Raw genomic sequence first — 57,671 nt, forward strand, 5'->3', positions numbered from 1 at the left:
TTGTTTTCCGCAAACGGGCGCTTTTCTAGAATAAGGAAAGCACCTTTTTTAATGCAAAAAGCGATTGAGTTAAATTAATAATTTTGAAATAATTGGTATTTAGGAATAGGGGAGTTTTACCTAAAGTAATCATATATGTTTGCAGTGGATGTTCTTTAACTTTTGTTTATGTTTTAAAAAGGAGTAAAAAATTATGACTCCATACATATATATTGCTTCACCAATGAAGCTGCCTCAAGGTTCATTCGGTTCAAATTCAGTTTCTTCTGAACAACCCAATGTGTTTAAAAGTGAATTAGACTTTGCTCATCTTTATTTTGAAAATAATTATGATAGCAAACTTAAACAAAAAATTTCATATAGTCCCCATTTCTCATTCGTTCACCAAGTAGCAGTTTATGTTAATTATATACCTTTTAAGTATAGATTAAAGGGAACACCGGAAGAAGAAAAGTGTTTAAAAATACTATATTCTTATTTAGAAGAAGCCCTTCAATCCAGTGGGATTATAGAGTATTTCACTTCCCTCAGTGGTAAAGAGGATTTGGAAATTTTAAAAAGAAGAAATGTTCGTTGGAGGGAATTAAAAACACCGTATGACCTAGTTCTAGAAGACCGTGAGTTTTGGGAGATTACATTTTAAAAAAATTAACTTATTCCACAATCGGGTGCGATTGTTGAACATCAAAGCCTAATTCCTCGCCAAAAATAGAATGGAATTAGGCTTTTTTATCCTACGTTATCTTAAATCACCCAATTGGTAAAAACGGTGGCAACAGGTGGTAAGTTCTGTGGAAATCACTGGTAAAGGAGATGACACAAGTGGTAGATCTTCTTGGCCGTAATCAAAGGGTTTTATATAAAAAGAGCTTGAAACAAAATTAACATGTTTCAGGCTCTTGTTTGAATTAATTTTCTTAAAGTGTATTTTTTAGATAGTATACTGATTTGACATTATTACTATAAAAGTAATCACGGCAATTACACTTGAAACCAATATATAGAGTAATGTCGCCCTTGAAAAATTTCTTTTGGAGGCTTCTGAACTAAACGCCCAAATAAATAAAAAAATTAGATTAACAAGAGGAATGGATAAAAGAATCAATGTTGCAAACCATTCAAGCACGGAAATATCTTTATGTCCTTGAGCTTCTGTGTAATTAACTAAATCTTGGTTGTTCACTGTCTTTTGTTGTTCTGTATAATTTGCATTATCTGGATTAACAACCGTTTTTGGCTTTTTAAGTATATACACAGCAATTAAAATCAAGGTAATTCCAAAGTGAATACTCCATCCATAAAATCCAAAAATTAATTTTATTAAATAGAAAAAAGGGGAGTCACCCATTATATCCATATAACTACTTGCATGTGTAATACTTCTAATTAAATTTGTTAAGGTAATAGGAACCCCAAACAAAAAAAGGGTTATCACGTAAATTAACTCTTTTTTACTCAATTTATTTTTCAAATTAAATCATCTCCATTTTATAACGATAATCATATATTAACATTGTAATGTATGTAATACTATTAACACTTATTTCCAAAAGAATTATAGTTATAAAATTTTTATATACCATTAGTTTTCCTACAAAGCTAAGAGTCGGAATTTATCAATTTTATTGAAAAATATTTTAGCTGTTCAACAATCGGGCCATATTGTTGAATAACATCCTCGGGAGAGTGTTATAAAAGAATACCCAACGTTAAAAAACACGAATGTTATAACAACATTCGTGCCTTTCTGCTGAATTCCTAAACTTTGCGTCGGGAACGTTATTTATGTATATATTACTTCATAGCATTTCGTTATAGCTAACTTAAGCTATCCCCCACTAAATAAAGATAAAGACTAAGCCCATTAAAAGTAAAAAAGGGAATGCTTTATTGAAATTAAATTATTTCGCAACAACGTATACTTTAAATTATATTCACAATTTAATTTCGCCTCGTCACTAAGTTCAAAAAATAATGAAGACGCGTCATGTCAATGAATCTCGGTTCTTAGCTATATGCAACTTCATTATTTCAGTAATTAATTATGACAGATACTCATTTATATGTTTAAATTTTTCCTTGACACTATGAATCAATATGTTAACTAGATTACGTAGAAAAACTTTGTGTACATTGATTATTCAAAACTCTACTATTAGACTGTAATTAAACTATGTTTCATTTAAATTTACACATAATAATAAATCCCAAATTTTTAGGAGGAACTAATTATGACACGTTTAGAAGGTAAAGTTGCCATTATTACTGGTGGTGCTGGTGGTATGGGTGCAAGCCATGCAAAGCGTTTTATTGAAGAAGGTGCAAAGGTTGTTATTGCTGACTTAGCTTCTTCAAATGCTGAGGATTTTACAAAGGAGCTTGGCGAGAATGCGATGTTTGTGGCGGCAGATGTAACCAATGAAGCATCTTGGGAAAGCTTAGTTGCGACTACAATTGAAAAGTTCGGCAAAGTTGACATATTAGTAAATAACGCCGGTATATCAACAGCTAGCATCATTGAAGAAACAACTTTAGAATCATTCCAAAAGGTTGTATTGATCAACCAAGTTGGCGTATTTTTAGGCATGAAGCACGTCGTTCCTCATATGAAAGAAAATAAATCCGGCTCAATCATAAACATTTCTTCTATCTCTGGTTTACGTGGTACAAAGGGTGGCGTTTCATACGGAGCATCTAAATTTGCTGTTACAGGTATGACAAAAAGTGTTGCACTTGAAGTTGCTGAATTTGGCGTACGCGTAAATTCTGTTCACCCAGGTGTTATTAAAACAAAAATGACGGACCCAGCATTTATCGGTGAAGAGGCTGCAAAAACAATTCAACCGTTCATCGATAAAATTCCAGTAAAGCGTATGGCCGAGCCAGAAGAAGTAACAAACCTAGTGCTTTATTTAGCATCAGACGAGTCAAGCTATTCAAATGGTGCTGAATTCGTTGTTGATGGCGGATCAACTGCACAATAATTATTACTTAAATGAGTAATATGATTCAAGGGCTACAAATGATATAAAATTCATTTGCAGCCCTATTTTTAATGGATGACAATATTTTTTGGAGATGCTATTTGATTTGTATTTTTCCTAGGGAATACTTAAATACTCTCACAAGCTCATCAGAAAAATCCTCTGGTTCCTTGGGGAAATCCTCGATAATCCACTCAATAATCAATCCCATTAGGCCATATGCATAATACTTATTTAATGTGCCATTAATCGAATTTTCATAGTCATCTAACAACATCATTTTAAAGTCATTTAAATATGTAGACATCATTTCCTGTGATAATTGAAGACTAAACGGACCATTGATATTTTCATTTAATAAAAGTTGATAACAGAAACCAAATTTCTTAAAATGCCTTAATAAATAAATCGGTTCATTAATAAGTTTTTTTACATCAATACTCTCGAGATCCTTATAAGGCTCTCTTTGAGCTTTCCTGGCCTCCCTAAACAGATATTCTATAATTTCATTTAATAAATCTTCCTTCTTCTTATAATGCTTATAGAATACACCTCTACTATATCCAGCAACTTCGACTATATCTTTAATCGTTATATGATCATATTTACGATGCCTCAATAATTCAAAAAAAGCATTATACAAATCGGATTTTGTTCTCTGTACTCTTTTATCTAAAAAATTAAATTCAAACATAGAATCCTCCATCTTAAATGAAATATTTAGCAGCTAGTGGTATAACTCTATACCTTGCGTATCCCAACGTAAAACTAACGCAGTTTCAATAAAAATTTCGCCACAATTTTTCGAAATAAGCCGAACAATCCTCGTCCATAGCTACTACAATATCATCGATTAGCATTAGCTTTAACTCCCGTTTGCTCTTAATATGCCAAACATATCCTTTTACGAGCTGCTTTTTAACGTTAGGATTATCGGTACTAGCGATTAATAATCTTAACTTCTTGGTGTGTGCTTTATGCATCCGTATATCATCTAAGCATTTCCTTTTCGTCAGCATATCCAAGTTAAGCACCTCGTTTTTATTTTTCTTATATTACCATATGAAGGATACATTAGCACTGCTAAATCTCATTCAGAGCAGTGAGATTCGACTGGGCGGGTAGTTATCCGGAAACGGGGGATTTATTTTAATAAGTTTAAATAAATGATATTCAACAAACGGGCGCTATCCTTGAATTAGGGTAGTGCCATTTTCCATATAAGGGCCAGATTGTTGAGTAAAGCAAACACATATTTATATAATCGGGCGCTTTTCTGTAACAAGGAAAAGTGCTTATTTTCATTAAAGGGCCAGATTGTTGAGGAGATATACATGACTTTTTGTTTCCATTTCAATGTAAAGACGTTTAAAAGGAGAAGTGTCTTTTTTGTTGAAGTAGATACTACTGGTTTTAATATAAAAAATTGTATTCATTATTGAGGAGTTGATTTTTTGGTTAGCCTGTTGGAAAACATCTTTCAAATATCAGCAGTAATCCTTCTCATCTGTGCTGTCTATTATTATAGACACTTTAAAAAAATTAAGAGAGAAAGAAAATTAACCTCATTTGAATTTTCAATTTATATGATAACTCGAATTGCGTTATTTCTTTGTGCAGGTAGCTATATTCTTTTGTTTTTGGATAGAAATTTTGGATAGGTATTCAGCAATCGAGAGATTTCCTTGAATTACGGAAAGTGCTTTTTCCAATAAAGGGCCATATTATTGAAGAGGGTAAGGAGTTTTTAGACAGTGTTTGTAAATATAAGTATTGGCTAAAGGGAAAATACTGAACAGGAGGTGTCAAGATGATACAAAAAAAGACGTTACATATACTAAATGGAATGGGAATGTATAAGTATTTCAAAAAGGCTCATTTTCTTGAATCTGAGTTGATGATCCCCTTTAACGAGGCAATGTGTTATGGAAACACCTGTGATGATATATTTTCCGATGAATTTACCGAAATACGTGCGAAAGTTCATCATATTACGCCGGCTCAATATGCTGAAATCACCCTAAACCCATTGCAGCCACTCTTTTATGAAGATTTTAATCGAATAGTACTATGGTTTGATGATGATATGTTTTGTCAAATTAATCTTCTTACCATATTGGCTTGGTTAGACCGAACAAATTTTAAAGATGCAATTGAACTTCAGATTGTCGGTGACAATTTTCAATCTGTGGGTTGCTTCACCTTAAAGCCGAAAGGGTATTATGCACTTTACAAACAAGTATTGATTCATAAAAAAATTCCTCAGGATGTTCATCCAGGTTCTTTAAAAAAGGGGATTGAACTATATTTGAATTATCTTAATAAAGAAAGTGAACTTATGTTGTATATTCAAAAACACCAAAATGTCCCAGCAAAAGAACTTGTACTTGTACTAATTGAAAATTTTAAAGATTATGGGTTAGGGGATACACAATACCTTGAAATTATAGAGTCTTTTCGCAAAAAAGTCTTTGATATGGAGGAATGAAGCATTTAAGTAATTTATTTTATTAAAACACTTAACCTAAACCAGTTAATAGAACCTAATCGTTATTCAATAATCGGGCGCAATTCTTGAAAAGGAATTGTGCCTTCTTCAGCTAAAGGGCCAGATTGTTGAGCAACTCTGTTTTAGAAAGAATGTTTAAAATAATGTAATATAAAGGAGGGAGGGGTTAGTTCTATGGAGTATGGTCTATGGTTAGTAATTATCTTCACGTTATTTTATGAGCCAATTATCGGATATTTTGATTTTCAAAAATTTAAAGTTGATGTAAGAGAAAATCAAAATGCGAGGTTAAAATATTATAAAAATTCCATAATTGGTCTTTGGGTTCCTACTTTATTCATTTTACTATTAGTTGTTTTTACAGAACTCACTTTAAAAGATATTGGTTTATCTATTCCAAGTATTAACACGGATACTTTAGGACCATTAGTTACTTATTCTGTATTCGCTATTGTGTTTCTTTATTTATTTGTTATCTTGTATTATTCTATCGGCTATCAATTTAGTGATAAGATTAGGACTAAATTTGAACAAGCAAAACAGAAAGAATATGCTAGTGTCGGTTTTTCAGAGATATTACCTGTTACTAATAAAGAGAAAAAAATATGGAATTATGTTTCGCTAACAGCAGGAGTTACAGAAGAAATAATATATAGAGGTTTTTTAATATTTGCTTTAAATTATTTATTTCCTAATTTTTCAGTTTGGTTAATCATAATACTCTCATCATTATTGTTTGGACTAGCTCACACTTATCAGGGTTTTACAACTGGAGTATTAAGAACAACTGTTTTTGGAGTAATTTTTTCCAGTTTATACGTAGGAATAGGTTCAATTTTGCCGCTTATCGTCTTTCATTTCTTGATAGACTATGTAGCAAAATTAGGAGAATTAGAAAGCGAACATTTTATACGAAAAGAACCTTCATATAAAATAAGGAACAGGGATAACTAAATGCTTATTAAACGAATTTTTAGAAAAATTCGTATTTTCCATTACTCAACAATCGGGCGCAATCCTGGAACAAGGATTAACGCTTATTTTCAATTTAGGGCCATTTAACGGGTTAAAGACGAAGAAAAATGGACCGAAACAGTCTATTGTTTATAAGTCTATTGTTTATACAAAATAATACCTATTTTTAAACTACCGTGTAGAAGAAATATACATTAAAAAAGCACAATTTGAACTATTTCAAATTGCGCTCTTTGTTTTATAAGTAGTCTTTTTCTTACTGCTAATAGAAATGACGACAGTAATGAATGATAGGATGATGAATATTCCACCTGCAAATGGGTTTACTTCGACTGAAAGTGTATCTACAATTCCAGCCCCAATCACTGAACCAACAGCCACACCTAAATGAAGAGCTGAATTATTCAAGCTTTGCTGAATTTCCGATGATTCAGGCGCTATTTCAATTAAATAAGATTGCATAGCGGGCGAAATCGCCCAACTTAGAATCCCCCAAATGATAATGATAATGAGAAATACTGGAAAGGAATCTGTTGAATATGGAAATATAAAGAATAAAGCACTAAAAACAACTAGGGCAATAATCATTGTTTTTCTTGATCCCAATAAATCTGCTAATACACCGCCAAGACCTCCACCGACTACAGCAGAAAAACCGAAAATTAAATAGATGACACTAATCCAAGTAGTATTAAAATCAGTGGTTGCTTCTAAATAAGGCTTAAAATAGGCATACATAATCGTATGGCCTGTTATATAGAGGAATGTCGTTGTTAGCCCTAATGTAATTTTGTGATTTTTAAATGCTGCAAGCTGCTTCCTCAACGGAATTTGAGGTTTTGGTTGTATACTTTCCATTAATACATGAACGCCAATAATTGCTAATGCTGTTAAAATAGTTATAAGTACGAATGGTGCTCTCCAGCCAAAACTATCTCCGATGATAAGCCCGAGCGGCACCCCTAAAACTAACGAAGCACTTACTCCCACAGAGACGATCCCAATGGCCCTACCTATATACTGTTCTCCAACTAAGCTAGGAGCCATAACCAAACACAATATGATTAATAGCGCCCCACTTAATGCTAAAATAATTCTTCCTATAAACAAAATAGAAAAAGTAGGTGCAAATACTGTTACGATACAACCAATTAAAAAGATGTACAAGCAAACTAATGTTAGCCTTTTTCTTTCTATTTTAGCTGTCATGACAAGTAAAATCGGCGATGCAACTGCAAAAATGACAGCAAAAACAGTGATCAGCAAACCTGCTTGGCCGATGCTTACATGTAAATCCTCTGCAATTAAATCTAAAATACCGCTAATGATCAGTTCAACCAGACCTATTATAAAGGATAGAATCATTAAAAAATAAATACGCTTATCCATGTTGTCTCCTTCCTAATTATATCCCAAATTATATACTATCTTTTGATGAAAGTTTACTCAGGAGTAAGATAATAATGTCACTATAACATAATTACATAAATCTGAAAGGACTGGAGAATAAGCGTAATTTTACTTTGTCAGAAAGAATGAAATAAATATAGATGATAACGGAAAAAGCAAGGGTCCTATATATTGGATTACCTACATATTTAACCCGTATAGATAAAAAATTACAAATATTCAACAATCGGGCGCGATTGTGGAGCAACACAGCAAGAAAATGATCAAACTTTTCTCGAAATGGATTCGTATCATTTATCATAAGATGTAGTTTTCGAGGCATTAAAATCGAATTTTATTTTAAGCTACACAAGTTTGGACCATACAAATTAGACATGACTAATATGTATGGTCCTTTTAATATCAACTATTTCAGTTAAATAACCTAAATATAACACTTGTTATACCCATATATGGATGATCGTGATGGGGAAGGTATGGTAGGTGAGTAAGTCCTAGAACTCTGAGACAAAAAAAACCGCCTTCAGATTGGGGGCGGTTGTTTTATTTTTATGTAAGAATAATAAAAAACTAAGTATTATTCAACAATCGGGCCATATTGTAGAGCAATGCCTTTATAGAAAATTGGATTTTTAGATCTAAATTTTGAAAATATTGTATACTTAAAATGGGGCAGTTTACTAATAGTGGAACATATTCAAATAATAGCGAAGCAAGCTAAGTCTAAGGTCTTATATTTTATTAGACTATCACTGTATTTACGGCTTAATAAATCATTGTTATGATTTTTATGGAAGAAATTTCTTTATATAAAGGAGATGTCGATGTGAAGAAAATATTATTAGCAGCAATAACACTCGTAATAATAGTAGGTATATACTATAAAATTGAGTTATCTGATGAAGCAGAATATAAAAAGTGTTTAGAGGCACAGGGGATTTCGAACGCAATTGCCAAAGTGCTTGGTGACGAACCAACTAATGCTTGTAATGAATAAAAGAGGATGAGAATCAATTTTTAAAAGAATAATGAAAAAAACTAAGGTGTTATTTTGCAGAGTTTTTGCATTTTCCACTATTCAACAATCGGCGCTTTCATTGAATACGGAAAGTGCTTTTTTCATTTAAGGGCCATTATCTGGAATAAGCATTGCACTATAAAATAATAGAGCTTATTTGAGGTTGGTGATAAAAGGTAATCATTTAATATAACTGGGCACGGTGCCAGTAGGAGAGCGAAATCACTTTATAGTAATTATTATGCTAACCAAATTAGTTAGTTAAAGACCAAACTGCTTGCCAAAAAAAGGGACGCCTCACTGACTTATGAGACGTCCTTTTACGTTAAATTCAGCTTTTTGAAGTTGGTGAAAGGGAAGCTTCAGGTGTTGTTACTTGATCGTAGAAATTAACGAATTGATCACGATCGTCACTACTACGATATGCCATTGCTACGCGTGGGTGTTCGTTCAGGATGCCTGAAATCATATAAGGGATGATGTAGCCCCATTCCCATTTTTCTCGCATGTTTAACATATGTTTTTCGATGATATGAAGAACCGGTTCAATATTATAATTTGCTTTTTTAATGTAACCAACAAGAAGTTCAGTGTGACAATTACCTGCTGCGCGACCCATGCCATAAACAGACGAATCAAGGAATACCACACCATTTCGCATTGCAGTTAATGTATTGGCAAAGGCTAATTGCAAATTGTTATGAGTATGGATACCAAGTTGTTTGTTAGGGATAAGCTCACTGAACTTTTTCACTTGATGCTCGATATCTTTAGGGTCCAAACTTCCAAAGGAATCCACAATATAAACGACGTCCACCGGGCTTTCTCTTATCATGTCAAATGCCTCAATCAGTTGATGTTCGGGTACACTGGACAGGGCCATGATATTGAGTGATGTTTCATACCCTAATTCGTGGAACATCTGAACGAGTTCCAGGCCTTTATCGACTTCTCTTACATAACATGCCACCCGGATCATGTCTAAAACACTTTGTTCTCGAGGGAGTATATCATTCGGATCTACACGTCCTATATCTACGAGTGCAGATAATTTCGTGAACTTTTTCTCAGGAATGATTTCTCTTAAGAAATTATCATCAAGGAATCTCCAAGGGTTGGGCTCGGTAGCGTTTAAAAGTTTAGGGGAATTTTTGTACCCAATCTCCATGTATTCAACGCCCGCAGCATCTAGTCCATAATATAAATCTTGAACAAATTCAGAACTAAAATCCCAATTGTTCACAAGCCCTCCATCACGAATGGTACAATCAATAATTTTTACATTTGGTTGCATACTTATAGCTCCTTATATTCCACATTTTAACTGTCTTATACTTTGTTTTAAAAAATGTTATTAGTAAATCAAAATAGACTGTTTTCAATATAGTAACATATTATGTAAAGAACATGACAATTAACTTATTAAATATTCAGATAAAGTCAATCTTAAGCATCGAGCAGTAAGTAATTTTTTTACAGCATAGAGAAGAAACCCTGAAATCACAAAGCTTGTTTTATGTCGTATTTCATTTATTGAGTACTAGGCCCCAAACAAATTCCACTAATAAAATTGTCAACAGCGTTTTCTGTTCCCTGTTCCTGAACTCATAGAAATAACAGCTAAAATAAGTTATGTTAATAAATTCCTAAAAAACTTCATTTACTTTAATTCTTGACATAAAAATACACTCCAATTGTTAAATTATGTGTCTAACAATTGGGGTGCAGTTCAAGAAGCTGTCTGTTTTCTTGTTATGACATTTGGAACACCTAGAGCCGGTAGTCCCGCGCGGATTCCAACCGGTAACAAAACAGCTCCCAGCAAGGAACGGCAGGGGAAGGCCAGAAGAACCAGGAGATGACTATCATCAAAATGCCGATTGTCCAGTAGGCAAGCGTTGCGTTTTTGAAGATTTTTGTAAAAGGGGAAACCATTACTTCATTAATGCCCGTTTTCATCAAAATCCGGCTCATCGCCACAATGATCGAGATAATATGGTCGACAATAATTCACTGATGGCATAAACAAAACGGTTGAATACACTGCTAATTGATGAAGTAAAGTCGCCCGTCGCCACAATCGCCAGCAAAAAGATTCCGATAATGCAGCAGTATACTGTTTAGAAGAAGCAGCGCCTGGATTAGGGAATTTTTAAATTTAATGTAAATTTCTGTAACCATAACAAAAAAAGAAACGTCTAACAAATAGAAAAGAATTAATCATTATTTAGGAGGAAAGCTGTTGAAAAATTTTCGAAAAAACTTGATTGCCGCTTCGTTGGCTGGCGCTCTTTTGTTTTCCGGATCAATTGCTTCTGCTGCTTCGTTTAAGGATATCCGCGATGACCATTTTGCAAAAAGCGAAATTGAATTCTTGGTGGAGAAAGACTTGCTGGAAGACAGCGTAAAAAACTTTCAGCCGAATAAACCAATCACCAAGGCTCATGCTGCAGTCATCCTAGCAAAAACACTAAAATTAAAAACCACTCATTCCAAACTAACCTTTAAAGATGTTGGCAAGAAACATGATGCCTATCGGGAAATTTCAGCCGTGGTCGAGGCAGGGATCTTTCCGAACGAGAAAAATTTCAAGCCAAACGAACCTTTGACACGAAAAGAAGTTGCAACGATTCTTGTAAAAGCCTTTAAACTTAAAGATAATGGCAATTTGGAATTTAAGGACGTTCCCAGGTCTTCGAAATGGCATGATGCGATTACCACTTTGGCAGAACATGATATTGCCGTTGGTGAGTCGGATGGAACTTTCAAGCCGAATAAAATCGTAACGCGCGCTGAGTTTGCTTTGTATATCGCACGTGCCATCAACGATGACTTCTTGCCAACGCAATACAATATTCCGATGAATGTAAACCCGGTCGTTAAGTTGTTTGATCTTTTGATTAAAAATCCGGACAAAATCGACTCTTTATTTACGTCAAATCAGTATACCGGATTTAAAAAGCTAAAAGTAAAAGACATGGAAGTTCATGAGCTGAATGAAATCGGGCGATTGAAAGGCGTTACGGAGTTCAGCGTTAAATTAACGGTAAAATTGGACGGAAAAAATAGTGGCTTGTTGAAAAATGGCTATAACGAGCTGTACTTTTTGGTAACGAAAGAAGGATATATGGATTACAAAATCGATTCTGTCAGTGCAAAACCGCATCTTCAAGGGGATGATTCACTGTCTTTTGTAAATAAAGATGCCCTATCTTTATTTAATGAATCGCATAAAGCATTTTGGACAGTTGTTCGAGGCGGAGATGGAATGAGAAATGAAAAAACATTCACCGTCAACAATATGGAATACCGCTACATGGCTGAATCATTGGAAACGATAGAGAAACTGGAAGTATTTTTAGGCAACGTGTATACGCCGGAAAAAGTGGCAGAACTGTATAAGCAACTTGGATTCATTACCCGCGATGGCAAACTTGCTCAACCCAATGCAGATGGCGGCAGTATTTTAAACTGGGAAAAAGCTAAAATTAAGCAAACGATGAATTCGACTTCAGTGAAGAAGTATGAGTTAAAGGTGCCGTTAGGAGATGCTCAAGAGGTTGATACAATGTTAGGGGAACTTCGCTATGTACCAGGGCAGGGTTGGCGTGTACAACGATTGGAAAGCAAACCGTTGTAAGTGGCCCTCTTTACACTTCAAAAGACCAAAGCTTTAATGGTAGCCGGTGGAACTACCCTTCATTCTTTAATAAAGAATAACTTGAGGTAATTTTAAGACCTAGGTCTAGTTTGGACTTAGGTCTTTTAAATGCCATTATTAGAAACAATCAATGCGCGGATGGCAACCAATCAAAAATCTGTTCATAAATATGATCGACTCCATCGCCCTAAATTATAAAGAATATATATCCTTTAAATAAGTTTTGATTGTTGCAATTTCAAGTTTTATCTCTGTTTGATCCTTCTCCTCAATTGCCACAATTAGGTGATTAATGCTTTCCTGCAGGCTTTCATACTCATCTTCATCGCCCATTAACTGTATTTTCCAAAGATTTTGCTCATATAACCGATCTAAATCTTTGCCGAGTGAATTTAGCTGTTTCCAATTAGGTTTTCTTAATGCTTGTTCTATATCATCAATTTTCCCTGAAAAATCATTTTCCCCCATAATACCTCCACATCCAGATAAAAGAACGACAAGAAATAATGGCAAAATATTTTTTTTAATCATAATAGAAAATCCTCCACTTATTGAATATCTACCTTAGGATTACCCAATAATAGAAAAAACATAATCATTCCTGAAAGAAGAAACTGGAGGAACTTATTTTGTCTGATTTTTTATTAATAATAATTCGTTCAATTGTAGCTTTTCTTTTACTGCTATTCTTGACAAGAATTATGGGAAAAAAACAACTTTCGCAACTTACATTTTTTGATTATGTAGTAGGGATTACCATCGGTTCGATTGCCGCAACCATGTCCACGGACAAAAATATTCAAATCTCCAATGGCATTATTTCCTTGGCGATTTGGGGGTTTTTCCCGATTGTTTTGGGGATTATGGGCATGAAGTCCAGAAAATTTCTTCAATTAACAGACGGTAGACCTTCCATCCTCATAAAAAACGGAGCAGTCTTGGAAGAAAGTATGAAGAAAAACAAAATTGCCATTGATGAATTAATGATGATGCTGAGGGAAAAAGACGTCTTTAAGTTGGAAGATATCGAAATCGCCATATTGGAAACAAACGGGGAACTGAGCGTCATGAAAAAGTCCGACCTTGAGCCAATAACCCCAAAAACTCTTGGAATGAAAGTAAAACTGGAACATGCACCGAGTTTGCTGGTAGTAGATGGCCATATTTTGAATAAAAATTTATCGATTTTAGGCTATTCAAAAAAATGGCTGATGAAAGAGCTGGAAAAAAAAGGAGCAAAGTCTCTTCAGGATGTATTTTTGGCTCAAGTGGATTCCAGTGGAAAACTATTTGTCGATGTCTACAAAGATAAGAAAGTAAAGAATCATGAAGAGCAGTAATCAACAGTTTTTTCGTTTTATAAAGGCGTATTTCTTTTGAAAGAAAAGGGGATTTTAAAAAAGAAGGGAGGGTTATCCATGAATCATAACTTAACTGAACTGGAAGTAGAACATTTGCGAAGCATGATTGGTGCTCATGGAACGCTGGCCAAGAAGTTGGAAGCATATGCGCAAAGCTGTATGGATCCAGAGCTAAAGGCAATTTTTGAAAGAGATGCCCAATCGGCAAAACAATCACAGAACGATCTAATGTCTTATTTAAACTAGGAGGGTGTTTATGTTTCAAGATAAAGAAATGGTAAATGATTATCTTGCAGGACTGAATGCAAGTCTTGCCAACTATGCCAATGTCATTGCACAGACAAATAATTCCGAACTAAGACAGACTTTAATTCAGATGAGAAACCAAGATGAATCCCGTCAACGTACTGTCTATTCCTACGCACTTCAAAATGGGCATTATAAACCTGCAGCCCCAGCTTCCCAAGAAGTTGTCAATCAATTGAAAACAGAGTTAATGTCAGAACAACAATAATTTTTTAAAAGGTTTCTTTTAGCCGAAAAGTACAGGGTAGTAAATCCTAGATGTACTTTTTGGTTTTTATTATGGAGAGATACTATTTTTATTAATTTCCCTATTGCATATTTATACAACGGGTAGTAGAATATATAAATGTTGAAATTGTATTAATAATAAAATTTTATTATTTTAAACAATAAACTAATATATTCAATATTTACAGCATAGAAAGAAGGCTAACATCATGAGTAACTGGCTCGATTTATATGATGAGATGGGAAATTATTTAGCGCCGAGCATGGCAAAAGATCATCCTAATATTCCGGTTGTGAAGGAAGAAGGCTGCTATTACTATGGTGCAGATGGAAAGCAATATCTGGATTTCACTTCGGGAATTGCAGTAACGAATACAGGACACCGCCATCCAAAAGTTGTTCAGAGCATTAAAGATGCCGCGGATCAACTTGTGCATGGTCCTTCGGGTGTTATTATGTACGAATCGATTTTAAGATTATCCGAAGAACTAGGAAAAGTGCTTCCTGGAAATCTGGATTGTTTTTTCTTTGCAAATAGTGGTACAGAAGCTATAGAAGGTGCTTTAAAACTTGCGAAGTTTGTTACGCAGCGACCTTATGCGGTGTCATTCACCGGTTGTTTCCACGGTCGTTCCATGGGCGCCTTAGGAGTAACAACTTCAAAAAGCAAGTATCGCAAGTTCTTGCAGCCGTCCCATTTGTCGTATCAAATTCCGTATGCAGATCCAAAAAATTGCCCGGAAGGCATAGACCCGGAAGTGTACTGCGTGGAACAACTTGAAAAAGACTTTAGCCGTTTGTTCAAGCATCAAGTAACACCTGAAGAAGTAGCATGCGTTATTATGGAGCCTGTTCTTGGGGAAGGCGGCTACATTATTCCACCAAAAGCATGGGTAAAAAAGGTACGTGAAATCTGTGACGAGCATGGCATTTTATTGATTTTCGATGAAGTGCAAACCGGTTTTGGGCGAACAGGAGAATGGTTTGCCGCGCAATACTTTGATGTTACTCCAGACATTATGGCTATTGCAAAAGGGATTGCGTCAGGCTTGCCGCTAAGTGCGACTGTCGCTTCGAAGGAACTAATGAAAAAATGGCCTTTGGGCATGCATGGAACGACATTCGGAGGAAATCCAATCGCTTGTTCCGTTGCACTGACAACTCTGGAAATTTTCCATGAAGAGAACCTTGTGGAAAATTCAAAAGTAGTAGGTGCTTATGCAAGGGAACGATTGCTGAAATTAAAAGAAAAGTATTCAATCATCAGCGATGTACGTTCAGTAGGGTTGATGATCGGCATTGAAATTTCGAATCCCCAAACTGGTGAACTTGATGGACAAGCCGTTATGAAAATCCTTGACTATGCTTTGGAAGAAGGCGTTTTGTTCTATCTATGCGGAAATGTTGGGGAAGTAATCCGCATGATTCCTCCGTTAACAATTACAAAGGAACAAATTGATGATGGGTTAGCAATGCTCGAAAAAGCGATTGTAAGATATTTGGAAGAACAATAATTAATTATAAAAGGAGAACAACAACAATGAAAAGAAATGTATTTTTATTCATGCTCGTTTTAGTCATTGGCATTTTGGCTGCATGTGGCGCAGCTGAGAACGAAACATCAACAGGCTCTGACTCTGAACCCACTTCAGGAGAATCGAAAGTATTGCGAGTGGGAACATCTGCGGATTACGCTCCCTTCGAATTTGTAGACACTGCTGTAAGTGACGATATTATTGGATTTGATATTGACTTGGCAAACATGATTGCCGAACGTTTAGGTTATGAATTGCAATTTACGAACTCTGATTTCAACAGTTTGATTCCAGGTTTGCAAGCAAACAAGTATGATTTTGTTATTTCGGGTATGACCCCAACGGAAGAACGCGACAAAGTAGTGGACTTCTCTGAACCTTACTATGAAACGGAACAATATTTGGTCTCTTTGAAAGAAAGCAATATTAATTCAATGGAAGATTTGAAAGGCAAAGTAGTAGGCGGTCAAGTTTCTTCTATTCAACTGGAATTGGCGGAAGGCTTTGCTGATGAATATGGCTTTACAGTTGAAAGCCGCGATCTTATTCCTCAATTGATTCAGGAAATGAAAAATGGCCGTCTTGATGGTGCAGTCATTGAGAATATCGTTTCCGAAAACTATTTAGCGCAAAATGATGATTTAGCAGCATTCCCGGTTGAAGTGGAAGAACCGGATTACAAAGCAGTTGTATTCCAAGAAGGCAGCGAATTAAAGGCAGAATTCGATAAAGTCATCAAAGAGCTAATTGATGAAGGAAAAATTGAAGAGCTTAAGAAAAAATGGTTCGTTGTTGAATAATACACACACGTCATTCAGTACAGCTGAATGACGTTTCTATTCTTACACATAATATTTACATATTTTAGAAAGGGGGCTTACGATGTTTGATTTTACAGCTGTCATTCCCTCTATTCCTTACATTTTGGAAGGGATAGGCGTCACTTTACAAATTGTTGTTTTTGCTACGATCATCGGACTTGTACTCGGGATCTTATTAGCTCTATGCAAAATCGGAAACATTAAGCCTTTGAAATGGTTTGCCGAGTTTTATACGTCGATTTTCCGCGGTACACCGCTTGTACTGCAATTGATGATCATCTATTATGCGATGCCCCAAATCCTGGGTTTTAATATTGAAGCAATGCCCGCTGCAATCGCGGCTTTTGGGCTGAATTCTGCCGCCTATATTTCCGAAATCATCCGTGCAGGCATCAATGCAGTCGACAAAGGTCAACAAGAGGCAGCAAAAGCACTTGGTGTACCTTATAGCAAAATGATGAAAGATATCATTTTGCCACAGGCAATGAAAAATATCTTGCCTTCTTTAATGAATGAATTTATTACATTAAATAAAGAATCCGCAATCGTAACGGTTATCGGTGCATTGGACATTATGCGCCGCGCATATGTCGTTGGCGGTCAAACTTTCCGCTATCTTGAACCGTTATTAATTGCAGGGGTAATTTATTATGTGATGACACTCGTATTGACATTCCTTGGAAAAATGATAGAAAAGAGGATGAAACGCAGTGATTAAAGTTGAAAATCTACACAAAACATATGGCAAGAATGAAGTACTTAAAGGAATTTCTACTGAAATTAAAGAAAAAGAAGTTATTGCGGTAATTGGACCTTCAGGATCAGGCAAATCGACTTTCCTGCGTTGCATCAATCGATTGGAAGAGCCGACGAGCGGCCAAATATCGGTTGGGGGCACAATGATTACTGAGAAGAATGTCATGAAAGTGCGTGAAAACTTGGGTATGGTCTTTCAACACTTTCACTTATTCCCTCATAAAACGGTTTTGGAAAATCTAACCTATGCACCGATTAATGTGAAGGGCATTTCCAAAGCTGAAGCAATCAAAACGGCGGAAGATCTATTAAAGAAAGTAGGTCTATTCGAGAAACGCAACGAATATCCGAATCGTTTATCGGGCGGACAAAAACAGCGTGTAGCCATTGCCCGTGCTTTAGCGATGAACCCGTCGGTAATGCTATTTGATGAACCAACTTCTGCATTGGACCCTGAGATGGTCAAAGAAGTTCTTGCAGTAATGAAAAATCTTGCTGAATCCGGCATGACCATGATTATCGTGACACACGAAATGGGCTTTGCCAAAGAAGTTGCAGATCGCATTCTCTTTCTGGAAGGTGGCCAACTGGTTGAAGATTCGACTCCTGAACAATTCTTCACGGCCCCTAAATCCAATCGCGCCAAAGAGTTTTTGGAAAAAGTACTTTAATGAACAAAATAGAAATCCGTCAGTTAATGAAGATTAGCTGACGGATTTTTTATTTTGGAGTTGAGTGCAGGCCAATCCTAATTCAATATCCCTTTTTGAAATAAGAATGCTACGGCATGCGTACGATTGGCCGTGTTGGTTTTTGCCATCACACTTTTAATATATTGTTTAATCGTTGTTTCGCTGATTTCAAGGAGACTGGAAATTTGTTTTGTACTATAGCCGAACGCGATGCATTTCATTACCTCAAATTCCCGCTTCGATAGTTTCAGTTCATTGTTTTCTATATCAATGGGATGATTCAAAAATAATTCTGCGACTTGTTTACTAAATAAATTTGCTTTCACTAATAAATGGGGATGGAAAGGTGCTTTTAATTTTGAACTTAGAAAATAGCCCATGACAACCTGGTTAAACGTAATCGGGACGACCAACAGTGAATTCTGGTTTTCGGAAATAATATATTTGCGGGAGATATTTAAATGGAAATAATTTCCCTCATAATATTGTGAACTTTTACTAAGGATAGCCTCAAAAATGGCAGGTATGGTTGTCACATCGTCGCGAATAAATGTAATGCTCTTGATTTCAGATGGAGTTGCCGAAAGAATTCCTTCTGCTAAGTGGTCAATCGGGGAATATCGAAAAAGCAATGCCTCTTCCAATGAAAAGGCAGAAAGGAAACTTTCTATCAACAACTTCATTTTTTGGTCTTGATCACCTATCAATTTGATTTTTTCCAAGTTATGTTCCCAACTATTTACTTTTAGCACCAATTAAACACCCCTTATCTAGTAAAAAGTTTAATAGTCTTATATATGCTCTACCTTACCAAAAAAATAGTAAATATACAATTTTCCGCCCGAAAGTATATATTATTTTCTCGAAAAGTAGGAATATTACTCATGGTGTTTAAACCTTACACTAAAAATGTAAGTGTTTTCAAATTTTCTTGTACGAAAAGGGAGGAAACAAAATGGCAAATTTAACTGAAAAAGCAAAACAATATTTGGAGAACTTCTACGCTGGACCAAAGATAGAATCATTTGACCCGATTGAATTAAAAGCAATTATGGCGCAAGCGCCAGCGCCGCCGCAACAGAATTTACCAAGCATTCATAGAACGGAAGACCGCTTGATCACTGCAAAAGATGGGGAAGATATTCGACTGCGGATTTACACACCGGAAGGAGAGGGACCGTTCCCGGCACTCCTATACTTTCATGGCGGTGGCTGGGTAATCGGTTCGGTGGAGATGTTTGATGCTGCCAATCGGTTGGTTGCAACGGAAGGAAATGTCGTAGTGGTATCGGTTGACTACCGTTTGGCCCCGGAATATCCGTATCCAACGCCGATTGAAGATTGTTATGCCGCGTTGGAATGGGTAGCTGCCAATGCAGCGGAAATTAATGTGGATTCATCCAATATTTCGGTTGGCGGGGATAGTGCGGGCGGAAACTTATCAACGGTTATTGCGAAAAAAGCATTGGATCAGAACGGTCCTGAAATTCAATCCCAAATCTTAATTTATCCAGTAACGAACCTCGAATTCGACACAGATTCATATAACGAATTTGCCGAAGGATTCGGGCTTGACCGTGATCTGATGAAATGGTTCGGCATTCATTATGTCGGGGATGAAAAGCTTTACAAAGAGCCCGATGTTTCCCCTTTAAAATATGAGTCAGTACAGGGACTGCCTCCTGTAATAATCATCGCTGCAGAAAATGATGTACTAAAGGACGAAGGAATTGCCTATGCCGAAAAATTAAGACAAGACGGTGTGTCGGTACAGTATGAAACGATCCCGGGCGTTATTCATGGCTTTTACAGCAATATGGACTTCTTTGGGGATGAAACGAAGCAATCAGTTGAGTATATTGTGAATTTCTTGAACAAAGTAGAACAAAAAGCTTAAAGAAGAAGGAAAAGTGAGAGAAGATGAAATTTCCCTCACTTTCTTTTTAAATAACAACCTTTTAAATTAAAACCGCTAAAACGAAGGGAGAATGGGTGATGACACAACAGTTTGACGCTTTGGTGATTGGGGCAGGGTTTTCCGGTATTTATATGACATACAAGCTCCGTGAGCAAGGGTTTACGGTTAAAACGCTGGAAAAAGCGGCCGGTGTTGGCGGCGTTTGGTACTTTGCACGATATCCAGGGGCACGCTGCGACTCGGATAGTGTCTACTATAATTATATTTTCTCTGAAGAATTGTATAAAAAATGGTCATGGTCCACACGTTTTGCAGGCCAGGATGAAATATTGAGCTACTTGAATTTCGCGGCAGATGAGCTTGATGTGAAAAAATATATGCAATTCAATACGGAAGTAAAGAAAGCGGAATGGGATGAAGAAGAAGCGATTTGGAGTGTCACAACCGATGGAGGAGAAGAATTCACGGCCACGTATTTAATTTCGGGGGTGGGGTGCTTATCTACTTCCAATATCCCTAATTTTGAAGGACGTGACAGCTTTAAAGGAGAAAGCTACCACACAGGAACATGGCCGCATACACCGGTTGACTTTAAAGGGAAACGTGTTGGCGTGATTGGAACAGGTTCCAGTGGGGTGCAATCCATTCCTGTAATTGCCCAAGAAGCAAAAGAAGTGTATGTATTCCAGCGAACGCCGCAATACTCGGTACCAACCCGAAATCGTGTATTTACGGAAGAGGAAATTGCCCAATTTAAAGCAGAATTTTTGGAGGCTCGCGAAATAATGAAAACGTCTCCATCAGGGTTGCCGATTCCACGGTCCTCAAAATCGGTTGTAGACACACCAGAAGCAGAACGAAATGCCATCATGGAGGATGCGTGGGAGAAAGGCGGCATGATTTTAAATAATGCTTTCTATGATATTGTGACGAACCCGGAATCGAATGAATTGGTATCGGAATTCCTGCGAACGAAGATCCGTGAAAAGATAAAAAAACCCGACATCGTTGAACAGCTATTGCCTTACTATTATTACTCAACAAAACGGCCAATTCTGGATACAAACTATTGGGAAACGTATAACGAAGATCATGTGACTTTGGTTAATTTGCGTGAACAGCCTATCGTGCGTATTACGGAAAACGGAATTCAAACTTCCGAACAAGAATATCCGCTCGATATCATTGTGTTCGCAACAGGTTATGATGCGATGACAGGTACCTTGTTAAAACTTGATATTAGGGGGCGGGATGGAATCTCTCTGAAAGACAAATGGGCAGATGGTGCAAAGGTCGAAACGTATTTAGGGCTTGGAATCGCAGGTTTCCCGAACTTCTTTACCATTACAGGTCCACAAAGTCCATCTGTTTTAACGAATGTACCGACAGCAATTGAACAACATGTCGAATGGATTTCTGATTGCCTTGTTCATTTAAGAGAACAGAAAGCGAGAACGATTGAACCAAACCGCGAAGCTGAAGAACGATGGAGCAAACAATGTACAGAGATTGCAAACAGTACATTGTTTACGAAAACGGACTCGTGGTATACAGGCTCAAATATTGAAGGGAAGCCTCGTGGATTCTTAATCTATCTGGGTGGATTGGACAACTATCGCCAAATTTGCAATGAAGTTGTTGAAAACGGCTATCAAGGCTTTGAAATGCAATTTGAAGAAGTTAAAGCATAAAGGGGAGGAATTAATAATGGTGAATACTACTTTATCAATCAATGGGAAGGTTCAAGATTTTTTAAGTGGAACAAAGGAGATGTTTATTGACGGGAAATGGGTTCCGGCGGCCAATGGGAAAGTGTATGAATCCATCAATCCCACAACGAATGATGTGTTGGCAAAGATTTATGAAGGGGATGAGGAAGACGTCGATTTGGCGGTCCATGCAGCAAGACGCGCATTCGAAGGCGGCTGGAAAAAAACGGCTCCAAGAGAAAGAGCGAGATTATTAAACAAACTGGCGGATTTAATCGAAGAGAACTTGGAAGTGATCACGCAGCTGGATTCGCTTGATTATGGCGGTACACAGGCTGTTGCGGGTGCCTTCGCACAAAACGCAGCACATCATGTTCGTTATTATGCGGGCTGGGCAACGAAACTTTACGGCGATACGGTGGAGCTTTCAGGTGGCGGAAATATCCATGCCTATACGAAACGTGAACCGCTGGGTGTATGTGGACAAATTACTTCATGGAACTTCCCGGCACTTGGGGCCTGCTGGAAAATTGCAGCACCGCTTGCTGCAGGAAATACAGTGGTGTTAAAGCCTTCCCAGCAAACGTCCCTCTCTACTTTATATATTGGCAAGCTGGTGGAGGAAGCAGGTTTCCCTCCTGGTGTTGTCAATATTGTGACGGGTTCAGGCGGAAAACTCGGTGAAGCAATTACCTCACACCCAGATATCGATAAAATCGGATTTACCGGTTCAACTGTTGTCGGGAAGCGAATTATGGAGAAGGCTTCGAATACACTGAAGAAAATCACGCTTGAACTGGGCGGGAAGTCGCCGAACATCATTTTCGCGGATGCCGATTTAAGCAAGGCTGTCCCTGGTGCCATTACAGCGATTCTCATGAACACGGGGCAAGTTTGTGCGGCAGGTTCCCGATTATACATTGAGCGTGCCGTTTATGATGAAGTGAAAGAAAAGCTTGTAGAAATTGCGGAAAGTTTCGTCCTTGGGGACCCTTTGGATCCAAACTCGCATATGGGGCCGCTGGTGTCAGAATCACAAGTCGAAACGGTTGAAAGATATGTAGAGTTGGCGAAAAAAGATGGCGCGAACATTTTGACAGGCGGAAAACGCCCTGACGACGAAGAGTTGGCAAAAGGGAACTTCTATCTGCCGACAATTATCGAGGGACTGGATGAAAATTGCCAGGCAGTTTATGAAGAGATTTTTGGTCCTGTCCTTTGCATCATTCCTTTTGATTCAATTGAAGAAGTGATCGAACGCGCCAATGCAACAGAATATGGACTTGCATCCGGCGTTTGGACAACAAATTTACAAACAGCTCACACAATGATTGAATCATTGAATGCCGGGTCCGTTTGGGTGAACGAATATTATTTAACGGATGATAATATCCCTCTGACAGGCTTTAAGCAAAGCGGTATTGGCTCTGAAATGGGGCTGGCAGGCATCGAAGCATATACAAAAATCAAAAGTGTTGCCATTAAATTAGGATAAGGGGTGTACATTCATGAAAGCATTGGTTATCGAAGGCGTTAAAAATGCATCTGTACAAGAGGTAGCCGATCCGACAATCGATGAAAATGGGGTAATCGTCAAGGTCAAAGCGAATGGGGTTTGCCGCAGTGACTGGCATTATTGGGCTGGGGATATTCCGATCTCGCAAAAAATTCTTGGCCATGAATTTACTGGAGTGGTTGAAGAGGTAGGAAAGAATGTTAAAAACTTTAAAAAAGGCGATCGCGTGATTGTTCCTTTCTCTGGCAGTGATGGCACGTGCCCATATTGCCAACAGGGACACTCGAACCTTTGCCATTCTTCCTTTATTCCTGGTTCGACTTATGACGGAGGCTATGCAGAATATGTAGGAGTTCCACTAGGGGACCGAAATATCATTCATTTACCGGAAGAAATCACCTTTTTGGATGGGGCCGCATTGGGTTGCCGTTTAATGACTGCTTTCCATGGCGTCGTGGATCGGGCAAAAGTAGAGCCAGGCGAGTGGGTCGTTGTCTATGGTTGTGGAGGCGTTGGCTTGAACGCCATAAATATTGCATCTTCCATCGGGGCAACCGTCATTGGGGTCGATATTAATCCGAAGAATTTGGAACTTGCTAAACAAATGGGTGCCCATGTTGTGATCAATAGTAAGGAAGTCGACCCGGTCGAAGCAGTCAGAGACATTACAGGTGGCGGGGCAAACGTCTCCATCGACGCGCTTGGCATTGCGGATACTTGCTTAAATGGGATTAACAGCTTGGCAAAACGCGGCCGTCACTTGCAAGTCGGTGTCACGACCAAAGTAGAAGGCGGAAGAGTAGCATTGCCAATCGACCAAATGGTCATGCAGGAAATACAGTTTATCGGAACATTGGGCATGCCGAATCACCGTTTTGATTCGTTGCTGCCATTGGTGCTGCAGGGGAAAATTACGCCAGGCAAGATGGTGACGGCACAAATTGCTTTATCCGATGTAACGAATATCTTTGAAGAAATGAGCAGCTTCAATACTTCGGGGACCTATATTGTGACGGAATTTAGCAATAATGCGGTAGGCGTATAAAGTTGTGGACTGTAGATTGATCGTACTATCGATTAATCTACAGTTTTTTCTTCTTCATAAATTTCTGCATCATAGTTCATTCTTTAATTGGTTATGCTAAAACGTAATAAAACTTTGGGAGTTTTACTGAATGCAAGAATTTAAAGTAACCTATTTTTTCGATGAAAACCATTATGTACGAAGGTTTATCCATATGGAAAGCCAAGAAGCTGCCGTAGAGCTAATTCAAAAGGAACGGGACCAATATACCTCCTTTACGGATAGCCGGGGAATTTACCATGAACTTCATACGAAAAATGTTCGGGTCATTCAAATTTCGGCTTATTATCGAAATAAGATATAGCACTTATAAAAATGCGCGGAAAGGAGTAAATCGATGCCCCTCCATCATTATATTGAACAATATTTCAAACAACATCCGGAACGGCGTTTTAAAGGAGTTTCTATAGAAGTTCCACCACTGGATAAAAGGCCAAATGTGTTAAAGGTCGATGAAAGTACGGTTAAGATCCACGAAAATCAGATTTCAATAAGGATATATACACCAGATGATGAAGAAGAATTTTATCCACTATTCGTATTTTTTCCGGGAGGACACCTGATTTCCGCTAATTTGGAATCCTATGATGTTTCTTGCCGGTTGCTTTGCCAACTATCCGGCTATAAAGTCGTCAGCGTCGATTATCGATTATCATCAACACAACCTGCACATGCCGCTTTTAATGATTGCTATCGTGCGACTAAGTGGGTGGTGGAGCATGCAGAAGAGCTTGGCGGAAGACCGGATCATATTGCGGTTGGCGGACCAAGTGCAGGAGGGCATCTTGCAACTGCCGTGGTGATCCATTCGATTAAGACGGGCGATTTTCAATTGGCAAAACAAGTGCTCCATTATCCAATCGTTGATTTAAATGAAAAAATCAAGGGAAGCGAATATCAGTCGAGAGAATTGTATAATGCAAAATATGGCGTTGATTTAACAAAAGGACAAAATGAATTGCTATGTCCCGGACAGAACGACGAGAACGATTCTGTATTTGCAACCGATAAGGAAATTCTTGCAAAATCGCCGGAGACGTTAATCTTTACGGCAGAATATGATCCGTTCTGTGATGAAGGTGAACTGTATGCAGAAAAATTAAAAGAAGCAGGCGTTAAAGTGAAACTCGTTCGTTTTGATGGAGGCATACATGGTTTTATGCAAAATTTTCCCGGATCGCCGGATTATATGCGCGGCTATGACATTACAAGTGAATTTCTGCTAGACGAAAAAGAGTAGTACGAGTCCGGAGAGGAAAATCGTACTGCTCTTTTTTGCCTATATTTTTTTAAAAGCAATAATTTTTCAACCATGTCCTACGTATACATACTGTAAACGAATAAGGAGCGGTTGAGGATCTTGGATATACTTTTTAAAACGTTATTGCTGATTCATATTCTGGGAGGGATTTGCGGACTTGGCGCTACTTTTGCCTCTCCTTACATCATGAAAAGTGCACGTACTGTAAAATCTGCGTTTACGGCTCATATGGTGAATGCCAAAGTAGAACAACTGGCGAAAGCAGGAAGCATCGCTCTGCTTTTGACGGGGCTAATCATGGGGTTCCTTCATCCGTATTTATTTACAACAGGCTGGTATATTACTGCCATAGTTTTATATTTGGTTACCCAACCTATTGTTGCGTATTTACTGCCACGCTATGATAAAGCGATGCTGGAAATTTTAAAAACGGCAGAAGGAGAAGACTTGCCAAGCGAATATATTAGAATAGCCAAAAAAACAGTTCCACTGAATTTGGCAGCCCATGTATTACTGATTCTTTTAGTTTTTCTTATGGTATTTAAACCTTTATAATAAAAAAATAAACATTTGTTGGATTTTTTTGTTTAAAATTTGAAAAACAGGGAAAAGAACCTACAGCAACCTGGAAAATGAAAACACCCAAAAAATGACTAATATTCTTCCATAAATTCTATCTATTATTAATCAACTGAGGAGGCAAAGGCTATAGCATGTACAGAAAATATAAATGCAGTAAAATGCAACTAAGCAATTCAGGGAACTTTAGAAATAATTTACTTTACGTCCTTGATGAAGATGGTTTCTTTATCGAAACGAAAGGCGCGACCGAAAAAATTTGCGGCTATTCTTCGTTTGAATTATTGGGTACGAGCGTCGCTCAATTGTTGCCTATGATTGAAATTCCAAGAATCAGCAATTATATGAATCGTGTTCTGCAAGGAGAATCACTCGAATATCAAACCAGAGTTGTCCACAAAAACAACAAAAAAGTAGACATCTTTGTAAAAGCCATGCCATTAAAAAAGCAGGGAAAGGTCATTGGAGTCTACGGCAAGGTAAATGATTTCTCAAGAATAAAGATGAACGATAAATCTTTGGACAGGGCAAAAGCTACGATTGTTTAAAGAAAATATAATATAAAAGGCAATTTTCCATTATTTTAATACAGGAAAATTGCCTTTATTCATTTAGTAATAAACGTACTTATAAAATTCAACACATTTTACTTCAATTTAAAATTCATATTATCCGACACTGTGTTTTTGAAAATAATATTATTTACGCACAATACTCATAAATTTCTATATTTAATACACGCAAAAGTAAGCAAGAAGATTCAATAAAACCCTTCAAATTGATTTTAATCCTATACCTATAGTGAAAATAGGAAGTGGTTCCTATCAAAAATGAGAACTCTCGGTGGTATTTATATTTATTCAAACAGTCTATTCTTAAAATAATCTCAGTTAACATTTAATAATTCTTTTATTATTCAACAAAGAAGCTGACTTTAACCTCTATCAATCGAAAAGCGGTGGGGGTTTCACTTATACGAATTATTAACTATTAAACTATTTTCTAGGAGGAATTTTTATGGGATTTTCAATCTTACCGAAAATAAAGAAAGATAAAACCGGAAAACAAACGATTTCCCCTTATGAAAGTCAAACACTGACAAATGAAGTTATATTTAATAGTATATTTGAAAACCATCCAGATCCGGTTTTTACCTTAACCCTTGAAGGAGAAATAGCTTTGTACAATAATTCGTTTCTCTCAGCTTTTGGATTCAGAAAAAATAATATTACCGAGAATTTTAAGAAAGTATTTTTTCATGAAGAGATTAATAGACGATTTCAATTAGCTTTAGAGGGAGAATCCCAAAGTTTTAAGGAAATGGTGCGTTTCTCTAAAGGAAATGAAATAATTATGCATGTTACACTTGTGCCTCTAATGGACTTAGAGTTGAATGTAATTGGTATTTACGGCAGTGTCAAAGATCTTACAAAATTTAATGAATATCCAGAAAACTTAGAATCAATAAAGACAAAATATGAATTGGCACAGCAAGTTGGAAAAATTGGCGCCTGGGAGTACGATATTTTGAAAGAGGAGGTCTACTGGTCAAAACAATTATTTGAAATTACAGGTAGAGATAAAAATGAATCCGCAAGAACTAAGGTTGAAGATGGATTGGATTTTGTTTATGCCCATGATATTGAAAGATATAGAAAATTATTTACTAAAGCAGAAAAAGAAGGGGATAGTTATTCCACCGAATATCGGATCTTAAAAGCAGATCGGTCCATCGTTTATGTACATGAAGAAGTTGAGGTTATTAAGGATGCTTCAGAAAATCCTATTAAAATTATAGGGAATACACAGGATATTACTAAAAGAAAACTAGCAGAGAGGGCACTATTAGAAACAGAACAAAGATTCAAACATATTTACGATAACTTATCATTAGGGATTAGGTCATACGATGCCATTCAGGATAAAATACTCTATGTTACACCTGGCATCGAATTAATTGTCGGGTATTCTTCTGATATTTTTTATCAAAAGGGTGCTTTGGAAAAGTTAATTCATCCAGACGATCAACCTTTTTATTCTGAGCAGTACAATAATGTATTAAAGGGATATAGCAAGGGTTTTGAAATACAATATAGAATGTTAAATAAAGATAGTCAAATTGTATGGATTCAAGACAAGACAATCCCTGTATTTAATGATCAGGGAAAAGTCATTCGAATCGATGGAATCCTGACAAATATTACGAATCGGAAACTATTCGAAGAAAAAATTAATCAATTAGCTTATTATGACATATTAACCCAATTACCGAACAGCGTTTCGTTTAATCGAAAAATTGAAAGCCTTGTTGAACAAGACAAACAATTTACTGTAATGTTCTTAGATTTAGATCGATTTAGAAACATTAATAATAGCTTGGGACATGACACAGGGGACATTATATTAAAACAATTTTGTGAAAGAGTTAATCATTTACTGACAGGTTCCTACTTTTTCGCAAGACTAGGTGGAGATGAATTCGGATTGGTTATTTGGGATTATGAACAGTCAAATTACCCAGAGTCAATTGCTCATAAGATTATTAATCATTTAAATTTACCGTTTATAGCAAATGATTTTGAGTTATATTTATCCACAAGTATCGGAATTAGTGAATACCCTGCAAATGGGAATACGACAACAGAAATTCTTAAGAATACGAGTTCAGCTGTGCTACGGGCTAAATTAAATGGAAAAAACAACTATCATATCTACTCATCAAAATTAAATATCTCCTCATTTAAAACATTTGAACTTGAAAGAGATTTAAGAAAATCAATTGACAATAACGAACTAGTAGTTCACTTCCAACCAAGGGTACAAGCTAATTCAGGTAAGTTGCTTAGCGCTGAAGCATTAATCCGCTGGAGACATCCTGTTTGGGGATTAGTTTCACCGGGAGAATTTATACCGATTGCTGAAGAGAGCGGTTTTATAAATGATATTAGCGATTGGGTCTTAAAGGAAGTGTGCCGCTTAATTTCAGAATGGAGAAAGGAAAATTTACAAGTTGTACCTATTTCCATCAATATTCCCTCCCAAAGATTTTTGAAAAGTGATTGGAGAACTTTTATTTTATATGTATTAGAGGAATTCAATGTCAATCCCAATTTATTGGAATTTGAAATTACTGAAACAACCTTATTCGAACATGAAAAAGAAATAGAATTCGCTATTCAATTTTTTAAAGAAATGGGCATTAAAATTGCATTAGATGATTTTGGAACAGGTTATTCATCCCTGGCACACATAAGACAATTTTCTATTGATACGATAAAAATCGATAAATCTTTTATTCAACAAATAGGAAATGACCAAAAAGTAGAAATAATTATAAAATCGATATTGTTTATGGCTAAAGGAATGGAAATGAATATTGTGGCGGAGGGTGTTGAAACTCTTCAACAGTTTGAATTCTTGAAGCAGCAAGAATGTAAAGAAATACAAGGTTATCTATTCAGCGAAGCAGTAACAGAGGTAAAATTTACATCCTTTTTGAAAGTGGGAAGTTTAAAGCCAGTTTTAAATAGGGAAAAAGCACACCTGAAGGATCGGCGAGCATTTTATCGTATTGATCTCCTATTTCCTCTGAGTTCCCAAATGACTTTGACTTCCTTTCAAGGCAAGGAAGTGAATCTAGGTAAAACGGAAGTAATTATCGATAATATAGGCCCTGGTGGACTTCGGATTATCTCAACAATGGAACTGCCAGTACGACCGGATGTAAATTATCAATTCGAAACAACCATTATGAATTATTCACTAACTTTGAATGGCTTTATTGTTTGGAAAAATGAAGTGAAAGATAGATTTTTCGAATATGGAATTGAATTTTCCATTAGCGAAAAAGATAGAGACCAACTGCTAAAAATTCTAAATAAATTTACACTGCACCTAAAGAAAAATCCATTTGTTTCAGATTCGGATTTAATACAGGAAGATAAATTTTATTATTTAATGAAAGCTACTAGTATTGCTTAAAAGTATAGAATCTAATTAAGAATCTGATTGCATTGTATTTAATTCAAAAACCGATGTAATCAGATATTTTTCTGGCAAAAAAGTAGATTTTATCAAACGTAAAATTACTTTAGACCTATTTATTTAGCATATTTATGTTCATTTTTATAAAACTTTACTCCCTAACTCAGGAATAATATGTTATTCTTAGTATTACTTAAGAATTATTTTTAAAAATGGGAGAGGGGAGACTAAGATGAATCCATCAAACAAAATTAATATTTTGTTAGTTGATGACCGACCTGAAAACTTATTGGCTTTGGAAGCGATTATTGAAAGAGATGAATTCAATTTAATCAAGGCTTTCTCAGGAGAAGAAGCACTTAAATATTTATTGAAATATGATTTTGCAGCGATTCTTCTAGATGTACAAATGCCTGGAATGGATGGTTTTAGTACTGCCAAAATTATAAAAGCACGCGAAAAAACAAAAAATATTCCCATCCTATTTATTACAGCCAATAACCTAGACTCAGAACATATTTTTATGGGGTATTCTGTGGGGGCAATTGACTATATTTTAAAACCATTTGATCCACTTATTTTAAAATCAAAGGTAGAAAGATTTGTTGAACTCTATCAATTGAATCAAAAAATCGTGGCTCAATCTGAAGCACTAGAAGAAAAAAATATGATAATTGAACATATGGCTTATCATGATGGATTAACAAAGTTACCGAATCGCAGAATGTTTCAGGATGTACTGATTCAAAAATTGGCGGAGTCCAAGACTGAAAATGAGACATTAGGATTAATGTATTTAGATCTAGACCGTTTTAAGACTATAAATGATTCTCTAGGACATATAATGGGTGACAAAATTTTAAAAAAAGTTTCCGAAAGGTTTATTGAAAATGTTAGACAAACGGACTTCGTTGCACGAATTGGCGGAGATGAATTTGTTATCATTCTTTCTAAAAGCAATCGAGAAGAATGCTTGGAAGTTGCAGAAGCTCTAATAGATAGTTTTAACTCCCCAATACATATAGACAATTTTGAGTTTTATTTAACTACAAGTATTGGACTTTCCATTTTCCCATATGACGGAGAAGATACAAGTACTCTTTTTAAAAATGCAGATGCAGCATTGTATCGAGCAAAAGAGCAAGGCAAAAACAAATATAAAGTTTATCATTCAGGTATGAATATGGAATCATATCGACGTTTCTTAATCCAGAACGATATACGTAAAGCAATTCAATCAGAACAATTTACACTTGTTTTTCAGCCTAAGGTCAATCTAGAAACTTATCAAATCGATAGCGCTGAATCATTAATAAGGTGGAATCATCCAAAGTGGGGGCTACTTAAACCTATTGAATTTATCTCTTTAGCAGAAGAAACAAATTTAATCCTTGATATTGATAAATGGGTGTTAAAAAAAGTTTGCGAACAGATTACATACTGGAAAGAGACTTATAATAAATCCATAAGAGTATCCGTTAATTTTTCAGCACAGCATTTTCTGCAACGTAATTTGATTGAACAAATAAAAGAAATTCTGGAGGATACTAACGTTGATCCAACCCTACTTGAAATAGAGGTAACTGAAACGGTACTCTTACGCAGTAAAGATAGTGTGAAACAGACCTTAGAACAGTTAAAAGAATTGAATATACATATTAGCCTTGATGATTATGGCAAAGGATATTCTTCCATCAATTATCTAAGAGAGTTTCCTTTTGATACTGTAAAAATCGATAAAGCGTTTATTCAAGAAATTACATGTCCTCAAAAACATAGCCGTCTTATAATTGAATCAACAATAGCTTTAATGAAAAATTTAGGATTAAATGTCGTTGCTGAAGGTGTAGAAACAATTGAACAGCTAAATTTGCTAAAAGAATTTAAATGCGATGAAGTTCAGGGATTCATATTTAGCAAGCCTTTATCAACCAATGATTTTATTCGTTATGTTGATAAACATAAACAAAATAGCAGTATAATTGATTCTCAGTGGATTAAAAACAACGAAAAAGTAGAAATTTTGGATATAAGTGAGGAAACAGGAATAAATAAAAGCCTCATCACGCTATCGATTAAAAAAGTTAAAATGGAATACTCTCTTTCCACTAGAGAGCTAGATGTTTTCTCTTTAATTGTTAAGGGACTGAGCAATAAGGAAATTTCTGAAAAACTATTTATTAGTGAACATACTGTAAAAAATCATATTACAAACATCTTTTCAAAATTAAATGTTTCTGACAGGGTTCAAGCAATTGCTTTAGTTTATGAAACAAGTATTAATGAGACGAAGGTGCATTAAAATACTCTTTTTTAAATGATTTATGGAGTGAGAAAAAATGAATGTACGAACGAGAATGTTGATTGGTTTAACCACGCTTCCTGTTTTACTATTAATTTTAATAGGTAGTGGTTGGACACAAATTTCTCATTTAAATAGTGCAAATAAAGTGATAAAGTCTAATTTCGATTCTACCATTTTAGTAAGTCAAATTCGTGTTGATATCAAGGACGAAGGAATTTTGCTAAGAAACTTGTTATTACAAGAAAAAGAAGAAGATATTCTGGAAACTCTTGCTGAAATTCAAGTTGAACAAAGAACGGTTCAACAGAGTATCCTTTTATTACAGGAAAGTGCAACCACTTCTAAGCAAAAAGAAATAGTTAACTCCCTTAAGGAAGCAAATGATGAGTTTGATAACTACGTAAATCAAATTCTTGCCTATTTAGCAAATGACAATAAACAACAAGCTATCCTTTTAATGAATAACAACTCGGAAAAATTTCACAATAAAATTTCTTTAATAACAAGAAATATTAATCAATCATTCGATGAAGATTTGAGCAATTCATTAGAGGGTTCAATAAAAAATTTACAATCTGAGATTATTATTACCGGTTTAATTTTAGCCATCGGAATTTTAGTGATCCTCACACTTCTTTCCAAACTTGTTTTTTCGACAACAAGGCGCATGTCGTCAATGGCAGATTTAATGAGTAATATTTCTAATGGTCAGCTAGACCTCGGTACAAAAGTTCAAATTATCGGGAACGATGAATTTGATGAAATGGGGAAATCCTTCAACCAACTAACAGATACTTTGCAAGATCAAATGAGAAAAGAAAAAGAGTTAACTTGGAAAAAAACGAATATAGCGGATATTTCAACAAGTTTAACAGGGAAAGATGACTTAAAATCACTTGGTGGTGTATTGCTTTCTAAGATAATACCATTAGTCGAAGCTAACAATGCGGTCTTTTATGTAAAAGATATTGATGGTAAATCGGCTAATTATAAACTCATCTCGACTTTTGCAGTGAATGGAAATATTAAGAAAACAATTAAACCAGGTGAAGGATTAATTGGCCAAACAATTATAGAAAAAAAACCTTTAATCCTATCGGAAATACCAAATGATTATTTGCATATTTCCTCAGGCTTAGGTGGGGGAACTCCAAAAAATGTGTTTATTTTACCGATTCTATATGAAGGTGTTTGTGTGGCTATTTTAGAACTAGCATCCCTAAAAGCATTTAATAAAACGAATGAAAGCTTTTTAAATGAATTAGCCTATAATTTAGGAATACTATTGGAAAGCGTGATTGGCCGTATCCAATTAGCCAATCTACTTGAAGAATCCCAAACTTTAATGGAAGAAATACAAGCGCAATCCGAAGAATTGCAAAACCAGCAGGAAGAACTTAAAGCGACAAATGAAGAATTGGAAGAACAGACTCAAAATTTACGCCAATCTGAAATCAAACTTCAAATGCAGCAAGAGGAATTAGAGCAGACAAATGTGGAGTTGGAAGAGAAAGCGAAGCGCCTTGAAGAACAAAACGCGAAATACGAAGAGGCGAATCGCATTGTTGAACAAGCCCGAAAAGAGTTGGAAATAAAAGCAGAACAGCTCGCTTTAAGCTCAAAATATAAATCTGAGTTTTTAGCGAATATGTCACATGAATTACGAACTCCGTTAAATAGTTTAATTATTTTATCGAAGTTGTTGGCTGATAATCAAACTGATAACTTATCAGAAAAACAGGTGGAATATGCAAAAACCATCTATTCATCTGGAAATGATTTATTAAACTTAATTAATAGTATCTTAGATTTAGCGAAAATTGAATCCGGTAAAACAGAAATTATTCCAGGAGATGTTCAAATTGTTGATTTAGTCGAATTTGTTGAAAATAATTTTGCAGCCGTTGCCGATAATCAACAATTAAACTTCCAAGTTGAAGTACAAGAAAATATACAACCGACAATCTACAGCGATCAATTACGCATTCAACAAGTATTACAAAATCTACTAGCCAATGCATTCAAATTTACTCATAACGGCGATGTATGGCTAAAGATAACAGAAGATGCAAATCGGACGGAACAATACGGGAAACCAATTATCGCTTTCTCGGTTGTCGATTCTGGAATCGGGATTTCAACGGATAAGCTAAATATAATTTTTGAAGCTTTCCAACAAGCTGATGGCACAACGAGCCGTAAATATGGTGGTACAGGTTTAGGTTTATCAATAAGTAGGGAAATTGCCGCCTTATTAGGTGGAGAACTTGTCGTTGAAAGTGAAGAAGGAAAAGGTAGTAAATTTACATTGTACGTAGGTGACTACGAACTAAAACAAATAGAAGAGTCGATGCCAAGTTCTAATGTAGAAGTTGCTGCTACCTTAGTTGAAGACCGTGTAATTTTACTAAGTGAAATTACAAATGCAGAAGGCACTTTACCTTCTCCAACAACACAAACGAGTCGTATTAAACGGTTACTTATCGTAGATGATCACTTAAATCAAAGGAATAGCTTGATGGAACTTATCGGAAATATGGACTTTATCATTACAGCTGTTTCATCTGGACGAGAAGCAATTGAAACTTTAAGAGTGGAATCGATCGATTGTATGATACTGGATTTAGGCTTATTGGATACGAACGGTTTTGATTTATTAGCACAAATAAAAAATAATCCTGCAAATCAACATATAAAAATATTTATTTATACAGGTCGAGATATTAGTTATAAAGAAGAGATGGAGTTAAATAAATTTGCTCAGACGATCATTATTAAAAATGAGCACTCACCCGAAAGGTTAGTTGCGGAGCTTGAAGATTATTTAGTGGAATCAAGCTCTACTACAAAGAATAACAACATTGTTATGCAGCTGGTTACCTCAAAACATAGTTTAACAGGGAAAAAAATTCTTCTTGTCGATGACGATGTTCGAAATGTATTTGCACTATCTAGTGTCCTCGAAACAGCTGGGATGAAAGTCGTTTTTGCAGAAAACGGAATCGAAAGCTTAAAAATATTGGAACAGCATCCAGATGTGGACCTCATACTAATGGATATCATGATGCCTGAGATGGACGGCTATGAGGCAATTATTAAGATTCGTGAAAATCCCCTGCACGAACAACTACCGGTAATTGCACTTACTGCAAAAGCCATGAAAGAAGATCGTGAAAAATGTTTGCAAATTGGTGCATCGGATTACATTGCCAAACCTGTAGAGCCTGACCAATTAATTTCTCTTATAAAAGTATGGTTATATTAATTAAAAGGGGAAGTCTTAGAAATGGACCTATTTTCTTTACCACTTGATGAACAAGAAGAGAATTTAGAAAAACTGGAAATCCATCTACTACTTGAAGGTATTTATTTAAAATATGGATATGATTATCGAAACTATGCATATCCTTCAATTAAAAGAAGGGTATGGCATCGTATTCATGCAGAGCAATTAACTAGTATTTCTAGTTTGCTAGAAAAGGTTTTGCATGATTCATCCTGTTTTGCAAGGTTAAGAGCGGATTTTTCCATCAATGTAACCGAAATGTTTCGAGATCCCTTGTTCTTTAAAACTTTTAAAGAACAAGTGGTTCCTTTATTAAAAACATATCCATCTATTCGAATATGGCATGCAGGTTGTGCGACTGGGGAAGAGGTATTCTCGATGGCGATCCTTCTTCAAGAAGTAGATTTATATGAGAAGACCAAAATATATGCCACTGATATTAATACGGATGTATTGAAAATCGCAAAAACAGGCTGTTTTTCATTAGAAAATATGAAAAAATATACAAGTAATTATATGATAGCTGGTGGGGAGCGGGCTTTTTCCAATTACTATAAAGTAACGGATGCCGGCGTTCAGTTTCATTCCTATTTAACTAGGAATGTCGTTTTTGCACAACATAATCTTGTAACAGATAACTCCTTTAATGAATTTCATGTGATTCTTTGCCGGAATGTTTTAATTTACTTTAATAAAGAATTACAAAATAGAGTACACGAGTTATTCTATAATAGTTTAGGAAAGTTAGGAGTTCTTTGCCTTGGAAATAAAGAATCCGTCAACTATACAGATTACAAGGATTTTTACGAAGAAATCAACAGGTTTCAGAAAATTTATAAAAAAATTAAATGACTTTTAGATTTTGAAAATGGATATTTTTCAATTATCTCTTCCTATATCACTACAGTTTATATAGCTACATCCAAATAATAGGTCAGTAAAGCAGCTGGAAATTTGAGTTCTACCACGCAAGCTTTTAAGGCAATTTTATCGTTGTTACAAACGAAAAAATTGCTTTTTTTATTTATAGCAGGTTTTTTATGCGAGGAATAAATTATTAGAATAACATATTATACGACACTCTTATTATTAAAGTTTTTATTCCCGCACTATAAAAACGTACAAATTAATAAACTCACGCACTAGTAAATAAGAGTTTACTCGTTACTAACACTTTTTTTCAAAGAGACACTTCCTATAAAAGGTAGTTTCCCTATCCTCATCAAATCCTAAAGTATAGTTCCAATATAAGAAGACAATCCTAAAGAAGAAATGAAATGGGGAGATTTTTATGTTTGGAATGAACAAGAAAAAACAACAAACAAAAATCACGGAACAAAAGAAACAACAGACTGACAATCTACCTCAGGACTTCACCATTTCCTCGTCAAATGAAAAGTTCATTCAACACATTAAGCAAAAAATTCATTCACCTTCAGATCTGATTTGCAAAGTAATTTCTGATGAGATCAGGATCATTTATTTAACTCATTTAGTTGATGGAAAATCCCTGAAAGAGGATATTCTCAAAACATTGGAAGGTCAAGATGATTGGACACCTAGAACCATTTTTGAAAAGCTCCCTATACCGGAAATGGAAAGCTCCAGCAATTTTAAAACCTGCATACAGGAGATCTTAAAAGGTGGAGTTCTAATCCATGTGGAAGGTTTTTCCGAAGTGGTTATTGCCAAGATTACCACTTATCAAACCCGCAGTTTGACTGCACCGGAAAACGAGTCCCAAGTGGTTGGTTCCCAAATTGGCTTTAATGAAAGCCTCCCAACAAATGTTTCGATTGTACGAAGATATATCACCAATCCTAATTTATGCAACGAGCAATTTACCATTGGGAAGCACACCAATACTTCCTTATCGCTATTATATATTCATGGGATTGCTTCGGAGGATCAAGTCAACACCGTCCGCCAGAGAATTCAGGACCTAGATATAAACGATTTAATCGACAGTGCCAATTTGGCTGAATTAATCGAAGATAGTTCTTCTTCGATTTTTCCGCAATTGCTGCTAACCGAAAGACCGGATCGATTTTGTGATGGTCTGCTAAGCGGGAAATTAGGGATTGTTGTCAATGGAAGCTCAATGGCTATTGTTAGTCCCTATTCATTTTTTGAATTCTTTCAAAGCAGGGAAGACCAAAATTTACGTTGGCCAATCGGGACCTTTGTCAGATTGTTAAGATTCATCGCCATATTTATTGCTATCTTCGCAACACCCATGTACGTGGCAACATTAACGTTCCACTACGACGTCATCCCGCAGCCACTTATCATTCCATTAAGCGAATCCAGGGCGATTGTTCCTTTTCCGCCAGTCATGGAGGCGCTATTGATGGAATTGACGATCGAACTGCTCCGGGAAGCAGGTGCGCGATTACCTACTAAGGTTGGTCAAACCATCGGGATTGTAGGCGGTATTGTCCTTGGTACTGCAGCCGTGGATGCAGGACTTACTAGCAATGTATTAATTATCATAATGGCTTTAAGCGCTCTGGCTTCCTTTACAACGCCGAATTATGTAATGGGAAATTCCATAAGAGTAGTTCGATTTCCAATAATGATTTTTGCCGGTTTTTGGGGCTACTATGGATTAATGCTTGCTTTTTGTATCATCCTTATTCACTTATTAAGACAATCAAGTTTGGGAGCACCTTATTTGGCGCCATTTTATCCGCCGAGATGGAAGGACTGGCCTAATAGTATTATTCGACTTCCACTTCCATTAATTAAGCGGCAACCAACAAATACAGCAAGAGAAGAGAGTAATAACGCTTTGATAAATCGAAGCGGGGGTCTAAGAGGCGAGAAGGTGAAAGAGTGAGCAAAACATCCCAAATCAGCAATAACGAGAAGTTTAATGTCTCCCTTGTATTCTTTATCATTACAACGTGCCAAGTTGGTGTCGGAATTCATGGATTTCAGCGCTTGATTACACAGCAAGCAAAGCAAGATGCATGGATTTCCGTTATTTTGAGTTTTCTGTTCGCACATATTGCTGTCTTTTTTATGGTTAAAACATTGCAACTATACCAAACTAAAGATTTGTATGAAATTCATGAAGATCTATACGGCAAATACGTGGGCACTTTGTTTAATTTTCTATACATTTTTTATTATGCTTTTGCTTTTTTTGTCGTCCTGCGAAACTATATTGAAGTGATTGTCACATGGGTTTTTCCTGGCTTATCCCAGGGCTTCATCGGAATTACCATACTTCTCACTGTAATCTACGCCTTTACGGGCGGATTTCGTGTTTTGGTAGGGATTGCTTTCTTTAGCTTTTTTTCTATCATATGGATTCCCTTTTTGCTTTGGTTTCCCTTGGAGTTTGCTCACTATAACCACCTTTCTCCGGTACTTGCAACCGATCTTGCCTCAATTGTAAAGGGTGCTTATACGATGACTTTTACCATTGTCGGATTCGAAATCCTTTATTTTATCTATCCATTTATAAAGGAAAGAAAAAAAGCGGAAAAATTTGCTCATCTCGGGTTGCTTGCCACTCTGTTGCTTTATTTATTCATCATGCTTGTCTCGATTGTGTATTTTAGCGAGAAACAATTGGAGAGAACGATTTGGGCAACGCTTACTTTATTCAGTGTTGTCAGGTTGCCATTTATTGAACGGGTAGAGATTATTACTATCTGCATTTGGCTTGTTATTCTATTGCCCAACCTCTGTTTTTTTATGTGGGCTGCCTACCGGGGAGCAAGTCGTATAATCAAAATAAAACCCCGCGCTTTCTTGTCGATTTTTTTCGTGATTATGTATGTGGGAATCTTGCTAGTACAATCAAGATATCAAATTAACCATATGAATAATTTCTTTAGTCAGTGGGCATTTATCATAGTGTTTATTTATCCGTTCCTTCTGTACATTTTTGCAAAAACCAAAAAAAGTATAAAGAATCGGGTGAAAAATCATTGAACCGCAAAAAAGTATTCATTCTACTGCTTTCAGTAACCTTGTTTCTATTTGGCTGTGCACAAACCAGAATTCTGGAGCGGATTAGTTTAGTCACTTTAGTAGGATACGATCAAGATCAAGAAGACAATGTTAAAGCAACGGCAGTTATTCGACAAATCAATCCGAATTATGAGAGCAGTATCGAAACACAATCCGAAACGGAACATACAAGCAAGGGAGCAAGAACCAAGCTTGATATGAGAACGGCGAAACAGCTGATGATCGGGCAATTGCGAGTAGTTTTATTTGGTGAAGAATTGGCAAAATCAGGGCTCGATGAAGCCATCCACACGTTGATGATGAACTCGGAGATCAGTACTAGTACTTATTTGGCAGTTGTAGAAGGCGAAACAAAACCCATGATTGAATATAAATATGAAACCATCACTGATATTGGACAATATTTATATAATTTATTAAAACACAATATTGAACAGCAGCAATCGATTTCTTCTACCCTTCATGAGGTAGTGCGAGACAAATACTCTCCATACAGGGAGTTTGCAATGCCTCTTCTTAAAAAAGAAGGAGAGCATATACAAATCAACGGTGTAGCTTTTTTCAATAACGGAAAAATGGTCGGTAGATTACCTGCTGATGATATTTACTATGTTGTGCTGTTGAGTGATAGTTTTAAACATGGGACGCTGGAACTAGAAATTCCCTCGGATAACATTGTATCGAAAAGCAAACAATCAGGGAATTTGCAAATAGCGGTTGATTCCATCGAGACAGATAGAAGATTTGATCTCGTCAGCGTAAAACCTGCCCAGTTTGACATCTCGATCAATATGAAATGTCGTTTGCTAGAAATCGATTCCAACGTGCCGATTGGAAATCATCAAGTAATCAAAAAAGTGGAAAAAGCCATGAGCAAAAAAATGGAGGAAGAAATTAACCGCATATTTAAGTATAGCCAGCAAGTAAACTCTGACATTTTTGGATTTGGTGAAGTCTACAAATCGCATTTAAGTGAATCGGAATTAAAGAATGTTAAATGGAATGAACTGTATCCTGACATAAAAGCAAAGATACAGGTGAACGTGGATATCATAAGAAATGGAACGTTTGAATAATTTTTTGGTAATAGAGTCTGCTATCCAGTGCGACGAATTTTCATTCATATTTTAAAGTACATGGGGAATCCTAAGTTTAAACATAACTAATAGTTAGGTTGGGTTGCTCCAATGAATATAAAACTGTTGATGATCATTGTTCTGATGTTTTCAATACTATTTGCCAACAAAGCCGGAATGGTACATGGTAGTTTGGACAAGCCGTTTGAGAAAGAGAACAATGCTGATAATGCAATCAGCATTATAAACCCTTTCACGAAAAAAGAAATGGATACAATTACTCCGGATGAGTTTCAACTTGAAACAGATATTGTTTTGTACACGAAAGAGTTGGAAGCTTTGGTACATCAAGCGGCAAAAGGTTTCAAAATTCCAATGATTCTCGATAAGATCGATAAGAATGGATCAATCATTGAAGGGCGTCCACTTATTACTGCAGATGAACCTGCACTGGTTGAAAAAATTATAGAGCATACCTTTACAGGTGGAGAAATTGAACTGCCACTAAAATATACAGGTAGTGGGTATGATGAGAAGGATATACCTTATTTAAATGAAGTGGTTTTATCTTCATACACAACATATTTCAATGGACATCACGCCGGACGCAGCAAAAATATTGAACTATCCTCCCTTGCAATCAACCAAGTCATTGTCGGACACAATGATATCTTTTCATTTAATTTAATGGTAGGGCCCAGGGAGGTCGCGACAGGCTACCAAATGGCACCCGAAATTGTGAATGGTAAAATGGTTATGGGAATCGGTGGAGGAATTTGCCAAACATCTTCCACACTTTTTAATGCCGTCGATCGGTTGGGCGTTCAAATCCTTGAAAGACACCACCATTCAAAAGAAGTTGGCTATGTACCAAAAGGAAGGGATGCTACAGTCTCCTTTGGCGGTCTTGATTTTAAATTTAAAAATACTACGGGTATTCCGTTCATCGTGAAAACGTATTACCAATTAGGTTCAATCACAATACAAATCAAGACTTCAAAGGAATATGAACAAATACTAAAAAATGAACTAACTTACAAAAAGGCACAGGATGTGTCTTTTTTTTTTGCTTACTGAAGATGTTGGATAAAGAACCTCTCTTGTTAATTTCCCTTTAGAATTGCATAATGAAGTTAGTAGAAAATGGAAATGTGGGGAAGTGATTTGAGATGAAACAACTTTGGTATGGCGGACCGATTTATACGATGGAAAAAGAGCATGAGAGGGCAGAAGCTGTTTTAGTTGAGCATGGTAAAATCAACGCAGTGGGCAATAGGGAAGAATTAAGAAGGATTGCGGATGAATGCATTGATTTAAAAGGTGCAGCGATGTATCCAGGGTTTGTCGATAGCCACCTTCATCTTCTTTTTCAAGGCGAAAAGCTGGTTCGGCTGGATTTATCATCGGCAAAATCCTCAGACGAGATGATTCAGTTGGTGAAGGATGCAGCAAAGCAAACACCCGATGATCAGTGGCTATTCGGCGAGGGATGGAATGAAAATAACTTTCAAGATCAACAAATCCCCACCATCGAGGAGTTGGACGAAATTCGGTCGATTCCCATTGTCTTAACGCGAGTTTGTCATCATGCTATCTTGGTAAACACGGCCGCATTAAATGCTGCCAACATTAAAGAAGATACCATTTCTCCGGCAGGTGGCGAGATCGGTCGTGATGAGAATGGGAAACTAAACGGTTTACTATATGATTTGGCATCCAATTTAGTCACGGACCGGATACCTCGTGAAGGTAAACAGTATCAGCAATATTTAGAGAACATACTGAACCTATCAATTGATGAACTGTTATCGAAAGGTTTAACGGGCGGTCATAGTGAAGATATGAGCTATTTTGGCCATTTTTCCAATCCGTTTTCCGCTTTTAAAAAGGCAATCGGGGAAAAACGCCATTTCCGCGTAAATTTACTGCGTCATCATGTTGTTTTTGAAGAAATGATGAATGAGAATCTGAATTATGATGAACCATTCATTGAGCCTGGCGCCATGAAAATCTTTGCTGACGGTGCACTTGGCGGGTCTACGGCGGCATTGTTGGAACCGTACCATGACAATCCAAATAGCAAAGGGCTATTAATCCATACAGATCAGGAGCTTGAACAACTAGTCAAAACAGCTCGAAAATATAGCGAAGCCGTAGCGGTACACATCATTGGAGATGCTGCTGCCGAACAAGTACTAAATGCCATTGAAAAATACCCGGTTGCTCAGGGAAAACGAGATCGCCTCATTCATTGTTGTGTGTTGAATGAAGAATTAATCGAACGCATGTCCCATCTGCCAATCGTTTGTGATCTCCAACCCGCTTTTGTTCCATCCGATTTCCCATGGGTCATAAACCGGCTGGGCGAAAAACGGTTGGAATATGCTTATGCATGGAAAAAATTAATAAATAAAAAGATTATCTGTGCAGCCGGAACCGATGCGCCCATTGAAGATATTGACCCACTTGCCTCTATTTATGCAGCAGTGGCGCGAAAAAAACCAAACGACCAGCATGATGGGTATTTACCGCAAGAAAAATTAAGCCGCTATGAGGCAATCCGCGCCTATACGTATGGCAGTGCACAAGCCATATGCAAGGAAGATATCCGTGGACTTATAAAAGCCGGCTATGATGCGGATTTCACCATATTCGACCGCGATTTATTCGCCGGAACTCCGGAGGACATGTTAAAAGCAAAAGTCATTAAAACGGTTGTAGCCGGTCGCACTGTCTTCGAACGTAAATAATAAAAACACATACCACAAAAGGCTCCTATTGTTTTCGCTGTTCAATCCCCCTGGTTCAATTTCCAGAGGGGTTTTTTATCTAGCATAAATCTTAAAATTTATAAGTAACGCCTGTCAGTTTTTCGGAAAGAATCCATAAATTATTCGAGACATGTTCATCAAATAGTTCATCAAGTATTTCCAATTCGGTTGGAAAGCCCTTAATCCCTTTTCTGCCATCCGGTCCGATATATTCTCCTCCACGAATCGAATGTTCGGTTGCTGCATATAAAAGGGGATAAGCCCCTAATTCCGCGCTTTGGCCAATCAATTTTAAGGAAGCCCGCGTAAATCGTTTATTGAGTTTTCCCGACCCTTTTCCAAATAAATAAGTTTGGACGATGCCCGGGTGGCAAGCAACACTTTTAGCATCGATATTCTTGGCTCGAAAACGATATTGAAGCTCTTTGGCAAAGAACATGCAAGCCAACTTGCTTTGCGCATAAGACTGCAAGAGGGAAACTTTCTTCTTTGTCCCCTTGAAGTTTTTAAATTCGGGTTTGGTGTTATGCGCCGCAAGACTTCCGACTGAGATGACCCGGGAATCCGGCGTTTTGATTATTAGATCGATCAATAATCCGGTTAACGCAAAATGACCAAGATAATTGACTCCAAATTGCGATTCAAAGCCATCCTTGGTAATGCGTTGAGTGGGAGCCATGATTCCGGCGTTGTTAATAAGAAGCGACAGAGAAGAAAACTTTCCTCTGAATTCCCGAGAAAATTCTTTTACGCTTTCCAAATCGTTTAAATCTAGTTTCATTACATGGATATTCGCATTCGGAAATTCATATTTTATTTTATCGAGTGCTTCGCGTCCTTTATTGACATTGCGCACCGCAAGAACAACGGTGGCATAATTCCCGGCTAAAGCTTTGCTTGCTTCATAGCCAATTCCGCTATTGCCGCCCGTTACAATAACTATTTTTCCTGATTGGTCGCGCAAATCCTGCTTCGTCCATTCTCTAGACATTGAATACTTGCTCCTTTCTGAGTTTCATGTAAAAAAGATTTAGAAACCAAGAATTGTTGTTCCTATTATATGAATGGAATCGAAAAACAGAAGAAAGAGAGAATAAGTTTTTAATGTTGGAGTATTCCAAAGCCTGGTTCTTTGGAAGCAGCGGTCAGAATAAAATTGTGAAAAGGGGAGAAGAAAAAATGTCGATTGCGGTCATTTACGGAAGTACGAGAGAGAATGGAAATACGGAAGCACTTACTGAGCAGGTGATTGACGGATTGTCTGTTGAAAAAATCCATTTAAGAGAGTTTCAAATTTTGCCCATTAAAGATGAGCGTCATTCAGCAAATGGTTTTCAAGAAGTGTTTGATGATTATAACAATGTGATCGAGACAGTCATGAAACACGATATTCTTATTTTCTCCACTCCTATCTACTGGTATAGCATGAGTGGAACGATGAAGCTGTTTATTGATCGGTGGTCCCAAACACTGCGAGACAAAAATCACCCAAACTTTCGTTCAGAATTGGGGAAAAAGAAAATCTATGTGGTGGCAGTCGGAGGAGATCGCCCTTCGATTAAAGGACTTCCGATGATTCAACAATTTCAATATATCTGCGATTATTTTGGCATGTCCTTTGAAGGATATATAATAGGCAAAGCCAGTAAACCCGGCGAAATCCAGATGGACACAAAAGCCATAACATGTGCGTTGCAGATGAAAGAAACATTGAGAAAGCATGTGAATCCGTAACAGAAAAGAGCAATTAACACTTAACAATGAAACAAAGTGATACAATAATAGTATAACTAGATTTATTGAAAGGTCGTAATAGAAATGGAAGTAAAAGAAACACTCGTACAACAAGGGAAAAATGTGTTGAATAGCATGAAGGATCTTAAACGATTGGCACATAAAGAGGGTCGCGATCGCTTTGATTCTTTTGAAAGATTCAATGCAAACAAACATTCTTTTCAAGTTTATTCGAAGATAGATGCGGCAGTTGCCCAAATGGATGAAACCCAACGTTTTCTGCAATATATGCAAAACTTCGGAGAGTGCTTTGACTCGATACGCTATGATTTTGAAGGTGAAGTGGATGAGCTTTTAGTGGAGCAACGCTATTTACCTGTTTTGGAAGCCTATAATGAAATGGTGATCGGTCTTGACTTTGAGAAAGAAATCATCAATGTGAAACGGTTCTAAACAACACAAAAGCGAGAAGGGGAAACCCTCCTCGCTTTTACTAATGCTGCAAATATTGATATTTTAACTCTTCAGTTTCACGGTTCATATCCACCAGGAGATCGTGTTCATTGAAAAACCAAAGGTCATCTTTTTCAATATAGAAGCAAATGCCTTCGATTTCTTTTTGAACTCCTATATCATGTGGTTCTTCGCGATTCATCCCCAAAGAAAAGCCTTCATGAAATGGGGAAGAGCCGCCATATCTTGCATAAAAGCGAATCGTATCGCCAGCCGATGCTTCCATCTCTTCCTTAAACCATCGCAATGCTTCTTCGGTTACTTTAATATTCAATTTGCCATCCCCTTTTGGTTGATTATTAAAGAAGTGTACTTATACTAAATAAATGTTAAATCCAAGTTACCTTTGGTTCGGTTCCCTCTTTTATTCTTTTTATATTTGCACGGTGACGATAAAAGATAAACATCGATAAGATGAAAACCAGAATCAATAAAGCGAAATCTCCTGTTATGATGGTATGGATCACACAATAAATAAGCGCCACAACCGAAACAATCATGGATGACAAACTAACAATTTTCGTGATTTTTAACGAAATCAAAAATCCGACTATCAAAAGGACGAATAACGGCCAAGCATAGCCCAGGACAACCCCGCCGGATGTAGCAACTGCCTTGCCCCCGCGGAAGCCGGCAAAAATCGGGAACATATGTCCCACTACTGCGACTGCCCCTAAAACTAAAGGGTGGATACTTGATTCAGCCAAGTAGGGAAGCAAAGGAAGCAACGTAGCTGCTGTTCCTTTTAAAATATCAAGGATTGTCACGACAAATCCGGCTTTTTTCCCTAAAACGCGAAATGAGTTTGTTGCTCCCAGATTACCGCTTCCATGTTCTCTAATATCGGTATTAAAAAAGATTTTGCCGATCCATAGTCCTGAGGGAATGGATCCGATTAAATAGGCAAGTATCAATATAATTGCATTTTCCATATAAAAATCCTTTCAAATCATTAATAGTTGGTACTAATAGTTGTTATCACCATCTTACACCTTTTTAGCAAGATGCGGAAGATACATTTCTACTTTCATAATAATCTAATCTGTATAGAAGAGCATCTAATTATTTTTTGGGAAAATGAAAGAAGTTGAAGGAAAAAGTGAAAACAATCGTGAATAAAAGAACATTATGTTTGCCATTTTACAGGTATAATAAGATATAGAGAAATGATCTGGTGATTATCTTCTGTTTGTGCTAATTGACTTTTGTTTGATACAATGAATAAGCTTATCTAGAAGAGGAAATGTTGACAGAAATTACTATAGTCGTTTACGATAAATAGAGAGACAGAACAGATGTTTGTATTTTTGGAGGGGATTTGATTTGGCAGTAAATCAGCCGGGGATCGCATATGATGACGATGCCATTCAAGTATTAGAAGGATTGGAAGCGGTTCGTAAAAGACCGGGGATGTATATCGGTTCTACGGATAGCCGGGGTCTTCATCATTTGGTTTATGAGATAGTGGATAATGCAGTTGATGAAGCGCTTGGCGGATTCGGTTCACATATCATCGTAAAAATCCATGAAAATGGATCAGTAAGTGTTCGTGATTTTGGACGTGGGATGCCAACAGGGATGCATAAGATGGGAAAACCAACGCCGGAAATTATTTTCACGGTACTTCACGCTGGAGGCAAATTTGGACAAGGCGGATATAAAACTAGTGGGGGTTTGCACGGAGTTGGTTCTTCTGTTGTAAATGCTCTTTCAAAGTTTCTGGAAGTAACCATTTACCGAGATGGACAAATCTATCACCAACGTTTTGAAAATGGCGGAAAACCCGCTACAACACTGGAAGTAATCGGCAAAACGAAAGAAACTGGAACGCTTGTTCAGTTTTTGCCGGATAAAGATATCTTCTCTGTTACGAAATTTAATTACGATATCTTGGCCGAGCGTTTGCGCGAATCTGCCTTTTTATTAAAAGGCTTAAAAATTGAACTAATTGATGAACGCGGAGAAGGACAATCCGATGTGTTCTATTATGAAAACGGGATTGAAGCGTTTGTTTCTTATTTAAATGAAGAAAAGGATGTGCTTCACCCAGTAAAGTACGTTGAAGGTACATCCAATGAAATTGAAGTGGAATTCGCTTTTCAATTCAATGATGGCTATTCAGAAACCATTCTTTCCTTTGTAAACAATGTTCGAACGCGTGATGGCGGTACCCACGAAACAGGTGCTAAATCAGCCATGACAAAAGTGTTCAATGAATATGCGCGCAAGGTTGGATTGCTGAAAGAAAAGGATAAAAACCTGGAGGGAACGGATATTCGGGAAGGGCTATCTGCCATTATCTCCATTCGTATTCCTGAGCATCTTCTGCAATTTGAAGGCCAAACGAAAAGCAAGCTTGGTACAACAGAGGCACGTGCTGCAGTAGAAAGCGTGGTTCAGGACCAAGTGCTTTATGTGCTGGAAGAAAATGCGGAGCTGTCCGCTTCACTCGTTCGCAAAGCGATTCGGGCGCAACAGGCAAGGGAAGCCGCGCGTAAAGCCCGCGAAGATGCCCGCAGCGGAAAAAAGAAAAGATCAAGTACTCTTCTTTCCGGAAAATTAACACCCGCTCAGTCGAAAAACGCTGCGAAGAACGAATTATACCTGGTTGAGGGTGATTCGGCAGGCGGTTCTGCCAAACAGGGCCGAGATCGTACCTTCCAGGCAATTCTGCCTTTGCGAGGAAAAGTTATTAATACAGAAAAAGCAAAGCTTTCAGACATTATGAAAAATGAAGAGATTTCCACAATCATTCATACAATCGGGGCTGGAGTAGGTGCCGAATTTAATGTTGAAGACGCTGCTTACGACAAAGTGATCATCATGACCGATGCGGATACAGATGGTGCCCACATTCAAGTATTGCTACTAACTTTCTTCTATAAATACATGCGGCCTTTAATAGATGCCGGAAAAGTCTTTATTGCGTTGCCGCCGCTTTATAAAGTCTCAAGAGGAACAGGTAAAAAAGAAGTCATTGAGTATGCGTGGACAGAAGCGGAATTGCAATCTGCCATCAACAAAGTGGGCAAAGGCTATATTCTTCAACGCTATAAAGGGTTGGGGGAAATGAATGCCGACCAGCTTTGGGATACAACGATGAACCCGGAAACGAGAACGTTAATCCGCGTCACGATAGAAGATGGTGCACGTGCGGAACGCCGTGTGACAACATTAATGGGCGATAAAGTAGAACCACGGCGCAAATGGATTGAATCCAATGTGGATTTTGGTATGGAGGATGATATGAATATCCTGGATAGCGATTTCATCCAACATGAGGAGGGTTTAGATAAATGACGACATCCGAACGTTTTCAGGAATTACCATTAGAAGAAGTGATGGGCGATCGGTTCGGTCGTTATAGTAAATACATCATTCAAGACCGTGCACTGCCGGATGCACGCGATGGGTTAAAACCCGTTCAACGCCGTATTCTGTATGCTATGTACAACGAAGGAAATACAAGTGAGAAACCATTCCGCAAATCGGCCAAAACGGTCGGAAACGTAATTGGTAACTTCCACCCGCACGGTGACTCATCCGTTTATGAAGCAATGGTTCGCTTAAGCCAGGACTGGAAAATGCGCCATATGCTTATTGAAATGCATGGAAACAACGGTTCTGTGGATGGGGACCCTCCAGCTGCCATGCGTTATACGGAAGCTCGATTGTCTTCCATAGCTGCTGAAATGCTTCGTGACATTACAAAAAATACGGTTGATTTTGTACCGAACTTTGACGATCAAGACCTGGAGCCAACTGTTTTGCCGGCTAGATTCCCAAATCTGCTTGTAAATGGTTCCACAGGGATTTCTGCTGGTTATGCTACAGATATCCCACCACATAATTTAACAGAATCACTGGATGCCGTTTTGATGCGTTTGGATCAACCGAATTGCACGGTTGATGATTTAATGACAGTTATCAAAGGCCCTGATCTTCCAACGGGCGGCATCATTCAGGGTGTAGAAGGCATAAAAAAAGCCTATGAAACAGGAAAAGGCAAAATTATTATCCGTTCTAAAGCAGCCATAGAACCGCTTAAAGGCGGAAAAGAACAAATCGTCATTACTGAGCTGCCATATGAGGTCAATAAAGCCAATTTAGTGAAAAAAATTGACGAACAACGAATTGATAAACGGTTGGACGGGATTGCTGAAATTCGCGATGAATCCGACCGCACAGGGCTTAGAATTGTCATTGAGTTGAAAAAAGATGTACAAGGCGAAGGTATTTTGCAGTATCTATATAAAACAACCGAACTGCAAGTCAATTACAACTTTAATATGATTGCCATTCATAATAGACGACCGACTATGATGACGCTGCCATTAATTCTGGATTCTTATATTGCCCACCAAAAAGAAGTGGTAACAAAGCGTTCAAAATTTGAACTTAAAAAAGCCAATGACCGTTTACATATTGTAGAAGGGTTGATTAAAGCCATTTCAATCCTTGATGAAGTTATTGCTGCGATTCGAGCTTCAAAAGATAAGCGGGATGCAAAATCCAACCTTGAGGCACAGTTCGGCTTTACGGAGGTTCAATCGGAAGCAATTGTCAGCTTGCAATTATATCGTTTAACCAATACGGATATTACGGAATTGCGTGCTGAACAGCAAGATCTTGAGAAGTTAATTGCGGAGCTGAAAGAAATCTTGGCAAATGAAAAACAATTAATAAAAGTAATAAAATCAGAGCTGAGAGAGATTCGTAAAAAATTTGGCGAACCACGCCGCACAACAATTCAAGCAAAAATTGAAGAAATCAAAGTAACATTGGATGTTCTTGTACCAAGCGAAGAAGTAGTCGTAACAGTAACAAACGACGGCTATGTAAAACGGACAAGCATTCGTTCGCATGCAGCTTCGAATGGCCAGGATTTTGCCATGAAAGATTCGGATTATCTATTATTCGAAGAAACATTGAATACGCAGCATCATTTGCTTCTTTTCACTAATAAAGGCAATTATATTTATCAACCAGTGCATGAACTTCCGGATATCCGCTGGAAGGATCTTGGGCAGCATATCTCCAGTATTGTGCCGCTTGATCGGGATGAGCATATTATTAATGCATTTGGCATCGATAAATTTGAGCAGGAAAATGCCTTTATCTTGACTGCAACCAAAGAAGGGCAAGTAAAACGTTCTGCTCTTGCCGATTACGCGGTTACAAGATATTCTAAACCGATTAAAACCATGAATGTGAAAAATGAAGACGAAATGATTTTTGTGGGGCTCGTAACAAATGAAAAAGAGCTTTTATTAACGACTTATTTAAGCTATAGCCTTCGTTTTGAGGTTGAGGAAATTCCGGTAACCGGTTTGAGAACAGGCGGGGTAAAAGGAATCAACTTAAAAGATGGAGATCAATTAATCTCGGTCAACCTGCTTCAGTCAGGGGATGAACAAGAGGTAATCGTTGTTACGCATCGAGGTGCAGTTAAGCGCATGAATGTCTCGGAAGTTGAAAAAAGTTCAAGGGCCAAACGCGGAGTTGTCGTGCTAAAAGAATTAAAGTCTAACCCACACCGTATTTTTGCCGTGAGATTGGTAAATTCCGATGACTCAATTTTATTGGAAACAACAAAAAATGTGCAAGAAACCATTGCAGTAAAAACATTAAACAAAGCTGACCGTTACTCAAATGGATCTTTGAAAATGGATGTTGCAAATGATGGAGAATTGATGCTGGTTAAAGTCATTTCTCATAATAAGGAAGAAATACAGTAATTTTTTAGCCATGTAATCACGTCAATTGTGATTGCATGGCTTTTTCTAATGTCAGTTTGTAAAATATTGTATTGCAATTGTGAACCAAACCTCCTACCATTAAATTGTTTCGTAAACGTTTAGGAGGAACTAAAATGCATGTTCATAACCGGTTCAAAGGAATTCTTCTCGTTCTCACAGCGGCTATTTTTTGGGGGATATCCGGGACTGTTTCCCAATATTTGTTTCAAGCTTTACAGATTAGTCCTGAATGGTTAACAGCCGTACGTTTATTATCCGCAGGTTCTTTACTGATGGCCATTGCTTTCAAGCAACAAGGCACACGTATCTTTGATATCTGGCGACAGAAGGTAGATGTTGTGCAAATAATTCTCTTTGGGATTGTGGGCATGATCGGGGTGCAATATACATATTTAGCGGCCATTAAATATAGCAATGCTGCAACAGCAACCGTGCTCCAATACTTAGGTCCGGCAATTGTTACAAGTTATTTTATTTTTAAAGCAAAACGATGGCCAACAAGAAAAGAAGGATCTGCTGTATTTTTGGCATTGCTCGGTACTTTGCTGCTTGTTACTCATGGAAATATACATACATTGTCGATTTCTAAGGAAGGTTTGTTTTGGGGAATATTATCAGCTTTCGGGCTTGCTTTTTACACCATTCAGCCGATTCAACTTTTAATGAGATGGGGTTCCACGATGGTGGTGGGGTGGGGCATGATAGTTGGCGGAATTGCCTTTTCTATTGTAAACCCGCCTTGGCAATTTGAAGGCTATTGGAACTTCAATGCAAATTTTGCTTTTTTATTTATCGTAATCTGTGGTACTGTCCTTGCATTTTATTGTTATTTAGAAAGCTTGAAATACTTATCGGCATCGGAAACAAGTTTACTGGCATGTGCTGAACCATTATCCGCAGCAATGACATCTGTGTTATTTTTGGGCGTTTCTTTTGGATGGTTTGATTGGATCGGAACAGCGTTGATTTTATTCACAATTGTTCTGTTAGCGAAAAGAGAACAAAAAGCCGTATAAAAAAACCTCGAGTTTCAAAAACTCGAGGTTTGGCGTTTTAGTGGGAAACATCCTGAACAGAAATACCAGTTTGTGCTTTAACATCAACTTCACGATATTTCATATCATCTCTTTCTTTAGAAAGCATTGTTCCAATCCAGCCGCCTAAAAATCCTAGTGGTACTGAGACAATTGCTGGGTTCGTTAAGAAGATTAACGGATCTCCAACAAATATCGCTTTACCAGCCTCTGGATTCCAAACGTTTGGCGATACCGCCACCAAAATCAATGCAGAAATCAAACCTGTCAGCATTGCAGTTACAGCACCGGATGTATTGAAACGTTTCCAGTAGATTGTATAGATGATAACCGGCAAGTTTGCTGAAGCAGCGATACAGAATGCCAGAGATACCAAGAACGCTACGTTTAACGTTTGGGCCCCTAAAGCCAATACAATTGAAACCACAGCAATAATAATCGATCCAACACGAGCAGCAACAACTTGTTCTTTTTCAGTCACTTTGCCTTTTTTAATGATTTGGCCATAGATATCATGAGATAGGGCAGAAGCACCTGAAAGTACAAGGCCTGCTACTACAGCTAAAATCGTTGCGAATGCAACAGCACATACGAATGAGAACAAAACATCTCCACCTAAAGCTTGAGCTAGAAGCGGGGCAGCCATGTTACCGGCAGCATTGGCAGCAACGATGGATTCTTTACCAACGAATGCTGCAGCACCGAATCCAAGGAAGATTGTCAAGACATAGAAAATTCCTACAATCCATGTCGCCCAAATTACAGAAGAACGGGCAGTTTGAGCATCTTTTACTGTGAAGAAACGCATTAAGATATGCGGTAAACCAGCTGTACCCAGAACCAGTGCGATTAACATGGAAATTGTATCAATTCCATTTGTATATTTTAACCCTGGATTCAAATAAGCTTGTCCTGCATCTGTTGCAGTTGACATTTGAGAGAACATAGTTAAAATATTAAAGTCAAATTTAGCTAAAACCAAGAATGAAATAATTACTGTACCCAACATTAACAAACAAGCTTTAATAATTTGCACCCAACTTGTTGCAGTCATTCCACCGAATAAAACGTAGATTGTCATCATGAATCCAACAAGAAGTACTGCAACCCAATAATCGATTCCCAATAGTAATTGAATCAGTGCACCAGCCCCCACAAGTTGAGCAATCATATAGAACAATACGATTACGATAGAACTTAATGCAGCTGTACCACGAACTTTTTTTGCATCGAAACGGGCAGAAATCATGTCTGCCAACGTAAATTTACCAAGATTTCTTAATGGTTCAGCAACAATATATAAAACGACTAGGTAAGCAACCAAGTATCCAAGAGAGAAGAAGAATCCATCGAATCCATTTAATGCGATTGATCCGGCGATACCAAGGAAAGAGGCCGCTGATAAATAGTCTCCTGAAATGGCAAGTCCATTTTGCCAACCACTTAAACCACCGCCAGCTGTGTAGAAATCACTGGCTGTACTTGTTTTTCTTGAAGCCCACCAAGTAATAACCAATGTCAATCCGACAATTGCCAAGAACATAACAACAGCAGTTATACTCATTATTCAACACCTCTTTCATACTCTTCGATAATCGCTTTTGCTTCCTTATCGAATGAATTCGCCTTCGCTACATATAAATGAGCCAATCCCCAAGTCATTATAAATAGCCCAGCAGAGTAAAACCACACCCAAGTTATTTCTCCCACTGCTTTTTGGTGAAGAATTTCAGTAAAAGACGTCAAAATAGGCAATAACAAGTAGGCAGCTAAGAAAATAACTGTAATTGTCCATAAAAAGGAATTTTTCTTCTTGGTTAATTCCTTAAATGATTGCATCTCAGCAATCTTGTCATAGTCAATACGCTCATCTTTCAAGTTCCTCGCCATAAACATCCCCCTTTTTTAAGTTGTTTTTTTCTACTTCTTGTTTGCAAAATTCTATTTTGATAGATTTTACAATTATTATTGTATTTAAGCGTTCACAAAATTGCAATACTTTTTATTTAAATAATAAAATATTTTTAGAAAACTTTTACGATTAAAAGAGAAATTTTTAAAGTTAACGAGATTTATAACAACAAATTACTTAAAAGCGGGTATTTTAGTCGAAGTATAAAGGACAGAATTTGAAAACTTTTAAGTATTGACAAAAACTAAATGGATAAAGAAGGGAGTTTCATTTAGGAGTCTATTGGAAAAATTGATATTGCGTAATAAAAAATTGATGTTAGGTCACGATATAGAAGAAAAATTATTACCAAGGTTTTGAAGTTCAAAATAGTAATAAATATTGATGAAACCGATGAAATGGAAGCCCAGCCAAATAAAGTGCCAATTTAGCTGATAAAAATAATAGAAGAAATCTAATTAATAATTTAAATGGCAATGTAGATGAAGATCAAGGAAAAGTGCAAAAAGGGTTAAAAAGGACAGATGCTTGGATAAAAAAGATAGATTATAAAGATAGATTATTCTTAAATGATCAATCTAAATGGAAGGATTCCTAAATAAAGGTTATTTTTAATTCTGTCTCACTATTATAAGTATACTTTTGAAACGAAACGCAGCTTCCTATAATTTATATTATGTAAACTAGAAATTTTTCCCGTGCAGAGTGGCTTGATGCCCTTTAGTTCCCATAATATCTGTACTAATCGACTAAATTTATTGAAGTTCCTAATAATTTTCATGTGAACGATAATTCTCCTTTTCAAGGATAATTGGGTTTTTTTGTGCAGATAATTGATTATCGTTTAATCATTTATCTGGAGATTTTCATAATGCAACTAAAAGCTGCGATTGATGAATTTATTCTGTATATTGAAATTGAAAAAAATTACTCTACACACACTGTTACAAGCTACGAATATGATCTACAGCATTTTCTTGAATTCTTAACAAATCATCAGTGTTCAACTGACTTGAATGAGATTACCAAAACACTTGTACGACGATTCATTCGGTATGAATTAAGTACAAGACACCAACAAGCTCGTTCAGTGAATCGTAAAATTTCCTCCTTAAAATCATTTACTAAATTTTGTTTGGAAGAAAAATATTTACAGCATGATTTTATGACTGGAATTGAAACACCAAAAACAGATGCTAAACTCCCTGTTTATATGACAGTGAAAGATTTACAGCAATTATTTCACTCTTTAGAACAAGATCGATCACGCTTGGCACAACGTAATGAATTGATGTTTAAATTACTTGTAACAACTGGTATGAGACGTTCTGAACTGGTTTCCTTGACCTGGGAGCAATTGGATTTTACGAACGAGACTGTGAAAATCTATGGTAAAGGTAAAAAGGAACGTCTGTTGCCTCTCCATCCACAAGTAATGCATTCTAACGGCTTATAAAGAAGCGTTAAATCCTGACCAAGCGTATCGAACAGAAGCAGTTTTTTTGAATCATCATGGGCAACCGCTCGATCCACGTGGCTTACATGTCATTTTTAAAAAGGCGTTAAAAAAAGCAAGCCTCCCTCCTGCCCGTTTTTCTTTACATCATTTGCGCCATACCTTTGCGACTTTGATGCTTCAAGAAAACAATGAAAATATAGATTTACGAGTCCTTCAGGAACTTTTAGGCCATGAGAGTATAATTTCAACCGAAGTTTATACTCATGTTGAGTTTGAGCAAAAAAAGAAAGCCATCAATTCCTTTAATATTTTTAATCTGTTATTCTTAATAGAAGAAACTACCCATTATTGGGTAGTTATTTTTTTGCATATGGTCCATAAAAATATGGCGGATAATGACCGGTTGGTGGCTGTGGTGGATAATTATAATTCATTTGTGGTGGAGCCATTGGATAGCCGGTCGGTTGTAATCCGTATTGCTGATAAGGGTAAATTGGTGCCATTGAATGTGTTGGGGCTACGTTAATGCCCTCTGCTGTATGAAATAATGAATTGGAATGATCTGTCGTAGTTGATAACATTTGCTCCATTTTTCGGGAAAAAGTAAACCGAATAATATCGTCTTTAAATACATTGATATAGTATGCATTTTTCTTCTGGTTCTCAAATGCAACGGGCAATTGTTCATAAATCGATTCTAGATCCATCTCTACATTGAATTTTTCTTCCATTTCTAGTGCGGTTTCTAATACGGTTTCTAGTAATAATTGCGCTATGCGAAGTTGTTTTACTTCCCTCGAATCTTTACGAAAATATCGTGATAAAACGCCTTGTGTTGTTTTTTTAGAGTGTAATAACAACATACGAATTGCATTATCTTCTACTCCCATATCGTGAAAGATGGTCGCGACTGAATAGCGCAAGCCATGCGGTGTAAAATATTTATCCGTTTTTGTAATTTTACTCCCAGTGTTTACACCTTCTTTTTCGGTCACGGATGTTTTAATAATCCAGCCCAAATGCTCACAAATCTTTCTCACAATATAATTCATTTGTTTATTAGCAAACGCCTTTCCGCGCAAGCCATATAATAGTGCATCCTCTGGTTCCTTCCCCTCCGCAGATTCCACAAGAACTGACATCGCTTTTGGGGGAAGTGGAAGAAAACCTTCTCGATTTTTAGAATTGATCCTTTTTTCTTCTTCTTGGAAGTTTACCTCCATTTTATCCAATGTGATGTTTAATGCGCTTGATTCGTGATCAAGAGAATTAACTTTTAGTTCTTTTAAATTTGTAGACCGTAGACCTGTATAAATATCTGTTAAAATGGGAGCTAAAACATTAACTCCTTCAGATTGTAATTCATGAGCTGCTTTATATACTTGATACAGTTCGACTAAATTTAAGTCTTTCGATAGATGCGATTCGGCTGAATAATCCTCAATCTCAAGGTTTAAAAATGGATTACCAGTGATTATACCTTCATTATTTAAATGACTAAATAATGAAGGTATCGTGCTTTTACGTTGAT

At 36.9% G+C, this 57,671-nt stretch carries 49 protein-coding genes and 2 pseudogenes (1 of these 51 running past the window's edge); 38 read left to right on the top strand and 13 right to left on the bottom strand.

Annotated features, from left to right (window positions below; genetic code table 11):
- Positions 1-193 precede the first annotated feature (193 nt).
- Positions 194-643 (top strand): hypothetical protein, encoded by a 450-nt coding sequence (locus tag D1B33_RS07605; protein WP_118875793.1) that lies wholly within the window; start codon positions 194-196, stop codon positions 641-643.
- Positions 644-931: 288 nt separating this feature from the next.
- Here the strand turns inward: D1B33_RS07605 and D1B33_RS07610 are convergent, their stop codons facing one another.
- Complete coding sequence (locus D1B33_RS07610; RefSeq protein WP_118875794.1) at positions 932-1,471, bottom strand: hypothetical protein; 540 nt, start codon at positions 1,469-1,471, stop codon at positions 932-934.
- A 760-nt stretch (positions 1,472-2,231) separates the two neighbouring features.
- Between D1B33_RS07610 and D1B33_RS07615 the strand changes: the two genes are divergently transcribed.
- A complete protein-coding gene (locus D1B33_RS07615) occupies positions 2,232-2,984 on the top strand; it encodes an SDR family NAD(P)-dependent oxidoreductase (RefSeq protein WP_118875795.1) in 753 nt (250 codons plus the stop codon).
- 97 nt (positions 2,985-3,081) lie between these two features.
- On the opposite strand, the gene D1B33_RS07620 is transcribed toward D1B33_RS07615, so the two are convergent.
- Positions 3,082-3,678, bottom strand: coding sequence for a TetR/AcrR family transcriptional regulator (locus tag D1B33_RS07620; protein WP_158582939.1), 597 nt, complete (start codon positions 3,676-3,678; stop codon positions 3,082-3,084).
- A 760-nt stretch (positions 3,679-4,438) separates the two neighbouring features.
- On the opposite strand from D1B33_RS07620, the gene D1B33_RS18625 reads away from it, so the two are divergent.
- The 3 genes from D1B33_RS18625 to D1B33_RS07640 all read left to right on the top strand — a co-directional run bounded on the left by D1B33_RS18625 (position 4,439) and on the right by D1B33_RS07640 (position 6,447).
- Positions 4,439-4,645 (top strand): hypothetical protein, encoded by a 207-nt coding sequence (locus tag D1B33_RS18625; protein ID WP_118875798.1) that lies wholly within the window; start codon positions 4,439-4,441, stop codon positions 4,643-4,645.
- 149 nt (positions 4,646-4,794) lie between these two features.
- Complete coding sequence (locus D1B33_RS07635) at positions 4,795-5,472, top strand: AraC family transcriptional regulator (RefSeq protein WP_118875799.1); 678 nt, start codon at positions 4,795-4,797, stop codon at positions 5,470-5,472.
- A gap of 195 nt (positions 5,473-5,667) precedes the next feature.
- Positions 5,668-6,447: a CPBP family intramembrane glutamic endopeptidase gene (locus D1B33_RS07640; RefSeq protein ID WP_118875800.1), complete on the top strand. Its 780-nt coding sequence runs from the start codon at positions 5,668-5,670 to the stop codon at positions 6,445-6,447.
- A 240-nt stretch (positions 6,448-6,687) separates the two neighbouring features.
- Here the strand turns inward: D1B33_RS07640 and D1B33_RS07645 are convergent, their stop codons facing one another.
- Entirely contained in the window at positions 6,688-7,857 is a 1,170-nt protein-coding gene (locus D1B33_RS07645; protein ID WP_118875801.1) for an MFS transporter, read from the bottom strand.
- 847 nt (positions 7,858-8,704) lie between these two features.
- On the opposite strand from D1B33_RS07645, the gene D1B33_RS18420 reads away from it, so the two are divergent.
- Positions 8,705-8,875, top strand: a complete 171-nt coding sequence (locus D1B33_RS18420) for a hypothetical protein (protein WP_158582940.1) — start codon at positions 8,705-8,707, stop codon at positions 8,873-8,875.
- Positions 8,876-9,227: 352 nt separating this feature from the next.
- Here D1B33_RS18420 and D1B33_RS07650 read toward each other — a convergent pair whose 3' ends face one another.
- The gene (locus D1B33_RS07650; RefSeq protein WP_118875802.1) at positions 9,228-10,190 is read right to left on the bottom strand and encodes an aldolase catalytic domain-containing protein; all 963 of its coding nucleotides are present in this window, start codon (positions 10,188-10,190) and stop codon (positions 9,228-9,230) included.
- A gap of 471 nt (positions 10,191-10,661) precedes the next feature.
- Positions 10,662-11,004, bottom strand: a pseudogene (locus D1B33_RS07655) (hypothetical protein); the annotation flags it as partial.
- Between the two features lie 134 nt (positions 11,005-11,138).
- Here D1B33_RS07655 and D1B33_RS07660 point away from each other — a divergent pair.
- Positions 11,139-12,536: an S-layer homology domain-containing protein gene (locus D1B33_RS07660; protein WP_118875803.1), complete on the top strand. Its 1,398-nt coding sequence runs from the start codon at positions 11,139-11,141 to the stop codon at positions 12,534-12,536.
- 213 nt (positions 12,537-12,749) lie between these two features.
- Here the strand turns inward: D1B33_RS07660 and D1B33_RS07665 are convergent, their stop codons facing one another.
- Positions 12,750-13,088, bottom strand: coding sequence for a DUF4363 family protein (locus D1B33_RS07665; protein ID WP_118875804.1), 339 nt, complete (start codon positions 13,086-13,088; stop codon positions 12,750-12,752).
- Between the two features lie 98 nt (positions 13,089-13,186).
- On the opposite strand from D1B33_RS07665, the gene D1B33_RS07670 reads away from it, so the two are divergent.
- The 7 genes from D1B33_RS07670 to D1B33_RS07700 all read left to right on the top strand — a co-directional run bounded on the left by D1B33_RS07670 (position 13,187) and on the right by D1B33_RS07700 (position 18,235).
- Entirely contained in the window at positions 13,187-13,897 is a 711-nt protein-coding gene (locus D1B33_RS07670) for a DUF421 domain-containing protein (protein WP_118875805.1), read from the top strand.
- A gap of 78 nt (positions 13,898-13,975) precedes the next feature.
- Positions 13,976-14,164 carry a hypothetical protein gene (locus D1B33_RS07675; RefSeq protein WP_118875806.1) on the top strand — a complete coding sequence of 63 codons (189 nt, stop codon included), beginning with the start codon at positions 13,976-13,978 and terminating at the stop codon, positions 14,162-14,164.
- A 10-nt stretch (positions 14,165-14,174) separates the two neighbouring features.
- The gene (locus D1B33_RS07680; RefSeq protein ID WP_118875807.1) at positions 14,175-14,432 is read left to right on the top strand and encodes a spore coat protein; all 258 of its coding nucleotides are present in this window, start codon (positions 14,175-14,177) and stop codon (positions 14,430-14,432) included.
- A gap of 229 nt (positions 14,433-14,661) precedes the next feature.
- Positions 14,662-15,966, top strand: a complete 1,305-nt coding sequence (locus tag D1B33_RS07685; protein WP_118875808.1) for an aspartate aminotransferase family protein — start codon at positions 14,662-14,664, stop codon at positions 15,964-15,966.
- A gap of 26 nt (positions 15,967-15,992) precedes the next feature.
- Positions 15,993-16,787 (top strand): transporter substrate-binding domain-containing protein, encoded by a 795-nt coding sequence (locus D1B33_RS07690; protein ID WP_118875809.1) that lies wholly within the window; start codon positions 15,993-15,995, stop codon positions 16,785-16,787.
- An 82-nt stretch (positions 16,788-16,869) separates the two neighbouring features.
- Positions 16,870-17,526, top strand: a complete 657-nt coding sequence (locus D1B33_RS07695; RefSeq protein ID WP_118875810.1) for an amino acid ABC transporter permease — start codon at positions 16,870-16,872, stop codon at positions 17,524-17,526.
- Positions 17,519-18,235, top strand: a complete 717-nt coding sequence (locus D1B33_RS07700; protein WP_118875811.1) for an amino acid ABC transporter ATP-binding protein — start codon at positions 17,519-17,521, stop codon at positions 18,233-18,235. Before D1B33_RS07695 ends, D1B33_RS07700 begins: the two co-directional genes overlap by 8 nt.
- A gap of 77 nt (positions 18,236-18,312) precedes the next feature.
- On the opposite strand, the gene D1B33_RS07705 is transcribed toward D1B33_RS07700, so the two are convergent.
- On the bottom strand, positions 18,313-19,008 hold the full coding sequence (locus D1B33_RS07705) for a response regulator transcription factor (RefSeq protein ID WP_233549433.1): 696 nt from the start codon (positions 19,006-19,008) through the stop codon (positions 18,313-18,315).
- Positions 19,009-19,211: 203 nt separating this feature from the next.
- Between D1B33_RS07705 and D1B33_RS07710 the strand changes: the two genes are divergently transcribed.
- The 17 genes from D1B33_RS07710 to D1B33_RS07790 all read left to right on the top strand — a co-directional run bounded on the left by D1B33_RS07710 (position 19,212) and on the right by D1B33_RS07790 (position 43,708).
- Entirely contained in the window at positions 19,212-20,153 is a 942-nt protein-coding gene (locus D1B33_RS07710) for an alpha/beta hydrolase (protein ID WP_118875813.1), read from the top strand.
- 98 nt (positions 20,154-20,251) lie between these two features.
- Entirely contained in the window at positions 20,252-21,865 is a 1,614-nt protein-coding gene (locus D1B33_RS07715; protein ID WP_118875814.1) for a flavin-containing monooxygenase, read from the top strand.
- A gap of 16 nt (positions 21,866-21,881) precedes the next feature.
- The gene (locus D1B33_RS07720; RefSeq protein ID WP_118875815.1) at positions 21,882-23,378 is read left to right on the top strand and encodes an aldehyde dehydrogenase family protein; all 1,497 of its coding nucleotides are present in this window, start codon (positions 21,882-21,884) and stop codon (positions 23,376-23,378) included.
- Between the two features lie 13 nt (positions 23,379-23,391).
- Positions 23,392-24,444 carry a zinc-binding dehydrogenase gene (locus D1B33_RS07725; protein WP_118875816.1) on the top strand — a complete coding sequence of 351 codons (1,053 nt, stop codon included), beginning with the start codon at positions 23,392-23,394 and terminating at the stop codon, positions 24,442-24,444.
- A gap of 130 nt (positions 24,445-24,574) precedes the next feature.
- Positions 24,575-24,787 (top strand): hypothetical protein, encoded by a 213-nt coding sequence (locus tag D1B33_RS07730; RefSeq protein ID WP_118875817.1) that lies wholly within the window; start codon positions 24,575-24,577, stop codon positions 24,785-24,787.
- 33 nt (positions 24,788-24,820) lie between these two features.
- Positions 24,821-25,723, top strand: a complete 903-nt coding sequence (locus D1B33_RS07735) for an alpha/beta hydrolase (RefSeq protein ID WP_118875818.1) — start codon at positions 24,821-24,823, stop codon at positions 25,721-25,723.
- Between the two features lie 120 nt (positions 25,724-25,843).
- Positions 25,844-26,299 (top strand): DUF2269 family protein, encoded by a 456-nt coding sequence (locus D1B33_RS07740; RefSeq protein WP_158582941.1) that lies wholly within the window; start codon positions 25,844-25,846, stop codon positions 26,297-26,299.
- Positions 26,300-26,457: 158 nt separating this feature from the next.
- The gene (locus D1B33_RS07745) at positions 26,458-26,871 is read left to right on the top strand and encodes a PAS domain-containing protein (protein WP_118875820.1); all 414 of its coding nucleotides are present in this window, start codon (positions 26,458-26,460) and stop codon (positions 26,869-26,871) included.
- A 469-nt stretch (positions 26,872-27,340) separates the two neighbouring features.
- Entirely contained in the window at positions 27,341-30,304 is a 2,964-nt protein-coding gene (locus D1B33_RS07750) for an EAL domain-containing protein (RefSeq protein ID WP_118875821.1), read from the top strand.
- 235 nt (positions 30,305-30,539) lie between these two features.
- Positions 30,540-32,609, top strand: a complete 2,070-nt coding sequence (locus D1B33_RS07755; protein WP_118875822.1) for an EAL domain-containing protein — start codon at positions 30,540-30,542, stop codon at positions 32,607-32,609.
- Positions 32,610-32,646: 37 nt separating this feature from the next.
- Positions 32,647-35,877, top strand: a complete 3,231-nt coding sequence (locus tag D1B33_RS07760; RefSeq protein WP_118875823.1) for a response regulator — start codon at positions 32,647-32,649, stop codon at positions 35,875-35,877.
- 21 nt (positions 35,878-35,898) lie between these two features.
- Positions 35,899-36,750 carry a CheR family methyltransferase gene (locus tag D1B33_RS07765; RefSeq protein WP_118875824.1) on the top strand — a complete coding sequence of 284 codons (852 nt, stop codon included), beginning with the start codon at positions 35,899-35,901 and terminating at the stop codon, positions 36,748-36,750.
- Positions 36,751-37,189: 439 nt separating this feature from the next.
- Positions 37,190-38,737 carry a spore germination protein gene (locus tag D1B33_RS07770; protein ID WP_325049432.1) on the top strand — a complete coding sequence of 516 codons (1,548 nt, stop codon included), beginning with the start codon at positions 37,190-37,192 and terminating at the stop codon, positions 38,735-38,737.
- On the top strand, positions 38,734-39,843 hold the full coding sequence (locus D1B33_RS07775) for a GerAB/ArcD/ProY family transporter (protein ID WP_118875825.1): 1,110 nt from the start codon (positions 38,734-38,736) through the stop codon (positions 39,841-39,843). Before D1B33_RS07770 ends, D1B33_RS07775 begins: the two co-directional genes overlap by 4 nt.
- Complete coding sequence (locus D1B33_RS07780) at positions 39,840-40,958, top strand: Ger(x)C family spore germination protein (RefSeq protein ID WP_233549417.1); 1,119 nt, start codon at positions 39,840-39,842, stop codon at positions 40,956-40,958. Before D1B33_RS07775 ends, D1B33_RS07780 begins: the two co-directional genes overlap by 4 nt.
- 111 nt (positions 40,959-41,069) lie before the next feature.
- On the top strand, positions 41,070-42,035 hold the full coding sequence (locus tag D1B33_RS07785) for a VanW family protein (RefSeq protein ID WP_233549418.1): 966 nt from the start codon (positions 41,070-41,072) through the stop codon (positions 42,033-42,035).
- Positions 42,036-42,127: 92 nt separating this feature from the next.
- Positions 42,128-43,708, top strand: a complete 1,581-nt coding sequence (locus D1B33_RS07790) for an amidohydrolase (RefSeq protein ID WP_118875826.1) — start codon at positions 42,128-42,130, stop codon at positions 43,706-43,708.
- A gap of 91 nt (positions 43,709-43,799) precedes the next feature.
- Here D1B33_RS07790 and D1B33_RS07795 read toward each other — a convergent pair whose 3' ends face one another.
- On the bottom strand, positions 43,800-44,720 hold the full coding sequence (locus D1B33_RS07795; protein ID WP_118875827.1) for an oxidoreductase: 921 nt from the start codon (positions 44,718-44,720) through the stop codon (positions 43,800-43,802).
- A gap of 188 nt (positions 44,721-44,908) precedes the next feature.
- Between D1B33_RS07795 and D1B33_RS07800 the strand changes: the two genes are divergently transcribed.
- Together D1B33_RS07800 and D1B33_RS07805 are read left to right on the top strand one after the other, a co-directional pair.
- Entirely contained in the window at positions 44,909-45,463 is a 555-nt protein-coding gene (locus tag D1B33_RS07800) for a flavodoxin family protein (protein WP_118876064.1), read from the top strand.
- Between the two features lie 84 nt (positions 45,464-45,547).
- On the top strand, positions 45,548-45,916 hold the full coding sequence (locus D1B33_RS07805; RefSeq protein ID WP_118875828.1) for a hypothetical protein: 369 nt from the start codon (positions 45,548-45,550) through the stop codon (positions 45,914-45,916).
- 40 nt (positions 45,917-45,956) lie between these two features.
- On the opposite strand, the gene D1B33_RS07810 is transcribed toward D1B33_RS07805, so the two are convergent.
- Positions 45,957-46,250, bottom strand: coding sequence for a HesB/YadR/YfhF family protein (locus D1B33_RS07810; protein WP_118875829.1), 294 nt, complete (start codon positions 46,248-46,250; stop codon positions 45,957-45,959).
- Between the two features lie 55 nt (positions 46,251-46,305).
- Positions 46,306-46,908 (bottom strand): glycerol-3-phosphate 1-O-acyltransferase PlsY, encoded by a 603-nt coding sequence (gene plsY / locus D1B33_RS07815; RefSeq protein ID WP_118875830.1) that lies wholly within the window; start codon positions 46,906-46,908, stop codon positions 46,306-46,308.
- 391 nt (positions 46,909-47,299) lie between these two features.
- Between plsY and parE the strand changes: the two genes are divergently transcribed.
- From parE to D1B33_RS07830, 3 genes are all read left to right on the top strand, one after another.
- Positions 47,300-49,276 (top strand): DNA topoisomerase IV subunit B, encoded by a 1,977-nt coding sequence (parE, locus tag D1B33_RS07820; RefSeq protein ID WP_118875831.1) that lies wholly within the window; start codon positions 47,300-47,302, stop codon positions 49,274-49,276.
- Positions 49,273-51,714: a DNA topoisomerase IV subunit A gene (gene parC / locus D1B33_RS07825; RefSeq protein WP_118875832.1), complete on the top strand. Its 2,442-nt coding sequence runs from the start codon at positions 49,273-49,275 to the stop codon at positions 51,712-51,714. Before parE ends, parC begins: the two co-directional genes overlap by 4 nt.
- 134 nt (positions 51,715-51,848) lie before the next feature.
- Complete coding sequence (locus D1B33_RS07830; protein WP_118875833.1) at positions 51,849-52,751, top strand: DMT family transporter; 903 nt, start codon at positions 51,849-51,851, stop codon at positions 52,749-52,751.
- Positions 52,752-52,788: 37 nt separating this feature from the next.
- Here D1B33_RS07830 and D1B33_RS07835 read toward each other — a convergent pair whose 3' ends face one another.
- Complete coding sequence (locus tag D1B33_RS07835) at positions 52,789-54,333, bottom strand: solute symporter family protein (RefSeq protein WP_118875834.1); 1,545 nt, start codon at positions 54,331-54,333, stop codon at positions 52,789-52,791.
- A complete protein-coding gene (locus tag D1B33_RS07840) occupies positions 54,333-54,665 on the bottom strand; it encodes a DUF485 domain-containing protein (RefSeq protein WP_407656716.1) in 333 nt (110 codons plus the stop codon). Before D1B33_RS07840 ends, D1B33_RS07835 begins: the two co-directional genes overlap by 1 nt.
- A gap of 887 nt (positions 54,666-55,552) precedes the next feature.
- Here D1B33_RS07840 and D1B33_RS07845 point away from each other — a divergent pair.
- Both D1B33_RS07845 and D1B33_RS18745 read left to right on the top strand, forming a co-directional pair.
- Positions 55,553-56,137 carry a site-specific integrase gene (locus tag D1B33_RS07845; protein WP_267897040.1) on the top strand — a complete coding sequence of 195 codons (585 nt, stop codon included), beginning with the start codon at positions 55,553-55,555 and terminating at the stop codon, positions 56,135-56,137.
- A gap of 46 nt (positions 56,138-56,183) precedes the next feature.
- Positions 56,184-56,357, top strand: a pseudogene (locus tag D1B33_RS18745) (tyrosine-type recombinase/integrase); the annotation flags it as partial.
- Between the two features lie 139 nt (positions 56,358-56,496).
- Here the strand turns inward: D1B33_RS18745 and D1B33_RS18630 are convergent.
- On the bottom strand, positions 56,497-57,671 hold the 3' portion of the coding sequence (locus D1B33_RS18630) for a tyrosine-type recombinase/integrase (RefSeq protein ID WP_118875836.1). The gene runs 229 nt beyond the window's last position; 1,175 of the gene's 1,404 nt are visible here — the last part of the coding sequence; the start codon falls outside the window, past its right edge; the stop codon is at positions 56,497-56,499.

This window comes from Ureibacillus yapensis (genome assembly GCF_003515775.1).
In the GTDB taxonomy this organism is placed as follows: Bacteria; Bacillota; Bacilli; order Bacillales_A; family Planococcaceae; genus Ureibacillus; species Ureibacillus yapensis.

Bases quoted from the DNA above. Each gene is read 5' to 3' on its own strand.
- D1B33_RS07645 (WP_118875801.1), bottom strand. From the start codon at position 7,857: ATGGATAAGCGTATTTATTTTTTAATGATTCTATCCTTTATAATAGGT.
- D1B33_RS07715 (WP_118875814.1), top strand. From the start codon at position 20,252: ATGACACAACAGTTTGACGCTTTGGTGATTGGGGCAGGGTTTTCCGGT.
- D1B33_RS07790 (WP_118875826.1), top strand. From the start codon at position 42,128: ATGAAACAACTTTGGTATGGCGGACCGATTTATACGATGGAAAAAGAG.
- D1B33_RS07805 (WP_118875828.1), top strand. From the start codon at position 45,548: ATGGAAGTAAAAGAAACACTCGTACAACAAGGGAAAAATGTGTTGAAT.
- D1B33_RS07725 (WP_118875816.1), top strand. From the start codon at position 23,392: ATGAAAGCATTGGTTATCGAAGGCGTTAAAAATGCATCTGTACAAGAG.
- D1B33_RS07675 (WP_118875806.1), top strand. From the start codon at position 13,976: ATGAATCATAACTTAACTGAACTGGAAGTAGAACATTTGCGAAGCATG.
- D1B33_RS07690 (WP_118875809.1), top strand. From the start codon at position 15,993: ATGAAAAGAAATGTATTTTTATTCATGCTCGTTTTAGTCATTGGCATT.
- D1B33_RS07760 (WP_118875823.1), top strand. From the start codon at position 32,647: ATGAATGTACGAACGAGAATGTTGATTGGTTTAACCACGCTTCCTGTT.
- D1B33_RS07635 (WP_118875799.1), top strand. From the start codon at position 4,795: ATGATACAAAAAAAGACGTTACATATACTAAATGGAATGGGAATGTAT.
- D1B33_RS07605 (WP_118875793.1), top strand. From the start codon at position 194: ATGACTCCATACATATATATTGCTTCACCAATGAAGCTGCCTCAAGGT.
- D1B33_RS07620 (WP_158582939.1), bottom strand. From the start codon at position 3,678: ATGTTTGAATTTAATTTTTTAGATAAAAGAGTACAGAGAACAAAATCC.
- D1B33_RS07695 (WP_118875810.1), top strand. From the start codon at position 16,870: ATGTTTGATTTTACAGCTGTCATTCCCTCTATTCCTTACATTTTGGAA.
- plsY (WP_118875830.1), bottom strand. From the start codon at position 46,908: ATGGAAAATGCAATTATATTGATACTTGCCTATTTAATCGGATCCATT.
- D1B33_RS07615 (WP_118875795.1), top strand. From the start codon at position 2,232: ATGACACGTTTAGAAGGTAAAGTTGCCATTATTACTGGTGGTGCTGGT.
- D1B33_RS07745 (WP_118875820.1), top strand. From the start codon at position 26,458: ATGTACAGAAAATATAAATGCAGTAAAATGCAACTAAGCAATTCAGGG.
- D1B33_RS07795 (WP_118875827.1), bottom strand. From the start codon at position 44,720: ATGTCTAGAGAATGGACGAAGCAGGATTTGCGCGACCAATCAGGAAAA.
- D1B33_RS07800 (WP_118876064.1), top strand. From the start codon at position 44,909: ATGTCGATTGCGGTCATTTACGGAAGTACGAGAGAGAATGGAAATACG.
- parC (WP_118875832.1), top strand. From the start codon at position 49,273: ATGACGACATCCGAACGTTTTCAGGAATTACCATTAGAAGAAGTGATG.
- D1B33_RS07730 (WP_118875817.1), top strand. From the start codon at position 24,575: ATGCAAGAATTTAAAGTAACCTATTTTTTCGATGAAAACCATTATGTA.
- D1B33_RS07765 (WP_118875824.1), top strand. From the start codon at position 35,899: ATGGACCTATTTTCTTTACCACTTGATGAACAAGAAGAGAATTTAGAA.
- D1B33_RS07720 (WP_118875815.1), top strand. From the start codon at position 21,882: ATGGTGAATACTACTTTATCAATCAATGGGAAGGTTCAAGATTTTTTA.
- D1B33_RS07785 (WP_233549418.1), top strand. From the start codon at position 41,070: ATGAATATAAAACTGTTGATGATCATTGTTCTGATGTTTTCAATACTA.
- D1B33_RS07685 (WP_118875808.1), top strand. From the start codon at position 14,662: ATGAGTAACTGGCTCGATTTATATGATGAGATGGGAAATTATTTAGCG.
- D1B33_RS07750 (WP_118875821.1), top strand. From the start codon at position 27,341: ATGGGATTTTCAATCTTACCGAAAATAAAGAAAGATAAAACCGGAAAA.
- D1B33_RS07845 (WP_267897040.1), top strand. From the start codon at position 55,553: ATGCAACTAAAAGCTGCGATTGATGAATTTATTCTGTATATTGAAATT.
- D1B33_RS07680 (WP_118875807.1), top strand. From the start codon at position 14,175: ATGTTTCAAGATAAAGAAATGGTAAATGATTATCTTGCAGGACTGAAT.
- D1B33_RS07665 (WP_118875804.1), bottom strand. From the start codon at position 13,088: ATGATTAAAAAAAATATTTTGCCATTATTTCTTGTCGTTCTTTTATCT.
- D1B33_RS07735 (WP_118875818.1), top strand. From the start codon at position 24,821: ATGCCCCTCCATCATTATATTGAACAATATTTCAAACAACATCCGGAA.
- D1B33_RS07770 (WP_325049432.1), top strand. From the start codon at position 37,190: ATGTTTGGAATGAACAAGAAAAAACAACAAACAAAAATCACGGAACAA.
- D1B33_RS07650 (WP_118875802.1), bottom strand. From the start codon at position 10,190: ATGCAACCAAATGTAAAAATTATTGATTGTACCATTCGTGATGGAGGG.
- D1B33_RS07755 (WP_118875822.1), top strand. From the start codon at position 30,540: ATGAATCCATCAAACAAAATTAATATTTTGTTAGTTGATGACCGACCT.
- D1B33_RS07710 (WP_118875813.1), top strand. From the start codon at position 19,212: ATGGCAAATTTAACTGAAAAAGCAAAACAATATTTGGAGAACTTCTAC.
- D1B33_RS07640 (WP_118875800.1), top strand. From the start codon at position 5,668: ATGGAGTATGGTCTATGGTTAGTAATTATCTTCACGTTATTTTATGAG.
- D1B33_RS07840 (WP_407656716.1), bottom strand. From the start codon at position 54,665: ATGTTTATGGCGAGGAACTTGAAAGATGAGCGTATTGACTATGACAAG.
- D1B33_RS07830 (WP_118875833.1), top strand. From the start codon at position 51,849: ATGCATGTTCATAACCGGTTCAAAGGAATTCTTCTCGTTCTCACAGCG.
- D1B33_RS07835 (WP_118875834.1), bottom strand. From the start codon at position 54,333: ATGAGTATAACTGCTGTTGTTATGTTCTTGGCAATTGTCGGATTGACA.